The organism is Leisingera sp. SA32, assembly GCF_056033425.1.
The window spans coordinates 1-54,822 of record NZ_JBVYHB010000022.1 but is presented as its reverse complement, the minus strand read 5'-3'; the positions used below and the strand labels follow the sequence as shown (position 1 = coordinate 54,822).

Sequence of the window (54,822 nt, the reverse complement as noted above, 5' to 3'; positions counted from 1 at the left end):
GTACCATCAAACAGCCGCTGCTGGATAGCCAGAGATGTGGTCGCCTCAAGCTGGGTCAGGATCCGCGGATAGCGCTGCCGCACCCGGTCCACCAGCTGCGCCGCCCAGGCCGTGGCGGTGGGGATCACCCCCAACACCAGCGTGCCGGTGACCTCGCCCCGGCTGGCCGCGATTTCCTGCTCCAGCGCCCGGGCGTCATCCAGAATCGACCGCCCGCGGCGCACGATCATCAGGCCCTCTTCGGTCAGCCCCTGAAACCGGTTGGCCCGGCGCACGATGGACAGGCCCAGCCGATCCTCCAGATTGCGAATCCGCATCGAAAAGGCCGGCTGCGACATGCCGCAATCCGCCGCGGCCTTGGCAAAATGCTGATGCCGCGCCAGGGCGGCCAGAAGCTGGAGATCCTTGAGTTCAATCATGGCGGAACCTTATGCCCGCCGCGGCGGCAGGCGCAATGGGGCAGCGCCGGGGCGCCCGCCGTCCGTCGCAGTCAGGTTCAGTCAGGTGGCGGGTTCTCGCGTTCAGCGCTCGGCCCGCTCCGGCAGATCATGCAGCACCTCGCCATAGGTACCGGCCAGGGTATCCAGCGCGGTGCGGGTGGCGCGCAGCTGCTGCGCCAGATCGCCTTGCAGCGCCTGGACCCGCCGCGCCAGCGCAACGCGGTGCGACATCAGATCGTCATGCACCCGGTTGCCTGCGGCGGTCAGCTGGTAGGTCACACCGGACCGCCCGGCGCCCTGTTTGCGCGTCAAGCCCGCCGTGCCCAGCTTGCGCAGGGAGTACTGGATATTGGGGATGTCGGTGCGGTTGGTGGCGGCGGCCAGCTCCTTGATCGATTTGGCCGTGCCGTCCTGTCCGATCAGTTGCAACAGGGTGATCTCTGCACCGGTCAGCGGCACCTCGCTGATCTCTTCGAAACTGTGGACCTGCCAGCGCGCCAGCCCCTCTGCCGCCCGTTGCACTGCCAGCGCCAAGGCTTGCATGTCTTGCACGATCTGCTGCTGGTCCGGGTCGGACATCTGCGGGTCGACGGGCAGCGGAAACGGGATGGGGGCGGTCTCAATGTCCAACGAACGAACTCCGTTAATAAAATGGCTGCGCCCAACGACGACAGCGTACCGAGGTATGACCCGAAACAAACCCGGCAAGGTCCCAAATGAACCGGCCGCCAGCCACAGGATTCCGCTGTGCGGCAGGGCTGTTTCGTAAAATCCGAACTAAATTGGACGCAGTATATCCATCCATTTGCAGCCAAATTCAATACCGCAGCGTCTATTGCCCCCGATTTCCAGCATCAGCGACGCGCGCGGCGCGCGCTCACCCGGCCCGATTTCATGACGCGGAACCGGCATTGGCATCCCGCCGCGGGCCGCCCGATTGCGCCGCATCCCCTTCAGGCTGCGGCGACAGGACTGTCTTTCACGTGGAACATGCCAAGCGTCACCGCAAAGCCCGGCGTCTCTGCGCAAGGTCGCGATCACAGGGGCCGACACGCCAAGGCCCGACAAGGGATCGCCCAAGCGTCACAACCGCAAAAGCGTCAAATACACATCAGATACATGAGGGAAGGTAGTGGCGGACCGAGGAGGATTCGAACCCCCGACCCCTTGATTCGTAGTCAAGTACTCTATCCAGCTGAGCTATCGGTCCACTGCGGCGGGGTTTACGCGCAGCGCCGCAGCGGCGCAACCCCAAAAACAAAAAAGTTTCACTTGCCTGTCACGCAGCGCGCCACACTCAGCAAGAGCGGCACGATGACCCCACATCACCTCAGATCGCACCGTCGCCCTTGGGCAGGCAGACTTCGAAACAAGTGCCGTCGGGGCTGGTTGCACGCAGTTTCACCGCACCGCCGTGGCCGCGGGCCAGCTCATCGGCGATGGCCAGCCCCAGCCCGGTCCCCCCCTTGCGCGCGCCGCCCTGAAACGGCGTGAACAGATTGTCCTGCGCCCGTTTTGGCAGGCCGGGACCGGTGTCGCTGACCGTCACCAGCCAGCGGCGCGCGTCTTCCTCGCAGGCCACGGTGACACGCCCCGGCTTGCCGGTGGCGGCAATCGCCTGCCGGGCGTTGCGCACCAGGTTCATGACGATGCGGAACAGCTGCTCGGGATCGCCGCGCAACATCATCGGCCGGGGCACTGCGTTGACGATCTCCGCCAGACCGCCATCTGCCGCCAGCCGCTCGCTCTCGACAATGTCCTCGACGATCTCATGCAGGCAGACCACGGCAAAGGTCGGCGCCGGCTCTTCCGCACGGCCAAAGGCCAGGGTGCCCTCGCACAGCGACACGGCACGGGTGATCGAATTCACCAGCTTTGGTGCCAGGCGGCGCACCAGGGGGTCTTCGCTCATCTCGATGCGATCGGTAAACAGCTGCGCCGAGGTCAGGATGTTGCGCAGATCATGGCTGACCTTGGCCACGGCGCCGCCCAGCTGCGCCAGCCGCTCGCGCTGCTTCAGCGCATGGGTCAGCTCGGTCTGCAACTGCATCAGTGCTTCCTCTGCCTCGCGCAGCTCCGCAAGGCGCGAACTGGGATTAATGATGCCGCGCGCATCTTCGGGTGCCTCTGCATAGCGCTGCATATAGCCGACAACGCCCTTGATCGGCTTCACCAGCACGATCCGCACCGCGACGAACAAAAGCAGCGCCGTGAAAATCGAGATCACCGCCGACAGGATCAGGATCCGCACGCCATAGTCGATCATCGCCATGCGCAGCGGCGCGGTTTCCACGGTGATCTCGATCAGCAGCCCGGCATCACGGACGGGCGCGCCGATGACCCGGATAATCTCATTCTTCGGGTTGGCCAGCCGCAACAGCGCATCGCGGATCAACGTCATGGCGCCGGCCATGCGCAGATCATAGGTCGCCGCGATCGGCTGCGGGATCGGCGAGGCCAGCATCAGCTGGCGGATCTCGTCGCGCCGCAGCACCACATTGTAGACCCCCGCCGTCTGCAACAGTTCCGCCTCCAGCTCGCTGTCCAGCATGTCGTCCGCCAGCAGTGCCAAGGAGGCGATCTGTGCCCGCTCCAGGCGCGCCGTCAGATAATCCTCGCGAAAGCGCGCGATCGAGGGCACAAAGATCAGCACCTCGGCCAGCATCACGAAGACCGTGGTCAGAATCAGAAATCGGCCCGAAAGCGTGTTCAGCATTCCGCCGCCCCTGTTCCTAGCCCCGTTTCTCGCCCCGATCCTAGCGCAGCCAGCGCTGCACCAGCTGCACCGCCCGCTTCACCAGACCGCTGTCGAACAACCGCGGCGAGAAATAGGCGCCAACCACCCGTTTGTTGACCTCCCCAATGGTGGGATAGGGTGCAACCATGGCTGCAATCTGGCTCATTTTCAGGCGGTTGGCCAGTGCCATCGACCACAGCGAGACCAGCTCTCCGGCCTGGTGCCCGACGATTGTGGCGCCCACCGGGCGACCACGATGAACCATCACCTTGATGAAACCGCTGCTCTTGCGCTCGGCAATGGCGCGGTCGTTATGGCCGTAGTCGAACCGCGCCACCTCCAGCTTGGCGCCATAGAGGTCGCGCGCGGCACGCTCCTGAAGCCCGACCTGGGCCAGCTCCGGGTCGGTATAGGTCACCCGCGGGATGTGGCGGGTCTGTGCCTTGGAGGGCAGGCCAAACAGGGCCGAGCGGATGATGACGTTGGCGTGGTAGCCCGCCAAATGGGTGAACTGCAGCCCGCCCGCCACATCGCCAATTGCATAGACCCGGCGGTTGCTGGTCAGCAGGCTGTCATCGACCTTGATGCCCGCACCTTCGGTCTCAATCCCGGCGGCGGCGAGGTTCAGCCGCTCCGTGTTGGCGCGGCGTCCCACCGCCATCAGCAGGTGACTGCCCTGAAACCGGCTGCCGTCACGGGTCTCCACCGTGATCGCGCCCGCCTGCCCCGACACCCGCGAGACCATGGCCCCCTCGGCGATCTCCACGCCTTCGGCGCGCAGGGCGTCCAGCACCATCGCCACCGCCTCGGGGTCGTCCTGTCCCAGCGCCCGCTGACCTTCGATCACGGTGACCTTGCAGCCCAACCGCACATGCGCCTGCGCCATTTCCATGCCGATCGGGCCGCCGCCGACGATCAGCAGATGGGACGGGTGCTCGCGCAGATCAAACAGGGTCTCATTGGTAAGATACGGCACCGTGTCCAGCCCCGGCACCGGCGGCACCAGCGGCGATGAGCCGGTGGCGATCACCACCCGCCGCGCGGTGATGCGATGGTCGCCCGCCTGCACCTCACGGTCCGATATGAAATGCCCAAATTCGCGGATCACCCGCACGCCAAGCCCCTCGAATCGCTCCTGGCTGTCCACTGGCGCGATGGTTTCGATCACCTGCCGCACGTGATCCATGGCGGCCGCATAGTCCGGCCGGGGCTGATGCGGGGGCACGCCAAAGGCCGCGGTCTGCCCCTGGCGCTGCGCCGCCTTGCCGCTGGCCAGCAGCGCCTTGGACGGCACACAGCCGTAGTTCAGGCAATCCCCGCCCATCTTGTGGCCTTCCAGCAGGACCACATCGGCCCCCATCTGGCTGGCCCCCGCCGCCACCGACAGGCCGCCGGATCCGGCGCCAATCACCAGCAGGTCACACTTTATATGGTCCATGACACTCGCCCCCGTTTATTTCTTACCGCGTATGGATTTCACCAGGATCGGCATCGCCGCCAGCGCGCACAGTCCCAGGATCGGTCCCAGCACATGTGGCTCCCACAGCAGGGTCAGGTCCGGGCTGCCGCCGCGGTCGAAAACAGCCCCCAGACCAACGCCGATCCAAGTGAACACGATGGCACCGGGAATGATACCCACCGCCGTCGTCCACAAAAAGTTGCGCAGTTTCACCCCCACCAGAGCGGGCAGCAGATTGGCCACAAAGAACGGCACCGCAGGCACCAGCCGCAGCAGCAACAGCACCTCGACCTCATTTTCGCGCAAGGCCTGCTTCAGCATCTGCACCCGGCCCTCCGCCGCTTCGATGCGGGCGGTCAGCATCGCCCCCAGCCCCCAGCGCGCGGCCAGAAAGATGCCCGCGGCGCCGATGGTGGCCGCGGTCACGTTGAACACTGTGCCCGCCACCAGCCCGAACAGGAACCCCCCGGTGACAGAGGCCACCGCCGCACCCGGCAAGGAGAATACCACGATCACAATGTAGAGCCCGACAAAGGCCGCAACCAGTCCCGGATAGTTCTGGTCGCGAAACGCCATCAGCGCCGCGCGGTTGTCGCGCAGGGTGTCAAATGTCAGGTAATCCCGCAGCGTGACCGCCCCGATCAGTGCCACCGCCACCACGGCGAGCAGCGGCAAATGGCGCAGCAGCCCTGGCCGGGCATCTGATTGCGGCTCGGATTTCGGGGTCTTGCTCATGATCTGTCTGGTCCCGTCTTGTTGTCTTGTTGCGTAGCTACGCCTTATATGGCCTGCGCACGAGAGCAAGCCGCGCTGGCTCACGGGTGGTTGATCTGCCCCGCGCCTGGCGTGAGAATTGTGGTGCAAAACGGCTGCATTCTGTAACGGTGCCACTGCTTGTGGCCGTGCGGTGTGGGTGTTGCGGCAAAAATATTGCAGTTCCGGGCGATTCTTGGCGAAAACAGCGCCGTCGGGGTTTGACTTGACCGCCATTCCCTTCTAGAGACCGGGCTTCGAGATAGACACCGGGGCAGGCCGATTCCATGCCCGACCCGTAGACAATTATGTGGAGACCGGAGCGATGAAACGCACCTATCAGCCTTCGAACCTGGTTCGCAAACGCCGCCACGGCTTCCGTGCGCGCATGGCCACCAAGGCAGGCCGCAAGATCCTGAATGCACGCCGCGCACGCGGTCGTAAAGAACTGAGCGCATAAGCTCAGTTCCCGCATCGACGGACATGACACCGCCGGAGACCCCCAAGGATGGCAACGCTGCCCGCGGGGATCAGTCTCCGGCGGTGTCCGTTTGTGCATCTGACACTGCACCGCAGATCGAAATCATGGCCAAGCGCCGCGATTTCCTGGCCTGCGCCCGCCCGCCCGCGCGCAAGCAGGGCACCAAGGCGATGATGCTGCAAGGCCGCGACCGCCGCGATGCCGAGAGCATCCGCGTCGGCTTCACCTGCTCCAAAAAGGTCGGCAATGCGGTGGCCCGCAACCGCGCCAAGCGCCGCTTGCGCGAGGCCGCCCGCATGGTGCTGCCCACCCATGGCCGCGCCGGGTGGGACTATGTGCTGATCGGCCGTGCCATTGAAACCGCCCAGCGCCCGTTCGAGGATCTGAAGCGCGATCTGATCTACGCGCTCAGGAAGGTCCACGGCACCTGAGCCAACAATGCGCGCGGTCTTTGCCTGCATTGCGCAACCGCCACCCTGCCCTTATCTTTGCGCGATGACCCTGCTGGCCCATCTTTTTGCAATTCCCGTGCGTGCCTATCGGCTGCTGTTCAGCCCCTGGGTCGGCTTCAACTGCCGCTATCAGCCGACCTGTTCGGCCTATGCTCTTGAAGCCTTGGAAAAACATGGCGCCATCCGCGGCGCCTGGCTGACCGCGCGCCGCATCGGGCGCTGCCACCCCTTCGGCGGCGACGGCTATGATCCGGTCCCCGATACCGACCGCCGCGATTGACCCCCGCACAGCTTTTTTCCTTGGCAAAACGCCCGTCCTCGGCTAGGGCGCGGCCATGCTTGATGATGATCTGGACGAAATCCATCCGCTGTTTGCCGGCGCCCCCGCAACCACCGAGTTCAAGAAGCTCCGCAAACGCATCGTGCGCTATGCGCGCGAGGCGATCGAGCAATATGGCATGGTTGAGCGGCGCACGGACGGCAGCACGCCGAAATGGCTGGTCTGCCTCTCCGGCGGCAAGGACAGCTATACCCTGCTGGCGGTGCTGTACGAGCTGAAATGGCGCGGCCTCTTGCCGGTGGGTCTGCTGGCCTGCAACCTGGATCAGGGCCAGCCCGGATTTCCGGCCACGGTGCTGCCGGAGTTTCTGGAAAAGATGGGCGTGCCGCACCGGATCGAGTATCAGGACACCTACAGCATCGTCGTCGACAAGGTGCCGCAGGGCCGCACCTATTGCGCGCTGTGTTCGCGCCTGCGCCGCGGCAACCTCTATCGCATCGCGCGGGAGGAGGGCTGCTCGGCGGTGGTGCTGGGCCATCATCGCGACGACATTCTGGAAACCTTTTTCATGAACCTGTTTCACGGCGGGCGTCTGGCGACGATGCCACCGAAACTGGTGAACGAGGAAGGCGATCTCTTCCTCTACCGCCCGCTGGCCCATGTCGCCGAGGCCGACTGCGAGAAATTCGCCCGCGCCATGAACTACCCGATCATTCCCTGCGACCTTTGCGGCAGTCAGGACGGGTTGCAGCGGCAGCAGGTGAAACAGATTCTGGACCAATGGGAATCAAACAGCCCCGGCCGCCGTCAGGTGATGTTCCGCGCGCTGATGAATGCCCGGCCATCGCATCTTCTGGACCCGAAACTTTTCGATTTTTCGGGCCTGGAGCTGAAGAACGCCGAACCCGACGGCGAAAATGGCGAGATTCCGAATTTGCGTTAACTCTCGAGTCAGATCAGCCCCCTAGTCTGTGGCCAGTATGACTGGATGCAGACGAAAGGTCTGACGATGATGAACACCGGTTCAGGTCTCCTGACACGACTGCGCAAAACGCTGGCCTCGGCGCTATTTGGGCCACCAATGCTGGCTTTCCTGCCGGCTTTGACGCTGGCTACCTATTGGCTGGGCGGCGAAGTTGCCCTGCTGGCCGTGGCGCTTGGCCTGCCTGTGCTGATCGTCGCCAGCGGCGGATTCAGCCGACTTTCAGGCTCTGGCGTACCGCATGACAGCGTGACCGGCATGATTCTGCGGGACGGGTTCGAGCAGGCCGCCGAACGGGTGTTCGAGGACTGCCGCGATTCCGATCTGCGCGCCGCGATCTTTGTGATCGAACTGGACGAATACCGCGCCCTGAGCGATCGCCACGGTCAGGAGGCCGGCGACCGCATCATGCAGCACTGCGGCGACCAGATCACCTCGGTGCTGCGCGAGGGGGACACCGTCGCGCGGGTTGGGGACAGCCGTTTTGCCGTCTGCCTGTCGCCCACGCTGCAACTGGACCTGGAGTTGTGCATCCAGCTTGCCGGCCGGATGCAGGCCGCCGCCGAAGAACCGGTGCCGCTGGATGGCACCACTGTCTATCTCACCTCCTCGATCGGGTTCTGCCAGCGCCACCGCGCGCCGGGCAAGGACGCCGCCGACTGGATCAGCGCCGCCACCGCCGCCCTGAGCGAAGCCCGCAGCAGCGGTCCGGGCGGTATCCGCGCCTACTCCGCCGATCTGCCAAGCCGCGGCAACACCCGCCCCAACCTGAGCGAGGAAGCGGCCGACGCCCTGGAGGCGGGCCACATTCAGGCCTGGTTCCAGCCGCAGATCTGCACCGACACTGGTCGCATCTCAGGGTTTGAGGCGCTGGCCCGCTGGTCGCACCCGGTGCAGGGACTGGTGCCGCCCTCGACCTTCCTGCCCGCGCTGGAGGAGGCCGGGCTGATGGACCGGCTGAGCCAGGTGATGCTTTACAACGCGCTGGTCGCAGTCAAAGCCTGGGACGAGGCAGGCGTGCATGTGCCCAGCGTCGGCGTCAACTTCGCCACCCAGGAACTGCGCAACCCCGGTCTGGCCGCCCGCGTCAAATGGGAGTTGGAGCGCTTTGATCTGGCGCCTGAGCGCCTGTGTGTGGAAATTCTGGAGACGGTGATGACCGACCAGCCGGACGACACCATCACCCGCAACATCACCACTCTCAGCGAGATGGGCTGCCGGATTGATTTGGATGATTTCGGCACCGGCCATGCCTCGATCGCCGCGGTGCGCCGTTTCAGCATATCGCGCATCAAGATCGACCGCTCCTTTGTGATGAAGGCGGATCAGGATCCCGACCAGCAGAAACTGATTTCCGCGGTTCTGAGCATGGCGGAACGGCTGGAGCTGGAGACCCTGGCCGAAGGTGTGGAAACCGCAGGGGAACACGCGTTGCTGGCACAGCTGGGTTGCGGCCATGTGCAGGGCTTTGGCATCGGTCGACCGATGCCCTTTGAACAGACGCTGGACTGGATCACCGCCCATCAGGCCAAATTGCAGGACACGCCGGCCATCGGCCGCCAGCGCCCCTGAACACCGCTTTAACCACAATGAATACCGCGCCGGGGGGCTCTGCCTTCCCGGCGCGACGTGATTCTGCTTGACCTTTGCGGCCCACCTCTGTTGAACCCCACCTGTCCTTCCCTACACGAGGTGGCAGTCCCCAATGGACGATCAGAACAAAAATCTAATTCTCGCAACCGCTCTCAGCTTCCTGGTGATTCTCGGCTGGTACACGTTTTTCCCGCCGCCAGAGCCGGAACAGGCGCCGGAGACCGCGATCAGCGAGGCCGTCCCTGCGGGCGATACCGCAACAGCGACCGCGCCCAGTGCCGGTGCCGACAGCGTCGCGGATACGACCACCGCAGGGGCCGAAGCGGCCCAGGCACCGCGCCTCGCCATCGAAACGCCGCGCATCACCGGCAGCATCTCGTTGCAGGGCGGGCGGATCGACGACCTGTCGCTGAAGGACTACCGCGAGACCATCGACGCGGATTCGCCGATCGTCACGCTGCTGAAACCGGTGGGAGAGGCACAGGCCTATTACGCGCTTTATGGATGGGCGTCCGGTGCAGGCCTGTCGGCCGCAGATGTGCCCGGTGCCAACACCCTGTGGAGCGCCCCCGAAGGCGCCACCCTGTCCCCGGACAGCCCCGTGACGCTGACCTGGGACAACGGCAAGAGGCTGACCTTCGCCCGCACCATCGCGGTGGATGAGAACTACATGTTCTCGGTCACCCAGTCGGTGACGAATGCCTCCGACACCACCGTCTCGCTGGCACCGTATGGCACCCTTGCGCGCCACGGCCTGCCGCAGGATCTGAAAAACTTCTTCATCCTGCACGAAGGTCTGATCGGCATGGCCGACGGAGAGCTGGCGGAGATCGATTACGACGACATGGAAGACTTTGAGCTGGACCCGCGCGACGGTGCCCGCGCCGAGGTGCGACAGGTCGCGGAAGACGGCTGGATTGGCTTTACCGATCACTACTGGATGACCACCTTGGTGCCCGCGCCGGGCCAGGGCTTCCGCTCGATCGCCAAATACGACGAGCGCCGCGAGATCTACCAGACGGACATCGTCATGCCCGCCGTGACTCTGGCCGCCGGACAGTCCTCCGAGGTGACCACCCAGCTGTTCGCCGGTGCCAAGGAATGGGAAGCCATCCGCGCCTATGAAGACGCCGGGATCGAAGGCTTCATCGACAGCATCGACTGGGGCTGGTTCTTCTTCATCACCAAATACATGTTCTGGCTGCTGCATCACCTGAACCTGATGATCGGCAACATGGGCTGGGCAATCATCGGCCTGACTGTTGTCATCAAGATCCTGGTGTTCCCGCTGGCCTATAAATCCTATGCCTCCATGGCCAAGATGAAAGAGCTTCAGCCGGAGATGGAGAAGCTCAAGGAGCGGGCCGGCGACGACCGCCAGAAGATGCAGAAGGAGATGATGGAGCTGTACAAGAAGGAAAAGGTGAACCCCGCCGCGGGCTGTCTGCCGATCCTGATCCAGATCCCGATCTTCTTCTCGCTCTACAAGGTGATCTTCGTCACGCTGGAACTGCGCCACGCGCCCTTCTTTGGGCCGTTCCAGGATCTCAGCGCGCCGGATCCGACCTCGATCTTCAACCTGTTCGGCCTGCTGCCCTGGGGAACCCCCGCACCGGAAAGCATCCTGGCGCTGGTCTTCATCGGCATCCTGCCGATCCTGCTGGGCATCTCGATGTGGTTGCAGCAGAAGCTGAACCCGGCACCGACCGATCCGACGCAGCAGATGATCTTTGCCTGGATGCCGTGGGTGTTCATGTTCATGCTGGGCGGGTTTGCGTCGGGTCTGGTGGTCTACTGGATTGCCAACAACACGATCACCTTCACCCAGCAGTATCTGATCATGCGCAGCCATGGGTACACGCCGGACGTTTTCGGCAACATCAAGTCGGGCTTCAAGAAGAAGCCCAAGGCTGAGAAGTGATGGCCGCAACGGTCACGGACATCTGGCGCCACCCGCTCAAATCTCATGGGCGGGAGGCACTGGACAGCGTCACCATGGTCGCCGGGCAGACAATGCCCGGCGACCGCGTTTGGGCCGTCGCGCATGAGGCCTCCCAGGCGGATGGCCGCGAATGGGTGCCCTGCCAGAACTTTACCCGCGCCGCCAAGGCCCCCGCGCTGATGGCGGTGACCGCCCGGCTCGACGATGTGAGCGGCCAGCTGGCGCTGGCCCACCCGGCACAGCCCGATCTGACGTTCGACCCGGAAAACCCGGCCGACCTGCAACGGTTTCTCGACTGGGAGAAACCGCTGCTGCCCGCCAACCGCGCCGCCTCTGCCCGCATTGTCCGGGTGCCGGGGCGCGGCATGACCGATACTGATTTCCCCTCCGTCTCCCTGTGCAACCGGGCCTCGCACCGCGCGGTGGAACAGGCCATCGGCCACGACCTGTCGCCGCAGCGCTGGCGCGGCAATATCTGGTTCGATCTGGGTGAGGCCTGGGCTGAAAACAACTGGCTGGGCCGTGAGGTGCAGATCGGCGGGGCCGTATTTGCCGTCCGCGAGAAGGCCACGCGCTGCCTGGCCACCACCGCCAACCCCGAAACCGGCGAACGCGACGCCGATACGCTCAAGACCCTCAAGGACAATTGGGGCCACCAGGAGTTTTCGGTCTATGCCGAAGTGGTGCGCGGCGGCGAGATCCGCCTGGGCGACGCGGTAGAGGTGCTGTAATGCAAATGCAATTTTCACTGGCCGAAGCGCCGGACGAGATCTCCGCCGAAAAGGGCCGCAAGCTGTTCGCCCGCGAGACCGAGTTCCTGAAAGGCGTGGTGGCAATGAACGGCCTGCCCGACGCGGACCGGCTGGAAGTCTGCTTTGCCGGTCGTTCCAACGTGGGCAAATCCAGCCTGATCAACGCGCTGACCGGCACCAAGGGCATCGCGCGCGCTTCCAACACGCCGGGACGCACACAGGAGATCAACTTCTTCACCCAGGGGCCAGAGCTGTATCTGGTCGACCTGCCCGGCTATGGCTATGCCAACGCGCCGCTCAAGGTCGTGGAGCAGTGGCAAAAGCTGCTGAAGCGCTATCTGTCGGGCCGCCAGAACCTGCGCCGCGCCTTTGTGCTGATTGACTGCCGCCACGGCGTGAAACCGGTGGATGCGGAGATCATGTCCCTGCTGGACAGCGCTGCGGTGACATTCCAATGCGTGCTGACCAAGGCCGACAAGGTCAAGGAAAAGGACCGCGCCAAAGTGTTGGAGCAAGTCAAGGGCGCACTGGCCAAACACCCCGCCGCCTACCCCGAACTGGTGCTGACTTCCTCCGAAAAAGGGGACGGCATCGCCACCCTGCGCGCCATCATCGCCGGTCTCTGACACGTGCTGCGCCGCCTGCCCGCTTTGCTGGTTGTGATCGCCCTGGCTGTCGCCGGGCTGATCCCAACTGGCTGGATGCCAGGCAGCAGCGCGGACGGCAAGGTGCTGCTGGTGATCTGCACCGGCACCGGCCCGGTGGAAACCTGGGTGGATCTGGGCGGCGATACGCCCGACCATGCCCCCACCGAGCAGATGGAAGACCGCAGCTGCCCCTTTGCCGCCCTTGGCGCGCTGGCGGCGCTGCCCGACAGCCAGATCAGTCTCGACCTGAATGCGCCGCTCAGCAATCGCTGGGCGCATGCGCCTTTCACCCACCATACTGCCGGCTTTCACTGGCGCTATGACGCCCGCGGCCCGCCCGCACTCTCCTGACGTTTCTGAACACAGCTGAAATCTATGCCGGCAGCCCGCTGCCCGGCCCTGTTCCGATATGGAGAGACCATCATGGCGACCAGCCAACCGCACTCCGCGCAGCCTGCGCGTCCGCTTTCTGAAAAGTTCTACTTCGCCGCCTGGCGCTGGCATTTCTATGCCGGGCTTTATGTTGTCCCCTTCCTTATCATGCTGGCGGTCACCGGCCTCTTGATGATGTACATCGCCCTGTTTGACGGGCGCGAGGGCGAATATGTGACCATCCCCGCCCAGGAGACCGCCCTGCCCATCGCCACCCAGACCCAGGCCGCGCTTGACCATCTGCCGGGGGCAACGCTGGTGGAGTGGATCGGCCCCAAGGCCGATGACCGCGCCGCTGTGGTGCGGGTTGCCGTCGAAGGCGGCCAGCGCATGGTCGCCGTGGACCCCTACACGGCTGAGGTGGTTCAAACCTGGGACCGCCGGGCAGGCTGGTATGACTTCCTGTCAGACATCCACGGCAGCCTGCTGTTTGGCGATACCGGCGACCGGCTGATCGAAATCGCCGCGGGGCTCGGGATCGTGCTGGTGCTGACCGGGTTATACCTGTGGTGGCCGCGCGGCAACTCTGCCGCGGCCTTTGTGCCGAACCTGGCCGCCCGCGGCCGGGCCTTGTGGAAAAGCCTGCATGCCGTGATTGGTGTCTATATCTCGCTTCTGCTGGTGGTATTTCTGGTGTCCGGCCTGGCCTGGTCAGGCTTTTGGGGCGAACGGTTTGTGCAGGCCTGGTCCACCTTTCCCGCCCAGAAATGGGAGGCGGTGCCGCTGTCCGACAGCACCCACGCAGCGCATATGAACCACGGCGCCACCAAGGACGTGCCCTGGGCACTGGAACAGACCTTGATGCCCGAATCCGGCTCTGAAGCGGGTCTCACCGGCCTCCCCGAGGGCACGCCCGTCACCGGCGACACGGTGGCGGCACTGGCCCGCGCGCTGGGGTACGAAGGGCGTTTTCGCATCGTATTCCCGCGCGATCAGGTCGGGGTCTTCACCCTCAATCAGGACAGCATGAGCAACGACAGCAACTGCCCCACGTGCGATCGCACCGTGCATATCGACCAATTCACCGGCAAGATTCTGGGCGACGTGAAATTTGCCGATTATTCGCTGGCGGGCAAATCCATGGCTGTGGGTATTGCTTTCCATGAGGGGGATCTGGGTCTGTGGAACGTGGTGCTGAACACCGTGTTCTGCCTGTCGGTGGTGTTTGTCTGCGTCTCTGGTGTGGTGATGTGGCTGAAACGCCGCCCCGCACGGGCGGCCCGTCTGGCCGCACCGCCGCTGCCAGCTGATCTGCCGTTCTGGAAAGGCGCAGTGCTGATCGCCGTACTGGTGTCACTGGCGTTTCCGCTGACCGGGTTGGTGCTGCTTGCGGCCCTGGCCTTTGATGTCTTGCTGCTGGGCAACATCCCGGCGCTGAAACGCGCGGTCAGCTGACCGACCGCAGAACGGCAGCGCCCGGTCCTTGTGCCGGGTGCGGCCACTCAGACGTGCTGGGCGCCGTTCACCTCGATCTCCGCGCCGGAGATATAGGAACTGGCTTCGGAACACAGGAAATAGATGGCCGATGCCACCTCCTCAGGCTGGCCCAGCCGCTGCATCGGAAGTTTTTCGACGATTTTGTCTGTACCGGGCGACAGGATCGCGGTTTCCACCTCGCCCGGTGCAATGGCGTTGACGCGCACGCCCAAGGGGCCAAAGTCATGCGCCATTTCGCGCGTCAGCGCCGCCAGCGCAGCCTTGGAGGTGGCATAGGCGGCCCCGGCAAAGGGATGCACCCGGCTGCCCGCGATCGAGGTCACATTGACCACCGACCCCTTGGCCGCCGCCAGTTCATCCTTCAGGCCCCGCGCCAGCACCACCGAGGCGAAGAAGTTCACGTGAAACACCTTGCCCCACGTCATCAGATCGGTGTTCAGCGTGCTGAGACGCTCCCCCTCTGGCCCCTTCGGGGACACCCCGGCATTGTTCACCAGCGCGTCCAACTGCCCGTCCAATTTCTCCTGGATCTCCCCCACCGCGTTGATGGTATCCGAGGGGTCCGCCAGGTCCAGTTCCACATGGTCCTCGCCGCCCCAGGGGCAATCTGCGGGCAACGGGTTGCGCGAGCAGGTGATGATCCGCCAGCCTTCAGCATGAAAGCGGCGCACGGTGGCGTGGCCGATGCCACGGCTGGCCCCGGTCAGCAGCAAGGTTTTCTGGCGCATCTGGCGATCCTTATCAGCGGTTGCGCCGCGACCCTATCACCCGCACCGGCAAGGGCAATGCCCGCGTGAGCACCACTGCGACACAGGCAATGCTTGGCAGCGGGGCAGGAACCGCCTAAACCCATGGCACCAAGGGATGATGACAGCAATGAAGACACAGACCATGAACCGCGACTGGATTGCCACTGCCGAGACCCTCTCAAGCGCGCTGCCATATTTGCAGCGCTATGATGGGGCCATTGTTGTCATCAAGCTGGGCGGCCACGCCATGGGCAGCGACGAGGCCATGGAGACATTTGCACGCGATATCGTGCTGATGCGACAGGTGGGCGTTAATCCTGTGATCGTGCATGGCGGCGGACCGATGATCAACGCCATGCTGGACAAGCTGAACATTCAGTCGGAGTTCGTGAACGGCAAGCGAGTGACGGATGCCGCCACCATGGAAGTGGTGGAGATGGTGCTGTCCGGCGTCGTCAACAAACGCATCGTGCAGGCCATCAACGCTCAGGGCGGCCGCGCCGTGGGGCTGTCGGGCAAGGATGCCAACCTGATCACCTGCGAACAGGCCAATGCGGACCTTGGCTTTGTCGGGGCCCCGGCCGAGATGGACCCCAAGGTGCTGTACGGGCTGTTCGAAAAAGACATGATCCCGGTGATCGCCCCGATCGGCGCGGGCCGCGCGGGCGAGACCTTCAACATCAACGGCGACACCGCCGCCGGTGCCATTGCCAAGGCGCTCAAGGCTGACCGGCTGTTGCTGCTGACGGATGTGGCGGGCGTCAAGAACGGCGTGGGCGAGGTTTTGACCGAGCTGAAAGCTTCGGACGTGGAAGAAATGACCGCCAGCGGCGTCATTGCCGGCGGCATGATCCCCAAGACCGAAACCGCGCTGGACGCGGTGCGCAACGGGGTGCGCGCCTGCACAATCGTCGATGGCCGGGTGCAGAACGCCGTGCTGTTGGAACTGTTCACCGATCACGGCGCCGGGTCGATGATCCGGGCCTGATCCGGGCCTTCTCTGCCGCATGCGGCAGGGAGGCGCGCTGCCCCTCTCGGCCTAGTGGCCAAGTCCCCCCGGGATATTTCCGGCAGGTAAAAAGCGACCGGCGCGCGGGTAAGAGGGCGCTTTTGGCTTCTGGCGTGGGCGGCGGCGCTGTTAGGCTGGGGCAAACCGCCCGGAGCCTGCGCCTATGACCACGACCTGCGCTGACCGCTATGCCGACGTCGAACGCGCCGTCGCCGCCGCCGGGCTGGAGATCTACGGCGCGCTGCACCCCGCCCGCCAGCCTGTGCATCTGCTTCAGCGTGGCACGCTGGTGCTGCTGGGCACTGGAGGTGCCTTCTGGCCCCGGTTCACCCGCAGCGTCGAGGCCCGCGATGGCCTGCCCGACCCGGTTGACCGATGGTCCGAACGGGTGGTGGGGGGCATGGGGGAAACACTGGGCGCGCGCGTGTTCTACCCCTTTGGCGGGCCGCCTTACCAACCCTTTGTCAACTGGGCACTGGCCTCGGGGCGCTGTTTCACATCGCCGTCACAGATGCTGGTGCATGATCGGGTGGGATTGCTGATTTCCTTGCGTGGAGCGCTGCATTTCAACCACGAGTTTGACATACCCCCCCCGCCGCTGGCAGAGTCGCCCTGCCACCGCTGCCGCCTGCGGCCCTGCCTGTCCGCCTGCCCCGCCGGGGCGCTCTCCGCAAGGGCGCGGTACGACCTGGCCGCCTGCCACGACCACCTTGCAACGCCCGCAGGCGCCGACTGCATGTCCGGCGGCTGCCGCGCCCGCCTTGCCTGCCCGCTCAGCCGCGGGGCTGGCCGGGATCCAGACCAAACCGCACATCACATGAGGCATTTTCATCACCCATGACCTGCACCCTGATCCTGACCCGCCACGCCAAATCCGCCTGGGACACAAATGTGCCCAGCGATCATGCCCGCCCGCTGAACAAGCGCGGCCGCCGCGCGGCTCCGGCCATCGGTGCCTGGCTGCGCGACAATGGCTATCTGCCGGACCAGGTGATCTCTTCCTCGTCACAGCGCACCCGTGAGACCTGGGACCTCATGGGCCTGGAGGCGCAGGCCGCCTTCACCGAGCGGCTGTACCACGGCAATTCCGACATCATGTTCCAGCTGCTGCAGCAGGCGGAACACCCCTGCGTGATGATGATCGGCCACAATCCCGGCATCGGCGCCTTTGCCCATTCCATCGTGCGCCACCCGCCGGACCATTCCCGGTTTGAAGACTATCCCACGGGTGCGACGCTGGTCGCGCGGTTCGATGTGCAACGCTGGCAGGATATCGGCTGGAGCAGCGCCAAAGTGTTGGATTTCGTCGTCCCGCGGGAGCTTCTGGGCGAATAAACCGCGGCATCCCGCCGCATCCCGCGCAGGAGGGTTCTGGCCGCGACAGGTGCGGTTTCCTAGGTTCGGGAGAGAGACATCGCTTGAACCAGGAGCCCGCCATGAACCGCCGTTCCCTTCTGCTGGCCGCAGCCGCCCTGCCTTTTGCCCACCTGCCTGCCGCCGCGGCCGCACCGGAGCAAATCATCCGCATCATGAAGTCGCCCACCTGCGGCTGCTGCACCGCCTGGGGTGAGCGCCTTGCTGTCGCCGGGTTCCAGACCGAGATCACTGACGTGCCCGACGCGCAGCTGTGGGCGATGAAGGAGAAGCTGGGGATCACCGATGACCTGGCCTCCTGCCATACCGCGATGGTCGGCGCATATGTGATCGAGGGCCACGTGCCGCCCGCCGATATCCAGCGGCTTCTCGCCGAACGCCCCGATGCTCTGGGGCTGACCGTGCCTGGTATGCCAATCGGATCGCCGGGGATGGAGATGGGAGGCGAGCGCGAAGCTTTCGACACCCTGCTGATCCTGGCCGGCGGCAGAACCGAGGTCTTTGCCAGCCACGGCTGACCCTCTGCCTGCGCAGACAAAAAAAGGCCGGGCGAAATGCCCGGCCTTTTCAAATCATTCCAGCTTCTTAGTGGCCCAGGATCTGGCTCAGGAACAGTTTGGTACGTTCCGATTGGGGATTGTTGAAGAACTCTTCGGGCTCGTTCTGTTCCACAATCTGGCCGGCATCCATAAAGATCACCCGGTTTGCCACCTGACGGGCGAAGCCCATCTCGTGGGTCACGCACAGCATGGTCATGCCTTCCTCGGCCAGTTCGATCATGGTGTCGAGCACCTCCTTGATCATCTCCGGGTCGAGCGCCGATGTAGGTTCATCGAACAGCATGATGCGCGGCATCATGCACAGGCTGCGTGCGATCGCCACACGCTGCTGCTGGCCGCCCGACAGCATACCGGGGTACTTGTGGGCCTGCTCGGGGATCTTGACCTTCTCGAGGAAGTGCATCGCCCGCTCTTCGGCCTCCTTCTTGGGCGTCTTGCGCACCCAGATCGGCGCCAGCGTGCAGTTTTCCAGGATGGTCAGATGCGGGAACAGGTTGAAGTGCTGGAACACCATCCCGACTTCGGACCGGATCTTGTCGATGTTCTTCAGGTCGTTGGACAGTTCGGTGCCGTCCACCACGATCTTGCCCTGCTGGTGTTCCTCCAGCGCATTAAGGCAGCGGATCAGGGTGGATTTGCCGGATCCCGATGGCCCCGCGATCACGATCCGCTCGCCCTGGTTGACGGTCAGATTGATGTCGCGCAGCACGTGGAAGGAGCCGTACCACTTGTTCATGTTGTTGATTTCAATGGCAACCTCGTCGCTCACCTGCATCTTGGAGCGGTCGATTGCGCGGTTGGTCATAAGTTCAGACATGTGTTGAACTCCTTAACGGTGGTCCGTCTTGAGGCGACGCTCAAGATACATGGAATAACGGGACATGGAGAAGCAGACGACGAAGAACAGCGCCGCGATAAAGGCGAACAGTTCCCAGTAGATGCCGTTCCAGGCCGTGTCTGCGCGGATCGCACTGGCCAGGCCGATGACATCGAACAGGCCGATGATCGACACCAGCGTGGTATCCTTGAAAATCCCGATGAAGGTGCTGACGATGCCCGGAATGGAGATCTTCAGCGCCTGCGGCATGATGATCAGCCGCTGCGCCTGCCAGTAGTTGAGACCAAGACTGTCGGCCCCTTCGTACTGGCCCCTGGGCAGGGCTGCCAGACCACCGCGGATCACCTCTGCCATATAGGCGGCGGAGAACAGGGTCATCATGATCATCACCCGGAGGATGATGTCAAAATTGGTCCCCGGCGGCAGAAAGACGTTGAGCAGCAGCGAGGCCACGAACAGCAACGTGATCAGCGGCACGCCGCGGATGAACTCGATGAAGCCGACGCAGATGTATTTGACGATCAGCAGGTCGGACTGACGCCCCAGCGCCAGCACCACGCCAATCGGCAGCGACACGCCAATGGCCACGACCCCCAGCATAATCGCCAACATGAAGCCACCGAACTGACGGCTTTGCACCGCTTCGATGCCGATAGGCAGCACTGTTGACAGCGCCGCGCTCACAGGGCCTGCCAACAGGAACCACCAGATGACCGCGGCCACGACGCCGGCGATCATGCCGCCGAGTTCGCCCAGCTTTTCCGAGCCGTATTTGATGACCAGATAGCCGATGACAAACCCCAGCGCCGCGCTCAGCGGGCCCCAGATGGTGCCCCCCCACAGCAGGAAGGGCATGATGAAGGGGTAGGCCGCGGTCAGAATCAGCACCTTGGACGACACCCGGTCCGAGAACAGGATCGGGCTCAGCGACACCAGCAGCAGCAACAGCGCGAGGATCGGGCGCCAATAATGCTCGGGCGGGTAGAAACCGAACAGCAGCTGCAACCACCGTTCCTTGATCACGCCCCAGCAGGCATGACCATGGGTGGTGCCCCAGGTCGCTTTCATGATCTCGCGACACTCGCTCAGCGAGTCCGCGTTCCAGACCGACAAAAAGACCCACGGCAGCACGCCGGACAGCACGTAGTAGATCACCGCCAGCGCCACCAGGGTCAGGATGGTGTTCAGCCAGTTGGAGAACAGGTTATGACGCATCCAACCGATCGGACCGACCTCGGACGCCGGAGGGGCCTGCTCGGGAAGCATGGTGTCGCGCACATAGGCGACGGTATGGGCATGTGTACCGCTCATCTCAGCGCTCCTTCAGCTTCACGGCTTCGTTGTACCAGTTCATCACCGCCGAGATTGACAGCGACAGACCCAGATACACCAGCATCAACAACAGCACGCATTCCAGCTCACGGCCGGTCTGGTTCATGGTGATACCGCCAAGGGTGCCGGTAATGTCCATGTACCCCACGGCAATCGCCAGCGAGGAGTTCTTGGTCAGGTTCAGGTAGTTGGAGATCAGCGGCGGGATGATAACCCGCAGCGCCTGCGGCAGGATCACCAGCGACATGGTCCGGTTGGGACGCAGGCCCAGGGCCGATGCGGCCTCTGTCTGCCCCCCCGAGATCGCGAGGATACCGGCCCGCACGATTTCCGCGATGAAGGCCGCGGTGTACAGCGACAGCGCCAGCCAAAGGGCCAGCAGCGAGTTGCGCAGATGGGTGCCGCCACGGAAGTTGAAGCCCTTCAGCTCAGGGTAACCCAGGTGAAAGCCCAGGGCGATCATCAGCGCCAGCATCGGCAGGATCAGCACGGCGGCCCGGCTATGCCAGGTCCGTGGGCGAACGCCGGTGGCTTCCTGGATGCGGTCCGCCCTCTGGCGGATCTTGATCGAGGCAAAGATGCTGAGACCCAGCACCACCAGAATGGCGATCAGGTCCAGCGACACATTAAAGCGCAGGGCGGAGTCGCCAAACAGATGCACATCGCCCAGCGTGCGCGAGAACAGCGGTTCCGGCAGGTAGGTGCCCCGGTTGGTGACCACCACGGCGCCGGTTTCCAGCCCCTTGTAGGTATTCGGGTGCGGCGTCGATTCGGTGACGATGGCAAAAATCAGCACGATCCACAGCAGAACCGGAATGTTGCGGAACATCTCGACGTAGACGGTCATGATCCGCGCAACGAGCCAGTTTGACGACAGCCGCAGAACACCGACGAACACCCCGACAATGGTTGCCGCGACGCAGCCCATGAAGGCGATCACAAGCGTGTTCAGCAGCCCCAGGAAGGCCGCGCGCATATGGCTGTCCTGGTTGTCGTAGTCCAGCAGTCGCTGGTTGATGTCATAACCTGCGGTCTCGCCCAGGAACCCGAATGAGACGGGCTTTCCCAGCGTGTTGAGGTTGACGATGGCGTTGTTGATCAGCCATGCGGCCAGAAGCATGAAGCCGAACATCGCGATGACCTGAATGGTGGCCGAGCGATACCGGGTATCATAAAGGAGCATGGACAGCCTGAACTGCTCCTTTGGAGGGTCCGAGAGCGTTGACATATATGTGATCCCCTGGGCTCCGGTTTTCTGTCATGGCGGCGTTGGTCGCCGCTCCGCAGCTGGCCGGAGCTTATGCAAAGATAGGAAAAGGGCGCAGGAAATACCTGCGCCCCTCGCCATGGTGTGTTTAGCGGAACGGCGGTGCGTACAGCAGGCCGCCTTCGGTCCACTGTGCGTTCAGACCGCGGGCCAGACCGATCGGGGTGTCCTCGCCGATGTTCTTGGCAAAGATCTCGCCGTAGTTGCCGCCGGCCGCAACAGCGTTTTTCGCCCAGTCAGCCGACAGGCCCAGCATGTCGCCCAGGGTGCCTTCGGTCCCCAGCAGACGGTTGATTTCCGGGTTGTCGGTGCCGGACGCCATGTCGCCCAGATTGGCGGAGGTGACGCCCAGCTCTTCGGCTGCGATCAGCGCGTTCAGGGTCCAGCGGACCACGTCGCCCCACTCGTTGTCGCCGTGGCGGACCAGCGGGCCCAGCGGCTCTTTCGAGATGATTTCGGGCAGCAGCGCATGCGCCGACGGATCGTCAAAGGTGGCCCGGGTGGCCGCCAGACCGGAGGCGTCGGTGGTGTAGACGTCACAGGCGCCCGCCAGATACTGCTGCTGCGCTTCGGCGTTGGTCTCGATCGGCACCGGCTCATAGCTGATGTTGTTGGAGCGGAAGAAATCCGCCAGGTTCAGCTCGGTGGTGGTGCCGGTCTGGATGCAGACGGTGGCGCCGTCCAGTTCCTTGGCCGAGGACACGCCCAGCTCCTTGGGAACCATGAAGCCCTGACCGTCATAATAGTTGACGCCGGTGAATTCAAACTTCAGGTCCACGTCACGGCTGAAGGTCCAGGTGGTGTTGCGGGCCAGCATGTCGATCTCGCCCGACGCCAGCGCGGTAAAGCGGGTCTTGCCGGTGGTCGGCACAAATTCCACTGCGGTGGAATCGCCCAGCACGGCTGCGGCCACGGCACGGCACACCGCCACGTCGAAACCTTCCCATTCGCCATTCGCATTCGGAGCGGCAAAGCCGACCAAGCCGGTGGTGACGCCGCAGTTCAGCTTGCCGCGCGCTTTCACGTCGTCCAGCGTGCCGGCAGATGCCGCGCCAGCCGCAAGACCGGCGAAGGTCATTGCGCCCAAAATAACGGATTTTTTCATATTAACCTCTTCCTGATGGCCCGCCATTCGGCGGTTCTTATTATCCGGCGATCCCCCGCCGGAAATGAGACTGAAGAAGGGTTTACCCCCAATTCATGCCCGAGTGTGGGCGCATTCATCAACAAACGTCAAGGGTCGTATCAGGAAATTCGATGCGCGGCATGCGCACAAACACCCCTCGGGAAAAATATTGTCTTTCCGAGGGGTGTTCCGGTAATTTTCAGCATTCCGTCGCAAGATCGAAGAAACGTTTGGCATGCAGGAATTCCTGCTGCTTGACGGCCGCCGTCGCCTGCGCCTCGTCGTCCTTGCCCCACTGTTCTTCCTGCCAGCGTTCATCCAGCCGCGACAGCTGCCAGATGTCTTCCGCGCGGCGCCAGTCCAGCGCCGCGGCAAAACCCAGGATCAAAGAGCCGGAGATGCCGACAAGGTCATGAAACCCGGCCAGCTGGAACGGGCTCAGCGCCGCGACCTTGTCGCCCAGGCGCACCAGCGCCGCGGCGTCCTGCGGCTGGTGCAGAATGCCGCTGCGTGGTGCCAGACGGACGCCGAGCGCGGTTTCGGCCCAGTCCAGCGCTGGATCCCATTCCTGCGCTTGGCGCGCGATAAGCTCGGCCGGCGAGTCGGCGCGGTAGCACAGCAGATCGGCATCCCCGTATTCCGCCAACATCGCCGCCACTTCGCTGTGCTGATGTGTCACCTTGTCGATCGCGGCATTCGCCGAGCGGGTGCAAGGCATGGTTCCGGGATCAACTGATTCGGTCTGCGCGTCCCATTCGGCGGCGATGGCTTCGGCCATGGCGCGTGTTGGCACGGCCAGCGGCGCCTTGGCCGGGGTCTTGACCCGGCGACCATCCAGTTCCACCGCAAAACCGTCGTCGGTTTGCGCTACCGAAGCTGCTTTCCAGAACCTTTTCTGTGCCCAGCCGCTCATATGTCTAGTCCTTCCAGATCTCTGCCAGCAGCGGACGCAGCTCCGCAAAATCGCGGATCAAATAGTCGGCGCCCAATGCTTCGGCATCGTGGTATCCCCAGGGCACGGCGATGGTGGTGACCCCCGCGGCGCGCCCCATTTCAATGTCGAACCGCGTGTCGCCGATCATCACGGTGCTGGCTGCCTCGACCCCGGTCTCTGCCATCGCGGTCAGGACCATCGAGGGGTGCGGTTTCGACGGGTGGTGATCGGCCACCTGTCGGGTCACGAAGCAGTCCAGCCCGTGCGCGGCGATCAGCGCATCCAGCCCGCGCTGCGATTTTCCGGTGGCCACCCCCAGCAGGTAGTCCGGCACCTCGTGCAGCTCTGCCAGTGCTGCGCGCGCACCGGGATAGAGCGGCGAATGCCCCGCGCCTGCGGCCTCGCGCGTCAGCCTGTAGGACGACTTGTAGCCGTCAACCAGCGCATCGACTGTGGCCGCATCCTGATCCGGTGCCAGCTCCTGCATGGCGAGCGGCAGCGACAGGCCGACGATGGACAAGATCACGTCGCGCGGCGGCACATCCAGGCCCACGCCCTCAAACGCTTCTGCCATCGCGCCGGTAATCGCGGCCTGGCTGTCCACCAGGGTGCCGTCGACGTCAAACAGAATCAGCCGCAGCGGTGCGCTCACTTCAGATCCTCAAACGGGTCGCAGGCCGCCAGATCCTCGGTCCAGCCGAAGGTGTCCCAGCTTTCTTTCATGTGATCGGGCAAGGGCGCCACGACCGAGACGTCCTTGCCGGTGACGGGATGTTCAAACACCATCCGTCGCGCGTGCAGATGCAGCTTCTTTGAGATCACCCCACCGATCTGCGCGCCCCAGCCGTCGCCCAGGTTCTCCTGCCCCGAGCCGCCATATTTTCCGTCACCCGCAATGGGATGGCCCATGCCCGCCATATGCGCGCGCAACTGGTGGGTGCGGCCGGTGATCGGCTCCATCGCCACCCAGGCAGCGCGGCTGGCCACCCGGTACAGTGTTGCATAAAGCGTATGTGCGCGCTTGGCGCCCGGTGTTCCGTCAATCTCGGAGGGGTGCAGATTGATCATCTTCTCTCCCTCGCCGCTCTTGCCGTGGCCCGGCGCCTTGACCAGACCATTCTTGATCTCGCCCAGGTAGGGCGTCGGCACGCCGGCCACCAGAGCCCAATAGATCTTGCGCGTGTTCTTGTGGCGAAAGGCCGCCGTCAGCCCCTGCGCGGCCTTGCGGTTGCGCGCCAGCACCAGCACACCAGAGGTGTCCTTGTCGATCCGGTGCACCAGCTTGGGTTTCTCCTCCAACCCGAACTTCAGCGCCTCCGCCAGCCCATCCACATGTTTGGTGGTGCCAGACCCCCCCTGCACCGCCAGACCGGCGGGCTTGTTCAGCACGATCACGTCGTCGTCGCGGTAGATCACGCAGTCGCGGATCATCTTTGCGTCGGCGTCGGAAATCCGCATCTCGCGCGGGGCCGCGGGCTTCAGGTCGCTGTCCGCCAGCGGCGGCACCCGCACCACCTGCCCCGCTTCGACGCGTGTGCTGGCCTTGACACGCCCCCCATCCAGCCGCAGCTCGCCCTTGCGGCACATCTTCTCGATGCGCCCCTGGTTTACATGCGGAAACAGCCGCCGCAGCCAGCGGTCAATGCGCTGGCCGCCATCGTCTTCGCTGACGGTAATCATCTGAACGCCGCTCATGCGAACACTCCTCTTGCGGCCATAAGGCCGAAAAACAGCCCGCCGACCGACAGGCCCACGGACAAAGCTACATACAGCGCGGCCTGCCCAAAGGCGCCGCGCTCGATCAGGTTGGCGGTCTCCAATGAGAACGCCGAAAAGGTGGTGAACCCGCCCAATATCCCGGTCATCACCAACGGGCTGAGCCAGGTCAGGTCCCGCAGCGCCGCCGCCACCACGAACACCCCCATCAGGAAAGAGCCGAGGATATTGACCGTCAGCACCGCCACCGGGAAATCATGGTGCCCCAGCAGCCGGATGATGCCCAAGCCCGCCAGATACCGGCACACCGCGCCGACCGCGCCACCAAGCGCCACCATGGAAACCGAAGAAATCATCCCCGTCCTGTCGCGCGCACGGGCAAAGATGTCAAGTTTTGCCCGCCCTGCACCACACGCAGGGCTGCCCGCACAACTACCCCGGTTTCATCTTTGCAAAAATACTCCCGTCGGCGGCAGCGGCTTTGCCCGCAAAGCCGCTTCACTTGTTCCGCTTCAGCCTGAGGTTGGCAAAGTAGTCATTGCGCCGCTTCAGCTCGCGCTCGAATCCGCGCTCCACCGGCTGATACAGCACCGGGCGTTTGACCCCATCGGGAAAGTAGTTCTGTCCCGAGAACCCGTCCTCTGCATCGTGGTCATAGGCATAGCCATCGCCATACCCCTGCTCTGACATCAGCTTGGTCGGCGCGTTGAGAATGTGCTTGGGCGGCGGTGCGCTGCCGGTCTGCTTCGCCAGTCGCCGCGCCGCCTTGATGCCGACGTAGACCGCGTTGGATTTCGGCGCCAGCGCCAGATAGACGGCGGCATTGGCCAGCGCCAGTTCGCCCTCTGGACTACCCAGACGCTCATAGGTCTGCCAGGCATTCAGGCAGACCGTATTGGCCTGCGGGTCGGCCATGCCGATGTCCTCTGTCGACATCATGGTCAGCCGCCGCGCCAGAAACCGGGGATCCTCGCCGCCCTCCAGCATCCGCGCCAGCCAGTAAAGCGCCGCATCCGGGTCGGAGCCGCGGATGGATTTATGCAGGGCAGAGATCAGGTTATAATGCTCGTCACCGGATTTGTCGAACTTGGCCGCGCGGCGCATCAGCCGCGAAGACAGCGCCTCGCGCCCCAGGGCCACCTCGACCTTCCAGGCGGCGACCTGTTCGATCAGGTTCAACAGCGCGCGCCCGTCGCCATCGGCCATTTCCTGCAGCGCGTCGCGGGCGTCGGCACTCAGCGGCAGAGCGCGGCCCAGCTCCTGTTCGGCGCGCTGGGTCAGGCGCTCCAGATCCGCCAGCGACAGCCGCTCCAGCACCAGCACCTGGCTGCGCGACAGCACAGCGGCGTTCAGCTCAAACGAGGGGTTCTCGGTCGTGGCCCCCACCAGCAGGATGGTGCCATCCTCCATATGCGGAAGGAAGCCGTCCTGCTGGGCCTTGTTGAAGCGGTGGATCTCATCCACGAACAACAGCGTGCCCTGGCCGTTCTGGCGGCGGATCCTGGCGGCTTCGAACACCTTCTTCAGGTCCGGCACACCGGTGAAGATCGCCGAGATTTGCACGAAATGCAGATCCGTCTCCTGCGCCAGCAGCCGCGCGATGGTGGTTTTCCCCACCCCCGGCGGCCCCCAGAAAATCAACGACGACAAAGAACCCGAGGCCAGCATCACCCCCAAGGGCGCCTCCGGTCCCAGCACCTGTTCCTGGCCGATGACTTCCGCCAGCGCCCGCGGTCTCAACCGGTCTGCCAGCGGCTGGTTGCGCGAGGGTTGCTGGGCGGCGGTGTCGCTGCCGCCCGCCGGGCTGCCAAACAGATCCGCCATCAGAGTCGGAACCTCAGCACCAGCGCCCGGCCATTGCGCTGCACGTCCAGCTGGATCCAGCGGGACCGGGCAGAGAGGATTGCCGCCACATCCGCCGGGCTGGCAACGGCCCGGCCATTGACCGCCCGCAGCACATCCCCCGACTGCACCCCGCCGCGCCCGGCATAGGGGCCCGGATCGGTGACCACCACGCCCTCTGCCGACAGCGGCAGGCCAAGATGGGAGATCACCTGAGGATTGATTCGCGCCACCGTCAGCCCCGGCAACGCCGTGCGATCATCCAGTTGCAGCGGATCGGCTGACGGCTGATCCGGGGCGGTGATCATCGGCACCTCGACCTCTTCGCGCTGGCCGCCGCGCAGCCGCGTGATGGTGGCGATGCTGTCGAGCCCCGCAACCGTCATGCGAAACACCATCTCCGACGGGGAGTTCACCACCTCGCCGTCCACATGGGTGATGACATCCCCGACCCGGAAGCCCGCCTTGGCAAAGGGGCTGGCCGGGTGCAGGTCAGAAATCACCATGCCTTCCGGCAGGTCCATCGCCAGCGACGCCGCGAGATCCGCATCCACCGGCTGCCCGGCCATACCCGCCCAGGGACGCTGGAATTCCTCGGCGCCGTTCCTGGCCTGGTCGACGAATTCGCGCACCAGATTGGCGGGAATCGCAAAGCCGATGCCGTTGGAGCCGCCGGAACGCGACAGGATGCGAGTGTTGATGCCAATGAGATTGCCGTTCACGTCGATCAGCGCGCCGCCCGAGTTGCCCGGATTGATCGGCGCGTCCGTCTGGATGTAATAGCCAAAGCCGTCGCCCGCCCCCATGCCGGTGCGCGCCAAGCCCGAGACGATGCCGCTGCTGACAGTCTGCCCCACGCCAAAGGGGTTGCCGATCGCCAGCGCCAGCTCGCCCACCTCAACCTGATCGCTGTCGCGCAAGGACAGGTAGGGCAGATCCTCGGCCGCTTCCAGTTGCAGGATTGCCAGGTCGCTGGCCTTGTCGCCCAGAATGACTTGTGCGCTGTATTCGCGCCGGTCGGCCGTCACCACGCGGATTTCCGTGGCGCTGCCCACCACGTGATAGTTCGACACCACGATGCCGTCTGCGGACAGGATCACGCCGGAGCCGAGCGAGTTTTCCACCCGCGGCTGCGGTGTGGTAAAGCTGCGGAACAGGTCATCGAAGAAAGGATCATTCATAAAGGGCGAGCGGCGGCGTTGCTGCACCTGGCGCACCACCTTGGCATAGATGTTGACCACCGCCGGGGAGGCTTCCTTGACCAGCGGCGCAAACCCCAGAGAGATCTCGGCCTGGGATTGCGGCACCCGGGTCTCGGCGGCGGCGGGCAGGGCAAGCAGGATGGCAAGGGCAGTCAGGACGTGGCGGAACATGAGCTCTCCAGCAGTTGTTGCCCGAAGGATATGCGGACCATGCGCCCGGATTGCAAGACAGCTGTGGCGGTCGCCGCGGCCGGGGCTCTGCCCCTCTTGGCCTGGCGGCCAATTCACCCCGGAGTATTTCAGACCGGAAAGAAGCGGCAGCCACCTGCCGCTTCCCTGCGCTGGTGGATCAGGCCTCTGCCAGCTGCGGTGTGGACTGACCGGCGGTGGCGCGGCGCGCATCCACGGCCTCTGCCAGATGTTCCAGCGCCGTCACCGTGTCTTCCCAGCCGAGACAGCCGTCGGTGATCGACTGGCCATAGGTCAGGGCGCCCTGCCCCAGATCCTGTCGGCCCGCCACCAGATGACTTTCCACCATCACGCCGGTGATGCGGTGTTCGCCCCCGGCGATCTGGGCGGCGACATCGGCTAGCACCCCAGGCTGCTTCGCGGGATCCTTGCCGCTGTTGGCGTGGCTGGCGTCGATCATGACATGGCCGCGGATGCCGTCCTTCTGTGCCAGTTTGCAGGCCGCATCCACCGCCGCCGCGTCGTAGTTCGTGCCACCGCCGCCACGCAGGATCAGGTGGCCGTCGGGGTTGCCGCTGGTCGCTGCAATCGCCGCGCGCCCGGACTTGGCCAGAGCCATGAAATGATGCGGATGGGCGGCAGAGCGCACTGCATCCACCGCGATTTGCACATTGCCGCGGGTGCCGTTCTTGAAGCCCACCGGGCAGCTGAGACCCGAGGCCATTTCCCGGTGGATCTGGCTTTCGGTCGTGCGGGCGCCAATCGCCGCCCAGGCCACCAGATCAGAGATGTATTGCGGCACCGCGGTGTCCAGAAACTCGGTGCCGACGGGCAGGCCACGCGCGTTGATGTCACGGCACAGCTGGCGCGCCAGCCCCAGGCCTTCGTTGATGCGGAACGAGCCATCGAGACCAGGGTCATTGATCAGCCCTTTCCAGCCCGAGATGGTGCGGGGTTTTTCAAAATACACCCGCATGACGATTTCCAACTGCCCGGACAGGCGCGCCCGCAGCGGGGCCAGACGCTCGGCATAGTCCAAGGCCGCCGCGGGATCATGGATCGAACAGGGGCCAACCACCGCGACCACCCTGTCATCCCGGCCGTGCAGGATGTCCTGAATGGCGCGGCGGCCAGCCAGGACGGTGTCCGTGGCGTCGGCGGTTGCAGGCATCTGCGCCGCCAAATCTTCGGGTGAGACCAGCTCCTGCATGCCGGTGATGCGGAGGTTTTCTGTTTGTTCAGCGTGTTGCGGTGTCATTGGGTCGGCTTCCTTGGCGGTGGCCCGGTCGCTGCGGCGGATACAAGAAAACCGCCAGCGGGGTGCGGGCGGTTCGGGTGGTATCCTGATGCGGTTCCTGTCTATGTTCAGAACGCGCAGACCCCTCCGTCCGCCATGTGGCGCGGATAAAAGAAATACCAGAATGCGGCATAGCTACGGGTCATGGACTGGACGCTAGCGAAGATTCGCAAAGCTGTCACCCCCGAAAATCCAACCGGATGCGACAGCTGTCGCAGGCCCCCGCAAGGGAGGGCCTGCGCAGATCAGCTGTGCGGCTCAGAACTCCTGCCAGACATCCCGCGCGGCATTGCCATTGCCCGCAGCCAAGGCCACCGGCGCCGGGTTGGCCTCGATTTGCCAGTCTTCCTCGCCATGTGCGGAGGCAAGCGCCTCCACCCCGGGGTCCGCAAGCGGCACGGGGCTGTCGGCCACCTGGAAGCGTGCCACCAGGCCCGCCAGCTTGTTGGCGTCACCTTTCAGCATGTGGCCGGCGGCGGTCGCCTCCTCCACCATTGCGGCATTCTGCTGGGTCACCTTGTCCAGCTGCGTCATACCGGTATTGATTTCCGCAAGACCGGTGGACTGCTCCGCCGCGCCCTCGGCAATGTCTGACACCAGTTGCGAGATATGGCTGACCCGGCCAGCAATGGATTGCAGCGCCTCGCCTGCGCGACCAACAAGATCAACCCCCTGCTCCACCTGGCGCGAGCTGTCGCTGATCAGTGTCTTGATCTCCATTGCCGCATCCGAGGAGCGCTGCGCAAGCGCCCGGACCTCTGACGCCACGACCGCGAAGCCACGGCCGGCTTCCCCCGCACGGGCGGCTTCAACGCCAGCGTTCAAGGCCAGAAGATTGGTCTGGAATGCGATGTCATCAATCACGCCGATAATCTGCGAGATCTTGTTGGAGCTTGCTTCGATGCCGCTCATCGCGGTCACCGCGCTTTGCACCACCTCGCCGCTATCGGCGGCCTCGTTGCGGGCTTCCTGCACGGTGGCTTCGACGTTGCGCGCGCCTTCGGCAGCGGATTGCACGCTCGCGGTCAGCTCATCCAGCGCAGCGGCGGTCTGTTCCAGCGTCGCCGCCTGGCTTTCCGTGCGGTGCGAGAGGTCGTCCGAGGCCTGGCTGATCTCAGCGGCACCGTTGCGGATGCTGGAGGAGGCCTCGATCACCTGCTGCACGGTCGCGTTCAGATTGTCGATCGAACCGTTGAAATCCGCGCGCAGCTGTTCGTATTCCTCCGGGAAAGCATCACTGATGCGGATCGCCAGATCGCCCTGCGACAGACGCGACAGGCGGTCGCTCAGCTGTTGCACCACGCCGGCCAGTTCGGCGTCCTTGCTTTGGGCTTTCTGCTTCTCGGCCTCCTGCATCTTGACCAGCTCGTCGCGAAATTTCTCCAGCGCCCGCGCCATTTCCCCGACTTCGTCGCCGCGGGACTGGCCGCGGATTTCCACCGCATTGTTGCCTTCGGCCAGTCCCCGCATCGATACGACAATGTGACGAATGCCCTTGGCGATGCCCGAACCGGTAACCAGCGCCATAACTGCCCCGATCAGAATCGCGGCTGCAATTGCCGCCGGGATCATGATCCGGGTTTGTGCCGCGATCTCCTCGCTGGTGGCGCGACGGGCTGTCATCGTCTCCATCGCCCGCGTCTGCAGCGACTGCATGGTGGCACGGAAGCTGTCGAAATAGGCCTTGCCCTGACCCTGGGCGACAAAATCTGCCATGTCGTCCATCGTCGCCGCATCGCCGATTTCCTGGCGCAGCTGTATCATCGGCACCGCGACCTCCTTGCGCCAGTTGTCGATGGTCTCGGACGCGGCGTTCAGCCGGTTCATCTGGGTCATGTCCTCAAGCAAAGCGAGGCGCAGGGTGCTGAGCACGGAACGCAGACGGCTGCTGCCTTCCATGAAGGGGGTCAGAAATTCGCGATCGCCGGCCAGCAGGTAGCCGCGCATGCCGGTCTCCATGTCCACGGCAGCGGCCATCAAATTCTTGGCGCTGCTGATGATCTGATGGGTGTTCTCCACTGTCTCCAACGCGGATTTCAGATATTCAGGGTCAGCAATGCCTGCGCTGACGAGCGAGGAAAACGTGTTGCGACGGTCGGCAAGATTGACCTCTTCCTCCTCGATCACCTGCGCGACCTTGGCCCGGAATTCTTCAAAGAACACCCGGCCCTTGGACTTTTTCACCTCATCCGCCATGTCGTTCATGGTCATCGCGTCGCCAATCTCCTGACGCAGCGCGATGGCCGTGGTGGCGACGGTCTCCTGCCAGCCATTCAGGATTTGCTCTGCCTCATCCAGATCCGCCAGCAGCGCCGCGTCGCCCGCGGCAAGGCTGCGCAAGGTCTCAAGAGTGGTGGCAACTTCTGCTTTGCCGTCCTCGAAGGGGACCAGGTATTCCTCCCGACCAGCCAGCAGGTAGCCACGCAGCCCGGCCTCCATCCCGGCGGCGGCAACCGCCAGTTCCTGCGCCTCGCCCAGGATCTCCTGGGCATGGGCGACGTCGGCGGCGGCCTTTTCCATCCGGCCGAGATCGTTGACGGCCATCACCCCGACCCCAAGAACCAGCAGCAGCGGGAACAACGCAACTGAAACAATTTTCGATTTGGTACTGAGGTTTGCCAGAGAGAACCGCCTGGCCGCGGAAGGCTTATTCTTCTTCATCACATCCGTCCCGGTGCATTCACAGATGCGGCAGTGAAATCAGAAGAAACTTACCAATCCCTTTCGCCTATAGGTAATTTGTCGGCATACATACTTTTCTTCGGAAAAAGAAAAACCCCCGCTCCGGGAGGAGCGGGGGCAGGCAGTCGAACCAGAAGGCTCAGACCGTCTTATTCTTCGGCGTCGGCAGCCGCTTCCTCAGCTTCCAGGCGGGCCTTGTCGGCAGCGCCTTTGGCGGAGGTGTCACGGTCGACGAACTCGATGATTGCCATCGGCGCCATGTCACCATAACGGAAGCCGGCCTTCAGGATACGGACGTAGCCGCCCTGACGGTCCTTGTAGCGCGGGCCCAGAACCTCGAACAGTTTCGCGACGTCCTTGTCCTCTTTCAGCTTGGACGCTGCCTGACGGCGGGCGTGCAGGTCGCCGCGCTTTGCCAGGGTGATCATCTTTTCGATGATCGGGCGCAGTTCTTTTGCCTTGGGCAGGGTCGTCTTGATCTGTTCGTGCTCGATCAGCGAGCCGGCCATGTTGGAGAACAGGGCCTTGCGGTGCTCATGAGTACGATTCAGGCGGCGGTAACCACGTTTATGACGCATTGTGTTAATCCTTTGATCTGCGTTTTTGCTTTGTCAGGCGGCTGATGCGTGTCAGCCACTCACCTTGGGGCGCGGGCCCTATTGTCCCCGGCCAAACCCGGGAATGTCTTGGGGAGGACCGTGGCCCTCCCCTTCAAAGACGTGCTTTAGAAGCTGTCTTCGAATTTCTTGGCCAGATCTTCGATGTTGTCCGGCGGCCAGTCCTCGACGTCCATGCCAAGGTGCAGGCCCATGCCCGACAGCACTTCTTTGATCTCGTTCAGCGACTTGCGACCGAAGTTGGGGGTGCGCAGCATCTCCGCTTCGGTTTTCTGGATCAGGTCGCCGATGTAGACGATGTTGTCGTTCTTCAGGCAGTTCGCCGAGCGCACCGACAGTTCCAGCTCGTCCACTTTCTTCAGCAGAAGCGGGTTGAACTCGAGACCATCGTCCTCGTCCTGGCGGCCAGCCGATTCCGGCTCGTCGAAGTTGACGAAGATCGACAGCTGATCCTGGAGAATACGCGCAGCAAAAGCCACGGCATCATCCGGCGAGATGGACCCATCGGTTTCCACCTTCATGGTCAGCTTGTCATAGTCCAGCACCTGGCCCTCACGGGTGGGCTGCACGTCATAAGAGACCTTCTTGACCGGCGAATAGATCGCGTCGATCGGGATCAGGCCAATCGGCGCATCTTCCGGCTTGTTCTTGTCCGCGGAGACGTAACCCTTGCCGGTGTTCACGGTCAGTTCCATGAACAGATCGGCGCCATCGTCAAGGTGGCAGATCACGTGGTCGCGGTTCAGAACCTCGATACCGGCGGTTTCGGCGATGTCACCAGCGGTCACAACAGCCGGACCCTTGGCATTGATCGACAGCCGCTTGGGGCCTTCGACTTCCATGCGCAGGGACACGCCCTTGAGGTTCAGAATGATGTCGGTGACGTCTTCGCGCACACCGGCAACACTGGAAAATTCATGCAGCACGTTGTCGATCTGCACGCTGGTGATGGCGGCGCCTTGCAGCGAGCTCATCAGAACGCGGCGCAGCGCGTTGCCCAGGGTCAGGCCAAAACCGCGTTCCAGCGGCTCTGCGACGACAGTTGCCTGACGTGCAGGATCGTTGCCCGGCTTCACTTCCAGCTGTGCCGGCTTGATCAGCTCTGCCCAGTTCTTGTGGATCATGCGTTCCCTCCATTCCTGTCCTTGCCCCATGTCCAAAAGGCCAAGGACGCCCGAGGTTTAAATGACGCACTGGGGCCCTGCGAATCAAGCGGGGCCCCAGCAAAAATATTGTTCTTAGACGCGACGGCGCTTCGGCGGGCGGCAGCCGTTGTGGGCGATCGGCGTCACATCACGGATCGAGGTGATGTTGAAGCCAACAGCCGCCAGCGCACGCAGCGCGGATTCACGGCCCGAACCGGGGCCCTGAACTTCGACTTCCAGGGTTTTCACACCGTGATCCTGGGCTTTCTTGCCCGCATCCTCAGCAGCCATCTGCGCCGCATAAGGAGTGGATTTCCGCGAGCCTTTGAAGCCCATGGTACCGGCAGACGACCAGGAGATCGCATTGCCCTGCACATCGGAAATCAGGATTTTGGTGTTGTTGAACGAAGAGTTCACATGCGCAACGCCGGTTGCGATGTTCTTACGCTCTTTGCGCTTAACGCGAGTCTTATCACGTGCCATTGATCGAACCCTCCCTTACTTCTTCTTACCAGCGATGGCCTTTGCGGGGCCTTTGCGGGTGCGAGCGTTGGTGTGGGTACGCTGACCGCGAACGGGCAGGTTCCGGCGGTGACGCAGACCACGGTAGCAACCGAGATCCATCAGACGCTTGATGTTCATGGTCACCGCGCGGCGCAGGTCGCCTTCTACGGTGTAGTTGGCGTCGATGTGCTCGCGCACGGCCAGAACTTCAGCGTCGGACAGCTCGTTCACACGACGGCTTGCGTCGATGCCAACTGCTTCGCAGATGGCTTTGGCCGAGGTGTTACCGATACCGGTGATATAGGTGAGGGCGATGGGAACCCGCTTTGCAGTCGGGATGTTAACGCCGGCAATACGTGCCACGTGTCACTTTCCTTTTGGTTGCGGTTCCGTAACGCCGGAACCTTTTTTCACAACACTTGACCGTGGCAGTAGGGCCAGAGGGTCCAGCATTTCGAGGTAGTATGGCAGGCAAACGAATCTGCCCGCCGGGAATCATTCCCAGAAGGGATGGGGCTGCGTATTTGGTATTTCCGGAGAGGTCAACCCGTGATCCCGCCGCAACCGCCATCGGACCGGCCGGGCCAGGCAAGTCCCCCCGCGCACAGGCGGCACGGGGTGTTGCCGACGCCCCGGCTCAGCCGGATCACTCGCCCAGGATCCAGGCGATGGATTTCTGCACCTCGTCGATCGAGGCCATACCATCCAGGCGTTGCAGGTTGCCCTTGGCCCAGTAGTAGCCGATCAGCGGCGAGGTTTTCTTGTAATACTCCATCAACCGGATGCGCACAGCCGCGGCAGTGTCATCGGCGCGGGCCTCCTTGCCGGCGGCGCGGGCCTCGGCGGCGCGGTTGACGATGCGCTCGACCAGCACCTCGTCGTCGACCTGCATCTCGATCACCGCATCCAGTTTCAGGTTCATCTCCGCCAGCAGCTTCTCCAGCGCGTCCGCCTGCGGCAGGGTGCGCGGAAAGCCGTCAAAGATGAAGCCGCCGTCGGAGCCCTCTTGCAGACGCTCGCGGATCAGGCCGATCACGATCTGGTCGGTGACCAGCTTGCCCTCGGCCATGATGGCGGCGACCTTCTTGCCCATGTCGGTGCCCGAGGACTGGGCTGCGCGCAGCATGTCACCGGTGGAAAGCTGGGTCATGTTGCGGGTTTCGACCAGGTGGCTGGCCTGCGTTCCCTTGCCTGCGCCCGGCGGGCCCAGCAGAATAATATTGGTCATCGGCGAGACGGTCCCCGTTTCGTACGTTTCTTGTTGCGCCCGCGCAGCTGGCTCTTCTCGATCAGCCCTTCATACTGATGGGCCAGGAGATGGCTCTGCGCCTGCTGGATGGTGTCCATTGTGACCGATACCACAATCAGCACCGAGGTACCGCCAAAATAGACCGGGATGGCGAATTGGCCGCGGAGCACCTCTGGCAACAGGCAGACCAGCGCCAGATAGGCCGACCCCAGAACCAGAATGCGGTTCACGACATATTCGATGTATTCCGCGGTCTTCTTACCCGGACGAATACCGGGCACGAAGCCATTCTGGTTCTTCAGGTTGTTGGCAACATCGTCCGGTTTGAAGGCGACATTGAACGTGTAGAAATAGGCAAAGAACACGATCATCGCGACGAAGAACAACAGGTACAGCGGCTGGCCGGGCCCGAAGTTGGCCAGCAGCCAGGACATCACCGGACCGGAGGTCGTGCCCGAGGAGAAGGTCGAAATCGTGGTCGGGAGCAGCAAGAGCGAGGAGGCAAAGATCGCCGGGATCACGCCCGCCGGGTTCACCTTGACCGGCAGGTGGCTGGAGCCGCCGTCATAGACCTTCATCCCGACCTGGCGGCGCGGATACTGGATGTGGATCTTGCGCAGGGCGCGTTCCATGAACACCACGAACATGATGATCGCGATCACCATCAGGATCACACCAATGATCACCGCCGGGCTGATGGCGCCGGAGCGGCCGGAGGCGAAGAACTGCGCCATGGCGGCCGGAACCTCGGCGATGATGCCGACAAAGATGATCAGCGAGATGCCGTTGCCGATGCCGCGCTGGGTGATCTGCTCGCCCAGCCACATCAGGAACATGGTGCCGCCGACCAGGGTGATCATGCAGGCCATGCGGAAATACAGGCCCGGATCGGTCGCCAGATCACCTGATTCCAGCGACACCGCGAGGCCATAGGCCTGCGCGGTCGCCAGCAACACGGTACCGTAGCGGGTGTACTGGTTGATCTTCTTGCGGCCCTGCTCGCCCTCTTTCTTGAGCTGTTCAAGCGAGGGCACCATCGAAGTCAGAAGCTGAACGATAATGGAGGCGGAGATGTAGGGCATGATGCCGAGGGCAAAGATGCCCATCCGGCCAAGCGCGCCGCCGGTGAACATCGACACCATGCCGCCGATGCCCTGACCCGCTTGCTCCATGAACTGACGCAGCGCTGCCGCGTCGATTCCCGGAACCGGAATGAAGGTGCCCAGGCGGTAGACAATCAAAAGGCCGATTGTGAACAGGATGCGGTTGCGCAGATCCGTGGCCTTGCCCAGGGCAGCCCAGCTGGTGTTTGCCGCCATTTGTTCTGCTGCTGATACCATGAAAAGGTCTCTTCTTTAGCGAAAACGCCGCCCGGAACCGTTTTCCGGCTCGGGCGGCGTAATGGGAAAACTCGTAGGCCTATGTAAGCGGCATTGGCGCCGCTCACAAGCGCTTACTCGGCGGCGGCTTCGTTTGCCGCGGTCAGGGTGCCGCCCGCCTTGGCCACGGCCTCAACGGCGGCCTTGGAGGCGCCGGTGACCGCGATGGTTGCCTTGGCAGTGATTTCACCCTTGGCCAGCACGCGCACGCCGTCCAGCTTGCGGCGCACCAAGCCGGAAGCGACCAGCGAATCCTCGGTGATCGAGGCTGCGTCCAGCTTGCCGGCGTCGATGAATTTCTGGATCAGGCCCAGGTTCACAACGGCGTATGCCTTGCGGTTGGGCTTGTTGAAGCCGCGCTTGGGCAGACGCTGGTAGAGGGGCATCTGGCCGCCTTCGTAGCCATTGATCGAAACACCCGAGCGGGATTTCTGACCTTTGATACCACGGCCACCCATTTTACCCTTGCCGGAGCCGGGGCCACGGCCAACGCGGGTGCGTTTCTTGGTTGCGCCGGGATTGTCGCGCAGTTCGTGCAGTTTCATGTCGCTTCTCCTTGCCGGATGTGGCCCCCGAAGCGGAATGGGCCAACCACGGCGTTTCTTGATTGATGATTCCGTGGCCCCGCAAGGCCACCGGGGGCGTATAGACCTGATGGCGAACGGGATCAAGCCCCGCCGAGAGCGACGGGCAGACGTTAGGCCCGCCAAGGCCCCTGCCCTGCGGGTTGTGCACCCTGTTGTCTGTTGTATCCGGTCCGTTGTTGGCCGTCCGATAAAGAGTGGCGGCGCCGCCGGGGTGGAGATGGGATGGGGATGTCCCCATGCGAAAACGCATTCGCGCGCTCCGGGTGCCAGACCGGAGCCCAGTTCCAGGTGCCGGGGGTGTCAGGCCCGGCGGGTGATCATGATCGCAAACAACACTGCCACAGCGGTGTTAATTCGCCGTGGGCCGGGCGTACGCCGTCGGCGCAACACCCGAAGGGTCGCCAAACAAAAACGCCCCCGCCAGATGGCAGGGGCGCTTTGGCGCCGGTCCGCGGAGAGGGAGGAGGATCCGGGTCCGGCGATACGAATTTACTTGCCGTAGACGTGCTCATGCGCTGCGCCGGGGACCGCGGCGCGGGTCAGGCCGATGTCGGCCAGGTCGCGGGAGGACATGGCGCGCAGCGCGTCCACGGTCCGGCGATAGTCGCGACGCAGTTTCCAGGCCCGGACGGCAGCGGTGAAAACGCCGCGCAGACGGGCGCCGAAACCGGTGGAGACAGGTGCGGAGAGAGTTGAATATGCCATTTTTCTTGTTTCCTTGCATCGATGCCGGAAACGCTTTCCGGCAGGATCTGATGATCTGTTCGCTGTGGGTGCACGGGAGATAGGCGGCCTGCGGATGGCCTTCAACCGATGCTTTGGTCTGGCGGCCATGCGGTTTTTGCATGGCCCGACCCGTTGAAAATTGCGCCCCCGCCCCGGGCAACGAAAAACGCCCCCGTCCGGGTGTCGGACAGGGGCGTCTTGGCCCGGACCAAAGGGAGGAGGAGAGCGGTCCGGGGAAGAGAATTCAGTGGCCGTAGACGTGCTGGCGCGCGATGTCGGCGATGTCGCCGCGGCGCAGGCCGATGTCGGCCAGTTCACGATCGCTCAGGCCGTCCAGCTCATTGAAGGTGCGCTGGTACTCACGGGACTGAACCCAGGCGGCCCGGACCGTGTCAACGCCACGACGGATGCGGGCGGTCAGGGAAACGGACGGGGCGGACGAAAGAACATGTGCCATCATTAAGATCCTTGTATCTGAGCCGGGCCTATTCCCGGCAGTGCTTGGTTTGCTCTGTTTCTGTGACACTGAGATAGGAAATACCGTTGGCGATAACAATTGCCGGTTCGGTCTGCCCGCTATGCGGCGGGTGCAAGGGGCGTGCCGCGATGGAGGCATCGCCTCGGCCCCCGCCCCGCCGGAGGCCGCAGCATGGCCCCACGACGAAAAACGCCCCCGGCGGAACCGGAGGCGTTTTCCATAATCAGGATCGCAGAGAGGGCTTAGCCGCGCTCTTCGATGATCTGAACCAGATGCGAGATCGAGTTGACCATGCCGCGCACCGAAGGAGTATCCTCCAGCTCACGGGTTTTGTGCATCTTGTTCAGGCCCAGGCCAACCAGCGTTGCGCGCTGTTTGGCGGGGCGGCGGATCGGCGAGCCGATCTGCTTGACGACGATGGTTTTTGCCATGGATCCGTCTCCTTACGCTTCTGCTTCCGCGGGTGCTTCGTCCCGCTTGGGCAGGATGTCAGCAACCTTCTTGCCACGACGCTGAGCCACAGAGCGCGGGCTCTGTTCTTTGGTCAGGCCGTTCAGAGTGGCGCGAATCATGTTGTAGGGGTTCTGCGAGCCGATCGACTTGGACACCACGTCCTTGACGCCCAGCATCTCGAACACGGCACGCATCGGACCACCTGCGATGATCCCGGTACCTTCGGGGGCGGTGCGCATGACCACCTTGCCGGCACCGTGACGACCGTTGATGTCGTGGTGCAGGGTGCGGCCCTCTTTCAGCGGCACGCGGACCATCTGACGCTTGGCCTGTTCGGTCGCCTTGCGGATCGCCTCAGGCACTTCTTTTGCCTTGCCCTTGCCAAAGCCGACACGGCCTTTCTGGTCGCCAACGACAACCAGTGCAGCAAAGCCAAAGCGCTTACCGCCCTTTACGGTTTTGGACACGCGGTTGATCGCGACCAGGCGATCTGCGAATTCCGGTGTCTCGTCACGGTCGCGGCGGTTGCCGCGGCGGTTATCACGTTCTGCCATCAGGCATTCCTTTCAGAATGGCGCACTGCACAAAGCACGGGGCGCCGGTTTTATTCCAATCCTTGGTGAGGGTGGCGCCAAAGGCACGGCCTCCCGGATCATCGGGGCAGCCCCGAAGGGCTGCCCGCTTGGGATTTAGATCTTCAGACCGCCTTCACGCGCGGCGTCGGCCAGGGCCTTCACCTTGCCGTGGAACAGGAAGCCGCCACGATCGAAATAGGCTTCGGTCACGCCAGCGGCCTTGGCACGCTCTGCGATCGCGGCGCCAACCTTGGCGGAGGCCTCGATGTTGTTCTTGCCGACAACACCCAGATCCTTTTCCAGGGTGGAAGCCGCAGCCAGGGTCACGCCGCGCAGATCGTCGATCAGCTGAACAGAGATATTCTTGTTCGAGCGGTGCACGGAGAGACGCAGGCGGCCTGCGTTCACTTTGCGAAGCTTGTTCCGGACGCGCAGCCGGCGCTTCAGAAACAGGGTACGTTTGCTGTTTGCCATCTTGCTGGTCCTTACTTCTTCTTGCCTTCCTTGCGGAAGATGAATTCGCCCTTGTAGCGGATGCCTTTGCCTTTGTAGGGCTCGGGACGGCGCCAGTCGCGGATTTTCGCCGCCACTTCGCCCACCTGCTGCTGGTCGATACCTTCCACAACGATTTCAGTCTGCTTCGGTGCGGTGATGGTGATGCCATCAGGCGCAACGAAGTCGACATCGTGGCTGTAGCCCAGGTTCAGCTTCAGGGTGTTGCCCTGCATCTGCGCGCGGTAACCCACACCCTGGATCTCCAGCTCTTTCTTGAAGCCCTGGGTCACGCCGGCAACCAGGTTTGCAACCTGGGTGCGGGACATACCCCACTGCTGGCGAGCACGCTTGGATTTGCCGCGCGGCTCGACCTTGACGATGTTGTCCTCAACGCTGAGGGTCACGTCGTCGGTGGCAGTGAAGGTACGGGCGCCTTTCGGGCCTTTGACTTCGATGGTCTGGCCGGACACGCTTGCGGACACGCCGCTGGGCAGTTCGACCGGTTTCTTACCAATACGGGACATCGTTCAGGCCTCCTTAGAAGACGGTGCAAAGCACTTCGCCGCCGACGTTGGCTGCGCGTGCGTTTGCGTCCGACATCACACCCTTGGGGGTGGAGACAATCGACACGCCCAGGCCCTGACGGACCGACGGGATGTCATTGACGCCCATGTACACGCGACGACCGGGCTTGGAGACCCGCTGCAGCTCGCGAATGACGGGTTCGCCATCGAAGTATTTCAGGCTGATTTCAATGGCCGGGTGGCCATTTTCACCAGTGGTTTTCTCGTAACCGCGGATGTAGCCCTCGTCTGCCAGCACGTCCAGCACCCAGGCCCGCAGCTTGGAAGCCGGGGTCGAGACGGTGGATTTGCCGCGCATCTGAGAGTTACGGATGCGGGTGAGCATATCGCCGATAGGATCGTTCATATCTGTCTCTCCCTTACCAGCTCGATTTCACCATGCCGGGGATCTGGCCATTGGAGCCCAGTTCCCGCAGCGCGATCCGGCTGATCTTCAGCTTACGGTAGTAAGCGTGAGGACGGCCGGTCAGCTGGCAACGGTTGTGAAGACGAGTTGCCGACGAGTTGCGCGGCAGCTTGGCCAGCTTCAGGCGCGCCTTGAAGCGCTCTTCCATCGGACGGCTTTCGTCGTTTGCGATTTCTTTCAGCTCGGCACGCTTTGCGGCATATTTGGCCACCAGGCGCTCGCGCTTCTTCTCGCGTTCGATCATGCTTTTCTTAGCCATGGTCTCTTCTCTCCCGCGCTTAGCTGTTGAAGGGCATGTTGAAAGCTTTCAACAGCGCCTTTGCTTCCGCGTCGGTGTTCGCGGTGGTGGCAATCACAATGTCCATGCCCCAAGGCTCATCGATCTTGTCGAAATCGATTTCCGGGAACACGATGTGCTCTTTCAGGCCCATGGCATAGTTGCCGCGGCCGTCAAACGAGGTGCCCGAAACACCGCGGAAGTCGCGGATACGGGGCATTGCGATGGTGATCAGACGATCCAGGAATTCATACATCCGGTCGCCGCGCAGGGTCACCTTGGCGCCCATCGGCATGCCTTCGCGAACGCGGAAGCCAGCGATGGAGTTTTTCGCCACGGTGGTCAGAGCTTTCTGACCAGCGATCAGCGTCAGGTCTGCCTGTGCGGATTTGGCTTTCTTGCTGTCTTTGACAGCCGCGCGGCCACAACCGATGTTCAGAACGATTTTCTCCAGCTTGGGGAGCATCATGTCGTTCTTGTAGCCGAATTCCTCTTTCAGGGCGCCACGGATGGTGTCCTTGTAGAGCGTCTTCAGGCGCGGGGTGTAGGTTGCATCGTCAAGCATCAGACAGTCTCCCCGGTGGTCTTGGCGAAGCGGACCTTCTTGCCGTCTTCCTCGCGGAAGCCAACACGGGTTGCTTTGCCGTTGCTGTCCAGCAGTGCCAGGTTCGACATGTCGATCGGCAGTGCTTTGGGCAGGCGGCCGCCCTGTTCATTTTGCGATTGGCGGGTATGGCGGATGGCCATGTTCACGCCTTCGACGATGGCTTTACCGGCCTTCGGGTCAACGGAGGCGATGGTGCCTTCCTTGCCCTTGTCCTTGCCGGCCAGCACGATGACCTTGTCGCCTTTGCGGAGTTTAGCAGCCATAATTACAGCACCTCCGGAGCCAGCGAGATGATCTTCATGAAGTTCTTCGCGCGCAGCTCACGAACAACCGGGCCAAAGATACGGGTACCGACCGGCTCGTTGTTGTTGTTCAGGATGACGGCGGCGTTGCGATCAAAGCGGATCGCGGTACCGTCTTCGCGGCGGACTTCTTTGGCGGTGCGCACGACAACGGCCTTACGGACGTCGCCTTTTTTCACGCGGCCGCGCGGGATGGCTTCCTTGACCGAAACGACAATGATGTCGCCTACGGATGCGTATTTACGCTTGGAGCCACCCAGAACCTTGATGCACTGAACTCGGCGAGCGCCGGAGTTGTCAGCAACATCCAGATTTGTTTGCATCTGGATCATGTGGTTTCTCCCGACCTATGGGGCAGCGATGCGTGCTGGTATCCCCCAGGGTTTCGACTGACTGTCAAGTCTAGTCGCCAGGAGTCTCGTGACGAGACTCTTAGGCTTCCAGAACTTCCCAGCGTTTCGTTTTCGATTTCGGCGCGCATTCGATGATGCGTACGGAGTCGCCGACCTTGAAAGCGTTCTTTTCATCGTGAGCCCGGTACTTCTTGGACTTACGGATGGTTTTCTTCAGAACCGGATGCGTAAAGCGACGCTCTACGGAAACGGTGACGGTCTGTGCGTTTGCGTCGGAGGTCACGACGCCTTGCAGGATACGCTTGGGCATTCGAGAAGCTCCTTATTCAGCCGCTGCGGCGGCTTTTTCGTTCAGGATGGTTTTGACACGGGCAGCATTGCGGCGCGCCGCCTTGATGCCTGCAGTCGATTCCAGCTGACCGGTTGCCTGCTGAAAGCGCAGGTTGAAGCTCTCTTTTTTCAGGGATGCGAGCAGATCGCGGAGTTCATCCACGGTCTTTTCGCGCAGATCATTGGCGTTCATCGCCTTTGTTCCTTGTCCAAAGCACCAGAAGGCCCCGAGGGTCACCTTGTTATCTGGTGGGTTATGTCATCCACGCCGAAGACGCGGCAAAAAAGAATCACCCAGCCCGGATCCGAAGCGGATTGGGACCAAGTGATGGGTCCCTATAGAGGACACAGCCGACAGGGGCAAGGGAAAGGTTGGCGTCGACCCGCGCAGCGCCACGGCTCAGATGATCTCATCCTCGTCGAACATCGCCGCGTCGTCCAGCTGGGCGCTCAGGTCCTCGATGCGTTGCTCGGCTTCGGCGGCATCTACGACCCTGGCGATGTGGAACAGCGCATCGCCCTCGTTGACGATCGGCAGGTTGGTTCGGCCGATGACCAGCCCGGCGCGGCTCGCGACCAACTCCGCCTCCTGTTCGCCGAAAGGGTCGGACACGATGCCCAGCACCTCGCCCTGCTCCACCATGTCGCCTGTCGTCTTAAAGCCACGCAGCAGTCCGCCCGCGGGCGCGCGCTCCCAGCTGCTGCTGGCGGCGGTGACGGGCACCGCTTCGGCCAGCGGCACGCCATCCTCCGGGATCATGCCAAGCGAATGCATCACCCGCAGGATGCCGGCCACGCCAACGCGGGCGGATTGTTCGTCGAACCGCAGCCCCTCCCCTGCCTCGTAGAGCAGGACGTCGACGCCAAGATTCTGCGCCTCCTTGCGCAGCGAACCGTCGCGCAGGCCGGAACGGATCACCACCGGCGCGCCAAAGGCATCGGCAAAGGCCAGCGTCTCCTTCACCTTGGGCGACACCCGAATCTGCGGCATGTTGGTGCGGTGGATCGCCGCCGAATGCAGATCGATCCCGAGATCGCAGCGCGCCACCACCTCTTTCATGAACAGATGCGCGAGACGGCTCGCCAGCGAGCCGCCCTCACTGCCAGGAAAACAGCGGTTGAGATCGCGCCGGTCCGGCAGGTAGCGCGAATGGTTCAGAAAGCCGAACGTGTTGACGATCGGCACCACGATCAGCGTGCCCTTGAGGCGAGAGAACTTGCGGGCGCGCAGCAGGCGGCGGGCAATTTCCACGCCGATCACCTCGTCGCCGTGAATGGCGGCCGAGACAAACAGTGCAGGCCCGTCCTCGGCCCCGTGAATCACGTGGGCGGACATGGTGACTGGCGTGTGGTCGGACAGCACGCTGACCGGCAAATCCACCGTGCGGCGGGTGCCGGCGGGGACGCGGAAGTCCCCAATCTGAAAATCAGGACGACGCGACATGGTATGGGCCCTTCATGGACTAGCTGCAAAAGCCTTAGCAGGTTTCGCGGCTTTGACAATCACGCCCGTGCGCCACCCTATTCCCAGCGGTAGTTGAAGCTGACGGAAATCCGCTCGTCCTCGGCCATGTTCATCGGCACCTCGTGGCGGATGAAGCTTTCCCACAGCAGGACGTCTCCCACACCGGGCGACTGGTAGACAAAGGTCTTCAGCTCCTGCCGACACGCCTTCTGTCGCGGCGGGTGTGCCATCATCATCGCATGGCGCGGGTCTTCCAGTTTCAACGCCGAGGCACCGTCCGGCATCGCCACATAGGTGGTGCCGGAAATCACCGAATGCGGGTGGATGTGGCTGGCATGGGTGCCGCCTTCGGGCAGGATGTTGATCCAGAGGTCCTCCAGCACCAGCGCGCGCCCGTCCAGGTCCAGTTCCAGATCCTTGGCAAACGCCGCGACGTGGAGATCCAATGATTTCACCAGGTCGGCAAAGATCGGGAAGCGCCAGGGCAGATCGGTCAGCGATGCATAGGACGTATAGCCGGGATAGCCGTTGGCCTCGCACCAATCCTGTCCGGCTTCGTCATCACCGGCGATGACCAGGCATGAGTTTTCCAGTTCCTGAGCATCAACCGAGGGTCCGTGTTCGGACAGCTGAGCACGATAAAGGCGGGTCACGAAGAGCGATTCAATTTGGGCCATGCAGCCGTCTTAGCGCAGACACAGCGCAAGTGCGAGAGCCCGCCGCCTGCGGTCCATTTGGCGCAGGGGCGCTACCGTCAAGACAAAACAAAATCTCTATCGGATTCCAACATGGATTTAACCATTGGGCGCTAAGGGTAAGGGAAAAACAAGAAACACCGTCAACTTCTCTCGTGAAAATGGTCCCAGTCACATGAAGCTAAAAATCTCTGTCGGATCGGCAATCCTGTCGATCATCGTTCTTGCCGGAGGGCTTATGGCCGCTTTGGTCAGCCTGCTGATGTATTCGCACGGGGTGCGTGACGCGATGCAGGACCGGGTGTCGGTCATCGAATCGGCCTATCGCAACCTCGACGCGGTCGAGCTGGATCTGTTGATGGCGCGCCGCGCCGAGAAGGATTTCCTGCTGCGCCGAGAGGACCAGCACGTCCAGCGCCACGCGGAAACCATGACCCGCATCAAGCACGCCTATGCGGCGCTGACGCAGAAAATGCCGGAGGTGCCGGCCCTGTCGCAGCGCAGCGGCGAGCTGGCCGCGCTCGGCACCGCGATCGAGGCGTATGAAGCCGGTTTTAACGCCCTGACAGCCAGCAACCTGCGCCTTGGTCTGGATGAAAACAGTGGCCTGGAAGGTGAGCTGCGCCGCTCTGTGAAGACGGCTGAAACCACGTTGGCGAAGCTGAACCGTCCGGAAATGCAGGTGAAGATGCTGATGATGCGGCGGCATGAAAAGGATTTCATCATGCGCCAGGCGCCAAAGTATCTGGACCGCCTGAATGCCCGCATCGAAGAATTCTCGGCCTTTCCCGCAAGCTACTACAGCAACGCCGCCCAGCAACAGGAAATCCTGGGGCTCATGGCCGCCTATCAGAAGAGCTTTGCCGACTATGTGACAGAAAAACTGGCCGAGGCCGAGCTGCGCCAGGAGGTGTCCACCCACTTCGCCACTGCCGAACCGCTGCTGTCTGCCCTTCAGGGTGAGGTGCGGCGCGAACTGGAAACGGTTCAGAGCGAAGGCGAAGCGGTGAGCGCCGCAGCACAGACCAACGCCCTGCGCGCGGGCATTGTCGGCTCGCTGCTGTTCATCGCGGTGGCCCTGCTGCTGGCCCGTGGAATCGCCCGACCGCTAAAGCAGACCGATCGGGTGCTGAAACAGATGCTGAAGGCGGACTACACGCCGCCAGTACCACGCACCCGCATCCGCGAGATTGCCGCCATTGCCGCTGCGGTGGGTGATTTCCGCCAGGCCGAGATTGCCAAGCAGCAATTGAACGCCGAAATCGCGGATGTCATCACAGCCTGCGGTGCCGGCGATTTTTCCCGCCGCATCCAGGGCGGCTCAGGCAACGACAGCAGTCTGAGCCAGGGTGTGAACACCATCGGCGAAGTTGCGCAAAAAGGGCTGGGCGATGTGGTCAAGGTACTGGCAGCGCTGGCCGATGGCGATCTGACGCAGCGCATGCCCGCAGGGCAGCAGGGCGTGTTCAAGGACATCGCCGATGCCATCAACCACCTGACCGGCAACCTCGATGGCGTGATCCGCCAGCTGGCCGGCAGCAGCGAGATGCTGAACAACACCTCCAATGAAATCGCCGGCGCGGTGGGCGATGCATCCCGTCGCGGCGAAGCGTCTGCCGCGTCGTTGGAGGAGACATCGGCGGCGTTGCAGACAGTCAGCGACACTGTGCGCGACACCGCAGAAAGCGCCCAAGGCGCGCGCCGCTTTGTCAATGACGCCCAGGCCACTGCGGAAACCACTCGCAAGGTGGGCGAGGAAACCATCGCGGCGATGCAGCGGATCAAGGATTCTTCGGACGCGATTTCCAAGATCACCGGGCTGATCGACGATGTGGCCTTTCAGACCAACCTGTTGGCATTGAACGCCGGGGTCGAAGCCGCACGCGCCGGCGAGGCGGGCCGTGGCTTTGCCGTGGTGGCGTCCGAAGTGCGGGCGCTGGCACAGCGCTCCTCGGCGGCGGCGCAGGAGATCAGCGCGCTGATCAACAGCAGCCAGACAGAGGTCACCAGCGGCGTGAAACTGGCCGATGAAACCGGCGCGGCCCTGGCCACGATCTATCAAATGGTCAGCCAGGCGGCGGAAAAGGTGAATGAGATCGCCGAGAACACCCATGAACAGGCCAACGGCATCTCCGAGGTGAACGTCGCGCTGGAAGCGCTGGACCGCGACTCCCAGCAAAGTGCGGCGATGCTGGAAGAAACCGCGGCCTCCGGTCAGATGCTGCGCGACGAAGCGGCGCGGCTGGCGCAGGCCATCGCCGGCTTCCAGCTGGCCCACGACAGACCCGACATGACGACGGCGGCAGGTGGCACCCCTGCCCAAATCACGGACGAAACTCCCCGGCGCGCAGCCTGACGCTGAAGGCGGTCTGCGGGCGCCTCTCCGGCGCATCCGCAGGCCGTGGCGGGGCGACCATTTCGGGCCAGCCCCGCAACGGGGTTCAAGTTGGCAGCCCCGCAACGCCCCATAAACGATGCCCGGTCAGGCCTGTTCACCACAGACCGTCTTGCACCCGAACCATAGAAAAAGCCCCCGCCGAGATCCCGGCGGGGGCTTTTTTGTTCTCTTACCACTTGCCTCAGGGCGGGGCTGTTGCGGACAACAGCACACCCGCGCGGGCAGCGGCTTACCAGTCTTCGCGGACCACGACGCGGGTCTTGACCGGCAGCTTCATCGCGGCGAGGCGCAGCGCCTCGCGTGCGACTTCATCGCTTACGCCGTCGATTTCGAACATCACGCGGCCGGGTTTGACCTTGCATGCCCAATAATCCACGGAACCTTTACCCTTACCCATACGAACTTCGACGGGCTTGGAGGTCACCGGAGTGTCCGGGAAGATACGGATCCAGACACGACCCTGACGCTTCATGTGGCGGGTCATGGCACGACGGGCAGCCTCGATCTGACGTGCAGTCACACGCTCAGGGGTGGTTGCCTTCAGGCCATAGGTGCCGAAGTTCAGGTCCGAACCGCCTTTTGCCAGGCCGTGAATCCGGCCTTTGTGCATTTTGCGGAATTTAGTACGCTTTGGCTGAAGCATCTCAAATCCTCCTTAGCGACGGCCGCCACCAGCACCACGAGGTGCAGGGCCGTCCTGGATTTCTTGTGCTTTACGGTCACGCGCCTGGGGATCGTGTTCCATGATCTCACCTTTGAAGATCCAGGTTTTGATCCCAATGATGCCATAGGCAGTCTTGGCTTCGACGTGTGCGTAATCGATGTCGGCACGCAGGGTGTGCAGCGGCACGCGACCCTCACGGTACCACTCGGTGCGCGCGATTTCCGCGCCGCCAAGACGGCCCGCAACGTTCACGCGGATACCCAGGGCACCCATGCGCATGGCGTTCTGCACGGCGCGCTTCATGGCACGGCGGAAGGAGACACGACGCTCCAGCTGCTGTGCGATGGACTCGCCGACCAGAGCAGCGTCGAGTTCCGGCTTGCGGACTTCAACGATGTTCAGGTGCAGTTCGCTGTCGGTGATGTTCGCCAGCTTCTTGCGCAGGGTTTCGATGTCTGCGCCTTTCTTGCCGATGATCACGCCCGGACGCGCAGTGTGAATGGTCACACGGCACTTCTTGTGGGGGCGTTCGATGATCACACGCGCGATACCGGCCTGCTTGCACTCATCCTTGATGAAATCGCGGATCTTGATGTCTTCCAACAGAAGATCACCAAAATCTTTGGTGTCGGCGTACCAGCGGCTGTCCCAGGTGCGGTTGACCTGAAGGCGCATGCCGATCGGATTAACTTTGTTACCCATTAGGCTTGCTCCTCAACTTGACGCACCTTGATGGTGATCTCCGCGAACGGCTTCAGGATTTTGCCGAACCGGCCACGGGCGCGCGGGCGACCGCGTTTCATGGTCAGGTTCTTGCCAACCCATGCCTCGGCGACGATCAGTTCATCGACGTCCAGGTTGTGGTTGTTCTCAGCATTCGCAATGGCGGACTGAAGGCATTTCTTCACGTCCTGCGCGACCCGCTTGTTGGAGAAAGTCAGGTCGGTCAGGGCCTTCTCGACTTTCTTGCCACGGATCATCTGAGCCACAAGGTTCAGTTTCTGCGGCGAGGTACGGAGCATGCGCAGTTTTGCCATTGCTTCGTTGTCTGCCACGCGGCGGGGATTCTTTTCCTTACCCATGACTTACTTCCGCTTCGCTTTTTTGTCTGCGGCATGGCCATAATAGGTACGGGTCGGCGAGTACTCACCGAACTTCTGACCAATCATGTCTTCCGAGACGTTGACGGGGATATGCTTTTTGCCGTTGTACACACCAAAGGTGAGACCAACGAACTGCGGCAGGATGGTGGAGCGACGCGACCAGATCTTGATCACTTCATTGCGGCCCGATTCACGCGCTGCTTCAGCCTTTTTCAGGACATAAGCATCAACGAAGGGGCCTTTCCATACGGAACGTGCCATGGATTAGCGGCCTTTCTTCTTGGCGTGGCGCGAGCGAACGATGAGCTTCTGCGACGCCTTATTTGTGTTGCGGGTACGCTTACCCTTGGTCGGCTTACCCCAGGGTGTCACCGGGTGACGACCACCAGAGGTCCGACCTTCACCACCACCGTGCGGGTGATCGATCGGGTTCATGACCACACCACGGACGCTCGGACGCTTGCCTTTGTGGCGCATACGACCGGCTTTACCGTAGTTCTGGTTGGAGTTGTCGGGGTTGGACACGGCACCAACGGTGGCCATGCATTCCTGACGCACCAGGCGCAGTTCACCCGAGGACAGGCGGATCTGGGCGTAGCCACCGTCACGACCAACAAACTGAGCATAAGTACCAGCTGCGCGGGCGATCTGGCCGCCTTTGCCTGGCTTCATCTCGATGTTGTGAACGATGGTACCGATCGGCATGCCCGAGAACGGCATTGCGTTGCCCGGTTTGATGTCGGCCTTTGCGGAGGCGATGACCTTGTCACCAACTGCCAGACGCTGCGGCGCCAGGATGTAGGCCTGCTCGCCGTCTTCATACTTCACCAGTGCGATGAAGGCTGTGCGGTTGGGGTCATACTCGATGCGCTCGACGGTTGCGGCGACATCAAATTTATTCCGTTTGAAGTCAACGATCCGGTAGAGACGTTTTGCGCCGCCACCACGGCGGCGGGAAGTAATCCGTCCGGTGTTGTTCCGGCCGCCCGATTTGGTCAAACCCTCAGTGAGAGACTTGACCGGACGCCCTTTCCAAAGCTCCGAACGGTCGATCAGAACCAGCCCACGCTGGCCCGGCGTCGTCGGCTTATACGACTTGAGTGCCATGCTTTCTGTCTTCCGTTTAGCGTGCCGAGCCTTAGGTTATTTTCTTTGGCCCAGCTATGTTTAAGGCCCCCGTAGGTGCCTGAGTTATAGGGCCCCTAAGGTCCCAGAGTTCATGCATCCTGACAAACGTAACAACCCCGGAACGAATCCGGGGTGTGCAGGATTGGTGCGGCTTAGCAGAGTCGTGGGCAGGTGGCAATGGGGAAGAGTTGCTGACGGCCCAGTCAAAGGCGCAATGCCTGACGGCAGCGCTATCGGCACGTGGAGCGCGAACGTCTGGGGACGTCGTTTGGCCTGTTTCCGCGAAACCCGCGAACCACTTCCCCCCACGAGATGAAGCCGAAAGTGTGAATGCAGCTGGCAACATTACTCGACACGACGCGTTCAAATGACGGCCCAAGCGCGAGCAACACTGCGGTCACAGACCGCTAACACCTCTGGAAATACGAAAAGGCCCCCGCTATCGCGAGGGCCTTCTCAATTCTCAGGCAACCTGATCTCAGAGTCCGGTGGACACGTCGATGGTGTTGCCTTCTTCCAGGGTCACATAGGCCTTCTTGACGTCTTTGCGACGGCCCAGCTGGCCGCGGAAACGCTTGACCTTGCCCTTGGTGACGGTGGTGTTGACCGCTTTCACCTTTACACCAAAGAGAGCTTCAACAGCTTCCTTGATCATCGGCTTGTTGCTGTCGATCGCCACTTCAAACACCACGGCGCCGTTTTCGGACGCCAGGGTGGATTTCTCGGTGATGATCGGCTTGCGGATCACGTCGTAGTGTTCTGCCTTCGCGCTCATTTCAGGCGAGCCTCCAGTGCTTCGACACCCGCTTTGGTGAGCACCAGGGTGTCACGCTTGAGGATGTCATAGACGTTTGCACCCATCGTCGGCAGGATATCCAGACCTTCGATGTTGCGCGACGCTTTCAGGAAGTCTTCGTTGACCGAAGAACCGTCGATGATCAGCGCGCGCTTCCAGCCCAGGTTTTTCACCTGCTTGGCCAGGGCGGCGGTTTTGCCTTCGGCTGCGGCGTCCTCGATGATGACCAGTTCACCCGCTTTGGCTTTGGCGGACAGCGCGTGGCGCAGGCCCAACTTGCGGAACTTCTTGGTCAGCTCGTGGCCGTGCGAACGCGGGGTCGGACCCTTGTAGATACCACCCTTGCGGAAGATCGGCGCGTTACGGTCACCGTGGCGCGCGCCGCCGGTGCCCTTCTGGCGATAGATCTTCTTGGTCGAGTAGGAGGTTTCCGAACGGGTCTTCACCTTGTGGGTACCGGCTTGCGCGTTGTTGCGCTGCCAGCGGACCACACGGTGCAGGATGTCCGCACGCGGCTCCAGACCGAACAGGTCTTCGGACAGCTCGATGTCGCCAGCCTTGCCGCCGTCGAGTTTGATCACGTCAAGTTTCATGCTTCACCACCTTCCGCGGGAGCTTCCGCAGTTTTCAGAGCGGCCGGGAAAGGCAGACCCTCGGGGGCTTTCTTCTTCACGGCGTCCTTGACGGTAACCCAGCCGGATTTCGGGCCCGGAACGGCGCCCTTGATGAAGACCAGGCCGCGCTCGGCGTCGGTTTTCACCACTTCCAGGTTCTGGGTGGTCACGCGGGCAGCGCCCATGTGGCCAGCCATCTTCTTGCCTTTGAAGACCTTGCCCGGATCCTGACACTGACCGGTCGAACCGTGCGAACGGTGCGAGATCGACACACCGTGCGAGGCGCGCAGACCACCGAAGTTGTGACGCTTCATGGCACCTGCGAAACCTTTACCGATCGAGGTACCGGTCACGTCCACTTTCTGACCCGTCAGGAAGTGTTCGGCCGAGATCTCGGCGCCGACTTCGATCAGACCTTCCGCGGGAACGCGGAATTCAGCCAGCTTGCGCTTGGGCTCAACCTTGGCTGCTGCGAAGTGACCGCGCATGGCTTGGCTGGTGCGCTTTGCCTTGGCGGACCCTGCACCCAGCTGAACGGCGGTGTAGCCGTCCTTTTCCTCGGTGCGCTGTGCAACAACCTGCAGGCCGTCCAGCGACAGAACGGTCACAGGGATCTGCTTGCCGTCTTCGAGGAACAGCCGGGTCATGCCGACTTTCTTTGCGATAATACCGGAACGCATAATCTATACCCTCCGATCTTACGATTGCAGCTTGATTTCGACGTCAACGCCGGCGGCCAGGTCGAGCTTCATCAGCGCGTCCACGGTCTGCGGTGTCGGGTCGACGATGTCGAGAAGACGCTTGTGCGTGCGGATCTCGAACTGATCGCGGGATTTCTTGTCAACGTGGGGACCACGCAGAACAGTGAATTTTTCGATCTTGTTCGGCATCGGGATCGGGCCACGTACTTGGGCGCCGGTCCGCTTGGCAGTGTTGACGATCTCTTGCGTGGAAGCATCCAGCACGCGATAGTCAAATGCCTTCAGCCGGATACGGATGTTTTGGCTTTGCATCGTACAGCCTTATTGTCAGGCGTTGAGGTTGAGAGGAGGGCCTGCGACCACCGCAACCCCTCTTCGAACCCAAAAGGCGGGAATCACCCCGCCCCTGTTCGCACAAGGCGAACTCGCGCCCTATACGCGTGATAAGACTGTGTGGCAAGGGGCACGGAGGAAAACAATCGCCTTCCGGAAGCTTTTCCACCACCCCCGTCATGAGGGCGCGGAACACAAAGAAAAGGGCGCCGCAAGGGCGCCCTTCCCATCAATCAATCAGGAAACCTGATCACTCGGTGATTTTGGAAACGACGCCCGCGCCAACGGTGCGGCCGCCTTCGCGGATGGCGAAACGCAGACCGTCTTCCATCGCGATCGGCGCGATCAGTTCAACTTCGAACTTCAGGTTGTCGCCCGGCATCACCATCTCGGTGCCTTCCGGCAGGGTCACGGTGCCGGTCACGTCGGTGGTGCGGAAGTAGAACTGCGGACGGTAGTTCGCAAAGAACGGCGTGTGACGGCCGCCTTCTTCCTTGGTCAGGATGTAGGCTTCGGCTTCGAACTTGGTGTGCGGAGTCACCGAACCCGGCTTACACAGAACCTGGCCACGCTCAACCGACTCACGGTCGATGCCGCGCAGCAGGGCGCCGATGTTGTCGCCTGCTTCACCACGGTCCAGCAGTTTGCGGAACATTTCCACACCGGTACAGGTGGTGGTGGTGGTGTCTTTGATGCCAACGATTTCAATGCTGTCGCCAACATTGATCACGCCACGCTCGACACGGCCGGTCACAACGGTGCCGCGGCCAGAGATCGAGAACACGTCTTCGATCGGCATCAGGAACGGCTGGTCAACCGCGCGCTCGGGGGTCGGGATGTACTCATCCACGGCCGCCATCAGCTCTTTGATCTTGTTTTCGCCGATTTCCGGGTCACGGCCTTCCATCGCCGCCAGCGCGGAGCCTGCGATGATCGGAATGTCGTCGCCCGGGAAGTCGTAGGACGACAGCAGCTCGCGGATTTCCATTTCCACCAGCTCCAGCAGCTCTTCGTCGTCGACCTGGTCAACCTTGTTCATGAAGACAACCAGGGCCGGAACGCCAACCTGACGCGCCAGCAGGATGTGCTCGCGGGTCTGGGGCATCGGGCCGTCGGCGGCGTTCACAACCAGGATCGCGCCGTCCATCTGCGCCGCACCGGTGATCATGTTCTTCACATAGTCAGCGTGGCCGGGGCAGTCGACGTGGGCGTAGTGACGCGCTTCGGTCTCATATTCCACGTGGGCGGTGGAGATGGTGATGCCGCGGGCTTTTTCTTCCGGTGCGCCGTCGATCTGGTCGTAGGCTTTGAAGTCACCGAAGTACTTGGTGATCGCTGCGGTCAGCGTGGTCTT

Annotated in this window: 65 protein-coding genes and 1 tRNA gene (1 of these 66 only partly in view); 15 read left to right on the top strand and 51 right to left on the bottom strand. The window is 62.9% G+C overall.

The window, feature by feature from the left end; translation table 11 throughout:
- The 6 genes from AC0IPL_RS20805 to AC0IPL_RS20780 form a co-directional block, all read right to left on the bottom strand.
- Positions 1-419, bottom strand: partial view of a LysR family transcriptional regulator gene (locus tag AC0IPL_RS20805; RefSeq protein ID WP_474277032.1) — the beginning only. The gene continues 481 nt to the left of window position 1, outside the view; only the first 419 of its 900 coding nucleotides appear in the window; its start codon is at positions 417-419; the stop codon falls past the left edge of the window.
- A 102-nt stretch (positions 420-521) separates the two neighbouring features.
- Positions 522-1,070: a winged helix DNA-binding protein gene (locus tag AC0IPL_RS20800; protein WP_474277031.1), complete on the bottom strand. Its 549-nt coding sequence runs from the start codon at positions 1,068-1,070 to the stop codon at positions 522-524.
- Positions 1,071-1,573: 503 nt separating this feature from the next.
- Positions 1,574-1,650, bottom strand: a tRNA-Arg gene (locus AC0IPL_RS20795).
- Between the two features lie 120 nt (positions 1,651-1,770).
- Positions 1,771-3,156, bottom strand: coding sequence for a sensor histidine kinase (locus AC0IPL_RS20790; RefSeq protein ID WP_474277030.1), 1,386 nt, complete (start codon positions 3,154-3,156; stop codon positions 1,771-1,773).
- Positions 3,157-3,196: 40 nt separating this feature from the next.
- Complete coding sequence (locus AC0IPL_RS20785; protein ID WP_474277029.1) at positions 3,197-4,615, bottom strand: dihydrolipoyl dehydrogenase family protein; 1,419 nt, start codon at positions 4,613-4,615, stop codon at positions 3,197-3,199.
- Positions 4,616-4,630: 15 nt separating this feature from the next.
- A complete protein-coding gene (locus tag AC0IPL_RS20780; RefSeq protein ID WP_474277028.1) occupies positions 4,631-5,371 on the bottom strand; it encodes a TVP38/TMEM64 family protein in 741 nt (246 codons plus the stop codon).
- 343 nt (positions 5,372-5,714) lie between these two features.
- Here AC0IPL_RS20780 and rpmH point away from each other — a divergent pair, with 343 nt between their 5' ends.
- From rpmH to AC0IPL_RS20730, 10 genes are all read left to right on the top strand, one after another.
- Entirely contained in the window at positions 5,715-5,849 is a 135-nt protein-coding gene (gene rpmH / locus AC0IPL_RS20775; protein WP_008554144.1) for a 50S ribosomal protein L34, read from the top strand.
- 23 nt (positions 5,850-5,872) lie between these two features.
- Entirely contained in the window at positions 5,873-6,301 is a 429-nt protein-coding gene (gene rnpA / locus AC0IPL_RS20770) for a ribonuclease P protein component (protein WP_474277027.1), read from the top strand.
- A gap of 64 nt (positions 6,302-6,365) precedes the next feature.
- Positions 6,366-6,602, top strand: coding sequence for a membrane protein insertion efficiency factor YidD (gene yidD, locus AC0IPL_RS20765; RefSeq protein ID WP_474277036.1), 237 nt, complete (start codon positions 6,366-6,368; stop codon positions 6,600-6,602).
- A gap of 55 nt (positions 6,603-6,657) precedes the next feature.
- Positions 6,658-7,545, top strand: a complete 888-nt coding sequence (ttcA, locus tag AC0IPL_RS20760) for a tRNA 2-thiocytidine(32) synthetase TtcA (RefSeq protein ID WP_474277026.1) — start codon at positions 6,658-6,660, stop codon at positions 7,543-7,545.
- Between the two features lie 66 nt (positions 7,546-7,611).
- Positions 7,612-9,156 carry a putative bifunctional diguanylate cyclase/phosphodiesterase gene (locus tag AC0IPL_RS20755; protein ID WP_474277035.1) on the top strand — a complete coding sequence of 515 codons (1,545 nt, stop codon included), beginning with the start codon at positions 7,612-7,614 and terminating at the stop codon, positions 9,154-9,156.
- A 133-nt stretch (positions 9,157-9,289) separates the two neighbouring features.
- Positions 9,290-11,098, top strand: coding sequence for a membrane protein insertase YidC (gene yidC / locus AC0IPL_RS20750; protein ID WP_474277025.1), 1,809 nt, complete (start codon positions 9,290-9,292; stop codon positions 11,096-11,098).
- Positions 11,098-11,850 carry an MOSC domain-containing protein gene (locus tag AC0IPL_RS20745; RefSeq protein WP_474277024.1) on the top strand — a complete coding sequence of 251 codons (753 nt, stop codon included), beginning with the start codon at positions 11,098-11,100 and terminating at the stop codon, positions 11,848-11,850. Before yidC ends, AC0IPL_RS20745 begins: the two co-directional genes overlap by 1 nt.
- Positions 11,850-12,497 (top strand): ribosome biogenesis GTP-binding protein YihA/YsxC, encoded by a 648-nt coding sequence (yihA, locus tag AC0IPL_RS20740; protein WP_474277023.1) that lies wholly within the window; start codon positions 11,850-11,852, stop codon positions 12,495-12,497. The genes AC0IPL_RS20745 and yihA overlap by 1 nt, the downstream gene beginning before the upstream one ends.
- Before the next feature lie 3 nt (positions 12,498-12,500).
- A complete protein-coding gene (locus AC0IPL_RS20735; protein WP_474277022.1) occupies positions 12,501-12,869 on the top strand; it encodes a DUF2946 family protein in 369 nt (122 codons plus the stop codon).
- Between the two features lie 72 nt (positions 12,870-12,941).
- Positions 12,942-14,345, top strand: a complete 1,404-nt coding sequence (locus AC0IPL_RS20730) for a PepSY-associated TM helix domain-containing protein (protein ID WP_474277021.1) — start codon at positions 12,942-12,944, stop codon at positions 14,343-14,345.
- A gap of 47 nt (positions 14,346-14,392) precedes the next feature.
- Here AC0IPL_RS20730 and AC0IPL_RS20725 read toward each other — a convergent pair whose 3' ends face one another.
- Positions 14,393-15,115, bottom strand: a complete 723-nt coding sequence (locus tag AC0IPL_RS20725) for an SDR family NAD(P)-dependent oxidoreductase (protein WP_474277020.1) — start codon at positions 15,113-15,115, stop codon at positions 14,393-14,395.
- Positions 15,116-15,263: 148 nt separating this feature from the next.
- On the opposite strand from AC0IPL_RS20725, the gene argB reads away from it, so the two are divergent.
- The 4 genes from argB (at position 15,264) to AC0IPL_RS20705 (ending at position 18,037) form a co-directional block, all read left to right on the top strand.
- Positions 15,264-16,124, top strand: coding sequence for an acetylglutamate kinase (argB, locus tag AC0IPL_RS20720; protein WP_474277019.1), 861 nt, complete (start codon positions 15,264-15,266; stop codon positions 16,122-16,124).
- Between the two features lie 184 nt (positions 16,125-16,308).
- Positions 16,309-16,986: a ferredoxin gene (locus tag AC0IPL_RS20715; protein WP_474277018.1), complete on the top strand. Its 678-nt coding sequence runs from the start codon at positions 16,309-16,311 to the stop codon at positions 16,984-16,986.
- Positions 16,983-17,480 carry a SixA phosphatase family protein gene (locus AC0IPL_RS20710; RefSeq protein WP_474277017.1) on the top strand — a complete coding sequence of 166 codons (498 nt, stop codon included), beginning with the start codon at positions 16,983-16,985 and terminating at the stop codon, positions 17,478-17,480. Before AC0IPL_RS20715 ends, AC0IPL_RS20710 begins: the two co-directional genes overlap by 4 nt.
- A 101-nt stretch (positions 17,481-17,581) precedes the next feature.
- Positions 17,582-18,037: a DUF411 domain-containing protein gene (locus AC0IPL_RS20705; RefSeq protein ID WP_474277016.1), complete on the top strand. Its 456-nt coding sequence runs from the start codon at positions 17,582-17,584 to the stop codon at positions 18,035-18,037.
- Between the two features lie 67 nt (positions 18,038-18,104).
- Here the strand turns inward: AC0IPL_RS20705 and AC0IPL_RS20700 are convergent, their stop codons facing one another.
- From AC0IPL_RS20700 to AC0IPL_RS20535, 34 genes are all read right to left on the bottom strand, one after another.
- The gene (locus tag AC0IPL_RS20700) at positions 18,105-18,896 is read right to left on the bottom strand and encodes an amino acid ABC transporter ATP-binding protein (protein ID WP_474277015.1); all 792 of its coding nucleotides are present in this window, start codon (positions 18,894-18,896) and stop codon (positions 18,105-18,107) included.
- 12 nt (positions 18,897-18,908) lie between these two features.
- Positions 18,909-20,228, bottom strand: a complete 1,320-nt coding sequence (locus AC0IPL_RS20695; RefSeq protein WP_474277014.1) for an amino acid ABC transporter permease — start codon at positions 20,226-20,228, stop codon at positions 18,909-18,911.
- 1 nt (position 20,229) lies between these two features.
- A complete protein-coding gene (locus AC0IPL_RS20690; RefSeq protein ID WP_474277013.1) occupies positions 20,230-21,477 on the bottom strand; it encodes an amino acid ABC transporter permease in 1,248 nt (415 codons plus the stop codon).
- A 127-nt stretch (positions 21,478-21,604) separates the two neighbouring features.
- Positions 21,605-22,621 (bottom strand): amino acid ABC transporter substrate-binding protein, encoded by a 1,017-nt coding sequence (locus tag AC0IPL_RS20685; protein ID WP_474277012.1) that lies wholly within the window; start codon positions 22,619-22,621, stop codon positions 21,605-21,607.
- 220 nt (positions 22,622-22,841) lie between these two features.
- Positions 22,842-23,555 carry an ATP12 family chaperone protein gene (locus AC0IPL_RS20680; RefSeq protein ID WP_474277011.1) on the bottom strand — a complete coding sequence of 238 codons (714 nt, stop codon included), beginning with the start codon at positions 23,553-23,555 and terminating at the stop codon, positions 22,842-22,844.
- A 4-nt stretch (positions 23,556-23,559) separates the two neighbouring features.
- A complete protein-coding gene (locus tag AC0IPL_RS20675; RefSeq protein WP_474277010.1) occupies positions 23,560-24,228 on the bottom strand; it encodes an HAD family hydrolase in 669 nt (222 codons plus the stop codon).
- Complete coding sequence (locus AC0IPL_RS20670; RefSeq protein ID WP_474277009.1) at positions 24,225-25,271, bottom strand: RluA family pseudouridine synthase; 1,047 nt, start codon at positions 25,269-25,271, stop codon at positions 24,225-24,227. Before AC0IPL_RS20670 ends, AC0IPL_RS20675 begins: the two co-directional genes overlap by 4 nt.
- Positions 25,268-25,648, bottom strand: a complete 381-nt coding sequence (gene crcB / locus AC0IPL_RS20665; protein ID WP_474277008.1) for a fluoride efflux transporter CrcB — start codon at positions 25,646-25,648, stop codon at positions 25,268-25,270. Before crcB ends, AC0IPL_RS20670 begins: the two co-directional genes overlap by 4 nt.
- 142 nt (positions 25,649-25,790) lie before the next feature.
- The gene (locus tag AC0IPL_RS20660; protein WP_474277007.1) at positions 25,791-27,116 is read right to left on the bottom strand and encodes a replication-associated recombination protein A; all 1,326 of its coding nucleotides are present in this window, start codon (positions 27,114-27,116) and stop codon (positions 25,791-25,793) included.
- Positions 27,116-28,507 carry a trypsin-like peptidase domain-containing protein gene (locus tag AC0IPL_RS20655; RefSeq protein ID WP_474277006.1) on the bottom strand — a complete coding sequence of 464 codons (1,392 nt, stop codon included), beginning with the start codon at positions 28,505-28,507 and terminating at the stop codon, positions 27,116-27,118. Before AC0IPL_RS20655 ends, AC0IPL_RS20660 begins: the two co-directional genes overlap by 1 nt.
- Positions 28,508-28,685: 178 nt before the next feature.
- Positions 28,686-29,783, bottom strand: coding sequence for a 3-deoxy-7-phosphoheptulonate synthase (locus AC0IPL_RS20650; protein WP_474277005.1), 1,098 nt, complete (start codon positions 29,781-29,783; stop codon positions 28,686-28,688).
- A gap of 297 nt (positions 29,784-30,080) precedes the next feature.
- Entirely contained in the window at positions 30,081-32,483 is a 2,403-nt protein-coding gene (locus AC0IPL_RS20645) for a CHASE3 domain-containing protein (RefSeq protein ID WP_474277004.1), read from the bottom strand.
- Between the two features lie 170 nt (positions 32,484-32,653).
- Positions 32,654-33,082 (bottom strand): 50S ribosomal protein L17, encoded by a 429-nt coding sequence (gene rplQ, locus AC0IPL_RS20640; protein ID WP_474277003.1) that lies wholly within the window; start codon positions 33,080-33,082, stop codon positions 32,654-32,656.
- Between the two features lie 146 nt (positions 33,083-33,228).
- On the bottom strand, positions 33,229-34,245 hold the full coding sequence (locus tag AC0IPL_RS20635) for a DNA-directed RNA polymerase subunit alpha (RefSeq protein WP_474277002.1): 1,017 nt from the start codon (positions 34,243-34,245) through the stop codon (positions 33,229-33,231).
- Between the two features lie 114 nt (positions 34,246-34,359).
- Positions 34,360-34,749, bottom strand: a complete 390-nt coding sequence (rpsK, locus tag AC0IPL_RS20630; RefSeq protein WP_474277001.1) for a 30S ribosomal protein S11 — start codon at positions 34,747-34,749, stop codon at positions 34,360-34,362.
- Between the two features lie 15 nt (positions 34,750-34,764).
- Positions 34,765-35,133: a 30S ribosomal protein S13 gene (gene rpsM / locus AC0IPL_RS20625; protein ID WP_474277000.1), complete on the bottom strand. Its 369-nt coding sequence runs from the start codon at positions 35,131-35,133 to the stop codon at positions 34,765-34,767.
- 283 nt (positions 35,134-35,416) lie between these two features.
- Entirely contained in the window at positions 35,417-35,998 is a 582-nt protein-coding gene (locus tag AC0IPL_RS20620; RefSeq protein WP_474276999.1) for an adenylate kinase, read from the bottom strand.
- A complete protein-coding gene (gene secY / locus AC0IPL_RS20615) occupies positions 35,995-37,359 on the bottom strand; it encodes a preprotein translocase subunit SecY (RefSeq protein ID WP_474276998.1) in 1,365 nt (454 codons plus the stop codon). Before secY ends, AC0IPL_RS20620 begins: the two co-directional genes overlap by 4 nt.
- A 113-nt stretch (positions 37,360-37,472) precedes the next feature.
- Positions 37,473-37,943 carry a 50S ribosomal protein L15 gene (gene rplO, locus AC0IPL_RS20610; RefSeq protein WP_474276997.1) on the bottom strand — a complete coding sequence of 157 codons (471 nt, stop codon included), beginning with the start codon at positions 37,941-37,943 and terminating at the stop codon, positions 37,473-37,475.
- 531 nt (positions 37,944-38,474) lie between these two features.
- Entirely contained in the window at positions 38,475-38,690 is a 216-nt protein-coding gene (locus AC0IPL_RS20605) for a DUF1127 domain-containing protein (RefSeq protein WP_474276996.1), read from the bottom strand.
- Between the two features lie 265 nt (positions 38,691-38,955).
- A complete protein-coding gene (locus tag AC0IPL_RS20600) occupies positions 38,956-39,168 on the bottom strand; it encodes a DUF1127 domain-containing protein (protein WP_474276995.1) in 213 nt (70 codons plus the stop codon).
- A gap of 263 nt (positions 39,169-39,431) precedes the next feature.
- Positions 39,432-39,620, bottom strand: coding sequence for a 50S ribosomal protein L30 (gene rpmD / locus AC0IPL_RS20595; protein ID WP_474276994.1), 189 nt, complete (start codon positions 39,618-39,620; stop codon positions 39,432-39,434).
- Between the two features lie 12 nt (positions 39,621-39,632).
- Positions 39,633-40,196 carry a 30S ribosomal protein S5 gene (gene rpsE / locus AC0IPL_RS20590; RefSeq protein ID WP_474276993.1) on the bottom strand — a complete coding sequence of 188 codons (564 nt, stop codon included), beginning with the start codon at positions 40,194-40,196 and terminating at the stop codon, positions 39,633-39,635.
- A gap of 135 nt (positions 40,197-40,331) precedes the next feature.
- The gene (rplR, locus tag AC0IPL_RS20585; protein WP_474276992.1) at positions 40,332-40,691 is read right to left on the bottom strand and encodes a 50S ribosomal protein L18; all 360 of its coding nucleotides are present in this window, start codon (positions 40,689-40,691) and stop codon (positions 40,332-40,334) included.
- Positions 40,692-40,702: 11 nt separating this feature from the next.
- On the bottom strand, positions 40,703-41,236 hold the full coding sequence (gene rplF / locus AC0IPL_RS20580; RefSeq protein ID WP_474276991.1) for a 50S ribosomal protein L6: 534 nt from the start codon (positions 41,234-41,236) through the stop codon (positions 40,703-40,705).
- Positions 41,237-41,249: 13 nt separating this feature from the next.
- Entirely contained in the window at positions 41,250-41,642 is a 393-nt protein-coding gene (gene rpsH / locus AC0IPL_RS20575; RefSeq protein WP_474276990.1) for a 30S ribosomal protein S8, read from the bottom strand.
- 13 nt (positions 41,643-41,655) lie between these two features.
- Positions 41,656-41,961 (bottom strand): 30S ribosomal protein S14, encoded by a 306-nt coding sequence (rpsN, locus tag AC0IPL_RS20570; protein ID WP_058289476.1) that lies wholly within the window; start codon positions 41,959-41,961, stop codon positions 41,656-41,658.
- A 19-nt stretch (positions 41,962-41,980) separates the two neighbouring features.
- A complete protein-coding gene (gene rplE, locus AC0IPL_RS20565) occupies positions 41,981-42,544 on the bottom strand; it encodes a 50S ribosomal protein L5 (protein WP_474276989.1) in 564 nt (187 codons plus the stop codon).
- A complete protein-coding gene (rplX, locus tag AC0IPL_RS20560; RefSeq protein WP_474276988.1) occupies positions 42,544-42,849 on the bottom strand; it encodes a 50S ribosomal protein L24 in 306 nt (101 codons plus the stop codon). The genes rplE and rplX overlap by 1 nt, the downstream gene beginning before the upstream one ends.
- A 2-nt stretch (positions 42,850-42,851) precedes the next feature.
- Positions 42,852-43,220 carry a 50S ribosomal protein L14 gene (gene rplN / locus AC0IPL_RS20555; protein WP_005621870.1) on the bottom strand — a complete coding sequence of 123 codons (369 nt, stop codon included), beginning with the start codon at positions 43,218-43,220 and terminating at the stop codon, positions 42,852-42,854.
- 100 nt (positions 43,221-43,320) lie between these two features.
- Positions 43,321-43,551: a 30S ribosomal protein S17 gene (gene rpsQ / locus AC0IPL_RS20550; protein ID WP_005621877.1), complete on the bottom strand. Its 231-nt coding sequence runs from the start codon at positions 43,549-43,551 to the stop codon at positions 43,321-43,323.
- Positions 43,552-43,563: 12 nt separating this feature from the next.
- A complete protein-coding gene (gene rpmC / locus AC0IPL_RS20545) occupies positions 43,564-43,764 on the bottom strand; it encodes a 50S ribosomal protein L29 (RefSeq protein WP_474276987.1) in 201 nt (66 codons plus the stop codon).
- A 207-nt stretch (positions 43,765-43,971) separates the two neighbouring features.
- Entirely contained in the window at positions 43,972-45,015 is a 1,044-nt protein-coding gene (locus AC0IPL_RS20540) for a succinylglutamate desuccinylase/aspartoacylase family protein (RefSeq protein WP_474276986.1), read from the bottom strand.
- A gap of 77 nt (positions 45,016-45,092) precedes the next feature.
- Positions 45,093-45,713 carry a TIGR02466 family protein gene (locus AC0IPL_RS20535; RefSeq protein WP_474276985.1) on the bottom strand — a complete coding sequence of 207 codons (621 nt, stop codon included), beginning with the start codon at positions 45,711-45,713 and terminating at the stop codon, positions 45,093-45,095.
- A 193-nt stretch (positions 45,714-45,906) separates the two neighbouring features.
- Between AC0IPL_RS20535 and AC0IPL_RS20530 the strand changes: the two genes are divergently transcribed.
- Positions 45,907-48,087, top strand: a complete 2,181-nt coding sequence (locus tag AC0IPL_RS20530; RefSeq protein WP_474276984.1) for a methyl-accepting chemotaxis protein — start codon at positions 45,907-45,909, stop codon at positions 48,085-48,087.
- A 271-nt stretch (positions 48,088-48,358) separates the two neighbouring features.
- Here AC0IPL_RS20530 and rplP read toward each other — a convergent pair whose 3' ends face one another.
- The 10 genes from rplP to tuf all read right to left on the bottom strand — a co-directional run.
- A complete protein-coding gene (rplP, locus tag AC0IPL_RS20525) occupies positions 48,359-48,772 on the bottom strand; it encodes a 50S ribosomal protein L16 (RefSeq protein ID WP_222456118.1) in 414 nt (137 codons plus the stop codon).
- A 12-nt stretch (positions 48,773-48,784) separates the two neighbouring features.
- Positions 48,785-49,495 (bottom strand): 30S ribosomal protein S3, encoded by a 711-nt coding sequence (rpsC, locus tag AC0IPL_RS20520; protein ID WP_474276983.1) that lies wholly within the window; start codon positions 49,493-49,495, stop codon positions 48,785-48,787.
- On the bottom strand, positions 49,495-49,875 hold the full coding sequence (rplV, locus tag AC0IPL_RS20515) for a 50S ribosomal protein L22 (protein WP_222456120.1): 381 nt from the start codon (positions 49,873-49,875) through the stop codon (positions 49,495-49,497). Before rplV ends, rpsC begins: the two co-directional genes overlap by 1 nt.
- Positions 49,876-49,878: 3 nt before the next feature.
- Positions 49,879-50,157 carry a 30S ribosomal protein S19 gene (gene rpsS / locus AC0IPL_RS20510; RefSeq protein WP_024088539.1) on the bottom strand — a complete coding sequence of 93 codons (279 nt, stop codon included), beginning with the start codon at positions 50,155-50,157 and terminating at the stop codon, positions 49,879-49,881.
- Between the two features lie 3 nt (positions 50,158-50,160).
- On the bottom strand, positions 50,161-51,003 hold the full coding sequence (gene rplB, locus AC0IPL_RS20505) for a 50S ribosomal protein L2 (protein WP_474276982.1): 843 nt from the start codon (positions 51,001-51,003) through the stop codon (positions 50,161-50,163).
- 499 nt (positions 51,004-51,502) lie between these two features.
- Positions 51,503-51,799, bottom strand: a complete 297-nt coding sequence (locus AC0IPL_RS20500) for a 50S ribosomal protein L23 (RefSeq protein WP_474276981.1) — start codon at positions 51,797-51,799, stop codon at positions 51,503-51,505.
- Entirely contained in the window at positions 51,796-52,413 is a 618-nt protein-coding gene (gene rplD, locus AC0IPL_RS20495) for a 50S ribosomal protein L4 (protein WP_474276980.1), read from the bottom strand. The genes AC0IPL_RS20500 and rplD overlap by 4 nt, the downstream gene beginning before the upstream one ends.
- On the bottom strand, positions 52,410-53,114 hold the full coding sequence (gene rplC, locus AC0IPL_RS20490) for a 50S ribosomal protein L3 (protein ID WP_474276979.1): 705 nt from the start codon (positions 53,112-53,114) through the stop codon (positions 52,410-52,412). The genes rplD and rplC overlap by 4 nt, the downstream gene beginning before the upstream one ends.
- Positions 53,115-53,132: 18 nt before the next feature.
- Positions 53,133-53,447, bottom strand: a complete 315-nt coding sequence (gene rpsJ, locus AC0IPL_RS20485) for a 30S ribosomal protein S10 (RefSeq protein WP_019298501.1) — start codon at positions 53,445-53,447, stop codon at positions 53,133-53,135.
- 271 nt (positions 53,448-53,718) lie between these two features.
- Positions 53,719-54,822, bottom strand: a 1,104-nt coding sequence (gene tuf, locus AC0IPL_RS20480; protein ID WP_474276978.1) for an elongation factor Tu, incomplete at its 5' end; no start/stop codon positions are given.

Coding starts and splice junctions, on each gene's coding strand:
- rpsJ (WP_019298501.1), bottom strand. CDS start 53,447: ATGCAAAGCCAAAACATCCGTATCCGGCTGAAGGCATTTGACTATCGC.
- AC0IPL_RS20685 (WP_474277012.1), bottom strand. CDS start 22,621: ATGAAAAAATCCGTTATTTTGGGCGCAATGACCTTCGCCGGTCTTGCG.
- rplD (WP_474276980.1), bottom strand. CDS start 52,413: ATGAAACTTGACGTGATCAAACTCGACGGCGGCAAGGCTGGCGACATC.
- rpmH (WP_008554144.1), top strand. CDS start 5,715: ATGAAACGCACCTATCAGCCTTCGAACCTGGTTCGCAAACGCCGCCAC.
- AC0IPL_RS20755 (WP_474277035.1), top strand. CDS start 7,612: ATGATGAACACCGGTTCAGGTCTCCTGACACGACTGCGCAAAACGCTG.
- AC0IPL_RS20725 (WP_474277020.1), bottom strand. CDS start 15,115: ATGCGCCAGAAAACCTTGCTGCTGACCGGGGCCAGCCGTGGCATCGGC.
- rpsQ (WP_005621877.1), bottom strand. CDS start 43,551: ATGCCCAAGCGTATCCTGCAAGGCGTCGTGACCTCCGACGCAAACGCA.
- AC0IPL_RS20535 (WP_474276985.1), bottom strand. CDS start 45,713: ATGGCCCAAATTGAATCGCTCTTCGTGACCCGCCTTTATCGTGCTCAG.
- rplN (WP_005621870.1), bottom strand. CDS start 43,220: ATGATCCAGATGCAAACAAATCTGGATGTTGCTGACAACTCCGGCGCT.
- AC0IPL_RS20695 (WP_474277014.1), bottom strand. CDS start 20,228: ATGAGCGGTACACATGCCCATACCGTCGCCTATGTGCGCGACACCATG.
- AC0IPL_RS20540 (WP_474276986.1), bottom strand. CDS start 45,015: ATGTCGCGTCGTCCTGATTTTCAGATTGGGGACTTCCGCGTCCCCGCC.
- AC0IPL_RS20655 (WP_474277006.1), bottom strand. CDS start 28,507: ATGTTCCGCCACGTCCTGACTGCCCTTGCCATCCTGCTTGCCCTGCCC.
- AC0IPL_RS20600 (WP_474276995.1), bottom strand. CDS start 39,168: ATGGCACATGTTCTTTCGTCCGCCCCGTCCGTTTCCCTGACCGCCCGC.
- AC0IPL_RS20680 (WP_474277011.1), bottom strand. CDS start 23,555: ATGAGCGGCTGGGCACAGAAAAGGTTCTGGAAAGCAGCTTCGGTAGCG.
- AC0IPL_RS20745 (WP_474277024.1), top strand. CDS start 11,098: ATGGCCGCAACGGTCACGGACATCTGGCGCCACCCGCTCAAATCTCAT.
- rplF (WP_474276991.1), bottom strand. CDS start 41,236: ATGTCCCGTATTGGTAAGAAACCGGTCGAACTGCCCAGCGGCGTGTCC.
- AC0IPL_RS20530 (WP_474276984.1), top strand. CDS start 45,907: ATGAAGCTAAAAATCTCTGTCGGATCGGCAATCCTGTCGATCATCGTT.
- rpsE (WP_474276993.1), bottom strand. CDS start 40,196: ATGGCAGAACGTGATAACCGCCGCGGCAACCGCCGCGACCGTGACGAG.
- AC0IPL_RS20635 (WP_474277002.1), bottom strand. CDS start 34,245: ATGATCCACAAGAACTGGGCAGAGCTGATCAAGCCGGCACAGCTGGAA.
- AC0IPL_RS20790 (WP_474277030.1), bottom strand. CDS start 3,156: ATGCTGAACACGCTTTCGGGCCGATTTCTGATTCTGACCACGGTCTTC.
- rpsH (WP_474276990.1), bottom strand. CDS start 41,642: ATGAACGATCCTATCGGCGATATGCTCACCCGCATCCGTAACTCTCAG.
- AC0IPL_RS20785 (WP_474277029.1), bottom strand. CDS start 4,615: ATGGACCATATAAAGTGTGACCTGCTGGTGATTGGCGCCGGATCCGGC.
- secY (WP_474276998.1), bottom strand. CDS start 37,359: ATGGTATCAGCAGCAGAACAAATGGCGGCAAACACCAGCTGGGCTGCC.
- AC0IPL_RS20670 (WP_474277009.1), bottom strand. CDS start 25,271: ATGAGCGGCGTTCAGATGATTACCGTCAGCGAAGACGATGGCGGCCAG.
- rplP (WP_222456118.1), bottom strand. CDS start 48,772: ATGCTTCAGCCAAAGCGTACTAAATTCCGCAAAATGCACAAAGGCCGG.
- rplO (WP_474276997.1), bottom strand. CDS start 37,943: ATGAAACTGCACGAACTGCGCGACAATCCCGGCGCAACCAAGAAACGC.
- rpsC (WP_474276983.1), bottom strand. CDS start 49,495: ATGGGTAACAAAGTTAATCCGATCGGCATGCGCCTTCAGGTCAACCGC.
- AC0IPL_RS20645 (WP_474277004.1), bottom strand. CDS start 32,483: ATGAAGAAGAATAAGCCTTCCGCGGCCAGGCGGTTCTCTCTGGCAAAC.
- yidD (WP_474277036.1), top strand. CDS start 6,366: ATGACCCTGCTGGCCCATCTTTTTGCAATTCCCGTGCGTGCCTATCGG.
- AC0IPL_RS20620 (WP_474276999.1), bottom strand. CDS start 35,998: ATGACCAATATTATTCTGCTGGGCCCGCCGGGCGCAGGCAAGGGAACG.
- yihA (WP_474277023.1), top strand. CDS start 11,850: ATGCAAATGCAATTTTCACTGGCCGAAGCGCCGGACGAGATCTCCGCC.
- rplV (WP_222456120.1), bottom strand. CDS start 49,875: ATGGGTAAGGAAAAGAATCCCCGCCGCGTGGCAGACAACGAAGCAATG.
- AC0IPL_RS20730 (WP_474277021.1), top strand. CDS start 12,942: ATGGCGACCAGCCAACCGCACTCCGCGCAGCCTGCGCGTCCGCTTTCT.
- AC0IPL_RS20500 (WP_474276981.1), bottom strand. CDS start 51,799: ATGAGCGCGAAGGCAGAACACTACGACGTGATCCGCAAGCCGATCATC.
- AC0IPL_RS20715 (WP_474277018.1), top strand. CDS start 16,309: ATGACCACGACCTGCGCTGACCGCTATGCCGACGTCGAACGCGCCGTC.
- rplB (WP_474276982.1), bottom strand. CDS start 51,003: ATGGCACTCAAGTCGTATAAGCCGACGACGCCGGGCCAGCGTGGGCTG.
- rplC (WP_474276979.1), bottom strand. CDS start 53,114: ATGCGTTCCGGTATTATCGCAAAGAAAGTCGGCATGACCCGGCTGTTC.
- rpsN (WP_058289476.1), bottom strand. CDS start 41,961: ATGGCTAAGAAAAGCATGATCGAACGCGAGAAGAAGCGCGAGCGCCTG.
- AC0IPL_RS20690 (WP_474277013.1), bottom strand. CDS start 21,477: ATGTCAACGCTCTCGGACCCTCCAAAGGAGCAGTTCAGGCTGTCCATG.
- rplX (WP_474276988.1), bottom strand. CDS start 42,849: ATGGCTGCTAAACTCCGCAAAGGCGACAAGGTCATCGTGCTGGCCGGC.
- argB (WP_474277019.1), top strand. CDS start 15,264: ATGAAGACACAGACCATGAACCGCGACTGGATTGCCACTGCCGAGACC.
- AC0IPL_RS20660 (WP_474277007.1), bottom strand. CDS start 27,116: ATGGCGGATCTGTTTGGCAGCCCGGCGGGCGGCAGCGACACCGCCGCC.
- AC0IPL_RS20650 (WP_474277005.1), bottom strand. CDS start 29,783: ATGACACCGCAACACGCTGAACAAACAGAAAACCTCCGCATCACCGGC.
- AC0IPL_RS20705 (WP_474277016.1), top strand. CDS start 17,582: ATGAACCGCCGTTCCCTTCTGCTGGCCGCAGCCGCCCTGCCTTTTGCC.
- rpsK (WP_474277001.1), bottom strand. CDS start 34,749: ATGGCACGTGATAAGACTCGCGTTAAGCGCAAAGAGCGTAAGAACATC.
- AC0IPL_RS20700 (WP_474277015.1), bottom strand. CDS start 18,896: ATGTCTGAACTTATGACCAACCGCGCAATCGACCGCTCCAAGATGCAG.
- rnpA (WP_474277027.1), top strand. CDS start 5,873: ATGACACCGCCGGAGACCCCCAAGGATGGCAACGCTGCCCGCGGGGAT.
- AC0IPL_RS20780 (WP_474277028.1), bottom strand. CDS start 5,371: ATGAGCAAGACCCCGAAATCCGAGCCGCAATCAGATGCCCGGCCAGGG.
- ttcA (WP_474277026.1), top strand. CDS start 6,658: ATGCTTGATGATGATCTGGACGAAATCCATCCGCTGTTTGCCGGCGCC.
- rplR (WP_474276992.1), bottom strand. CDS start 40,691: ATGGCAAACAGCAAACGTACCCTGTTTCTGAAGCGCCGGCTGCGCGTC.
- rplE (WP_474276989.1), bottom strand. CDS start 42,544: ATGCTTGACGATGCAACCTACACCCCGCGCCTGAAGACGCTCTACAAG.
- yidC (WP_474277025.1), top strand. CDS start 9,290: ATGGACGATCAGAACAAAAATCTAATTCTCGCAACCGCTCTCAGCTTC.
- rplQ (WP_474277003.1), bottom strand. CDS start 33,082: ATGCGTCATAAACGTGGTTACCGCCGCCTGAATCGTACTCATGAGCAC.
- AC0IPL_RS20710 (WP_474277017.1), top strand. CDS start 16,983: ATGACCTGCACCCTGATCCTGACCCGCCACGCCAAATCCGCCTGGGAC.
- AC0IPL_RS20605 (WP_474276996.1), bottom strand. CDS start 38,690: ATGGCATATTCAACTCTCTCCGCACCTGTCTCCACCGGTTTCGGCGCC.
- rpmD (WP_474276994.1), bottom strand. CDS start 39,620: ATGGCAAAAACCATCGTCGTCAAGCAGATCGGCTCGCCGATCCGCCGC.
- rpmC (WP_474276987.1), bottom strand. CDS start 43,764: ATGAACGCCAATGATCTGCGCGAAAAGACCGTGGATGAACTCCGCGAT.
- crcB (WP_474277008.1), bottom strand. CDS start 25,648: ATGATTTCTTCGGTTTCCATGGTGGCGCTTGGTGGCGCGGTCGGCGCG.
- rpsS (WP_024088539.1), bottom strand. CDS start 50,157: ATGGCACGTTCCGTATGGAAAGGCCCCTTCGTTGATGCTTATGTCCTG.